This is a genomic window from Vibrio sp. 10N.239.312.D08, assembly GCF_041466145.1.
In the GTDB taxonomy this organism is placed as follows: Bacteria; Pseudomonadota; Gammaproteobacteria; order Enterobacterales; family Vibrionaceae; genus Vibrio; species Vibrio crassostreae_C.
Genome location: NZ_JBFSSD010000033.1, coordinates 1 through 57,671, shown reverse-complemented (window position 1 = coordinate 57,671; position 57,671 = coordinate 1). Strand labels below are relative to the sequence as shown.

At 45.5% G+C, this 57,671-nt stretch carries 44 protein-coding genes, 1 pseudogene and 1 other annotated feature (1 of these 46 running past the window's edge); of the genes and pseudogenes, 19 read left to right on the top strand and 26 right to left on the bottom strand.

The window, feature by feature from the left end; all coding sequences use genetic code 11:
• The 3 genes in view from AB6D58_RS16920 to rppH are tightly spaced (at most 8 nt apart) and all read right to left on the bottom strand, a layout consistent with a single transcriptional unit that may run on beyond the window.
• A protein-coding gene (locus AB6D58_RS16920) for a sulfite exporter TauE/SafE family protein (RefSeq protein WP_017059337.1) crosses the window boundary here: on the bottom strand, window positions 1–6 show its start. It extends 786 nt beyond the left edge of the window; the window shows 6 of its 792 coding nt (coding positions 1–6); it begins with the start codon at window positions 4–6; its stop codon lies beyond the left edge, outside the window.
• A gap of 8 nt (window positions 7–14) precedes the next feature.
• Window positions 15–2,264 (bottom strand): phosphoenolpyruvate--protein phosphotransferase, encoded by a 2,250-nt coding sequence (gene ptsP / locus AB6D58_RS16915; RefSeq protein ID WP_372111047.1) that lies wholly within the window; start codon window positions 2,262–2,264, stop codon window positions 15–17.
• A 2-nt stretch (window positions 2,265–2,266) separates the two neighbouring features.
• Window positions 2,267–2,785, bottom strand: a complete 519-nt coding sequence (rppH, locus tag AB6D58_RS16910; RefSeq protein WP_017059335.1) for an RNA pyrophosphohydrolase — start codon at window positions 2,783–2,785, stop codon at window positions 2,267–2,269.
• 616 nt (window positions 2,786–3,401) lie between these two features.
• On the opposite strand from rppH, the gene mutH reads away from it, so the two are divergent.
• Window positions 3,402–4,067, top strand: coding sequence for a DNA mismatch repair endonuclease MutH (gene mutH / locus AB6D58_RS16905; protein ID WP_372157847.1), 666 nt, complete (start codon window positions 3,402–3,404; stop codon window positions 4,065–4,067).
• 68 nt (window positions 4,068–4,135) lie between these two features.
• On the opposite strand, the gene AB6D58_RS16900 is transcribed toward mutH, so the two are convergent.
• The 8 genes from AB6D58_RS16900 to xerD all read right to left on the bottom strand — a co-directional run bounded on the left by AB6D58_RS16900 (window position 4,136) and on the right by xerD (window position 13,589).
• Window positions 4,136–4,447: a DUF6482 family protein gene (locus AB6D58_RS16900; RefSeq protein ID WP_004735016.1), complete on the bottom strand. Its 312-nt coding sequence runs from the start codon at window positions 4,445–4,447 to the stop codon at window positions 4,136–4,138.
• Between the two features lie 214 nt (window positions 4,448–4,661).
• Window positions 4,662–4,913 carry a hypothetical protein gene (locus tag AB6D58_RS16895; protein WP_017059332.1) on the bottom strand — a complete coding sequence of 84 codons (252 nt, stop codon included), beginning with the start codon at window positions 4,911–4,913 and terminating at the stop codon, window positions 4,662–4,664.
• A gap of 567 nt (window positions 4,914–5,480) precedes the next feature.
• A complete protein-coding gene (vpsR, locus tag AB6D58_RS16890) occupies window positions 5,481–6,815 on the bottom strand; it encodes a cyclic-di-GMP-binding transcriptional regulator VpsR (RefSeq protein WP_017062873.1) in 1,335 nt (444 codons plus the stop codon).
• Between the two features lie 271 nt (window positions 6,816–7,086).
• On the bottom strand, window positions 7,087–8,619 hold the full coding sequence (lysS, locus tag AB6D58_RS16885; protein WP_017059330.1) for a lysine--tRNA ligase: 1,533 nt from the start codon (window positions 8,617–8,619) through the stop codon (window positions 7,087–7,089).
• 98 nt (window positions 8,620–8,717) lie between these two features.
• A protein-coding gene (gene prfB, locus AB6D58_RS16880) for a peptide chain release factor 2 (RefSeq protein ID WP_100208942.1) occupies window positions 8,718–9,816 on the bottom strand; the annotation gives its coding sequence in 2 pieces (ribosomal slippage) (window positions 8,718–9,740 and window positions 9,742–9,816; 1,098 coding nt in all).
• Window positions 9,817–10,051: 235 nt separating this feature from the next.
• Complete coding sequence (gene recJ, locus AB6D58_RS16875) at window positions 10,052–11,788, bottom strand: single-stranded-DNA-specific exonuclease RecJ (protein WP_372157845.1); 1,737 nt, start codon at window positions 11,786–11,788, stop codon at window positions 10,052–10,054.
• Between the two features lie 80 nt (window positions 11,789–11,868).
• Window positions 11,869–12,648 carry a thioredoxin fold domain-containing protein gene (locus AB6D58_RS16870; RefSeq protein ID WP_372157843.1) on the bottom strand — a complete coding sequence of 260 codons (780 nt, stop codon included), beginning with the start codon at window positions 12,646–12,648 and terminating at the stop codon, window positions 11,869–11,871.
• Window positions 12,649–12,674: 26 nt separating this feature from the next.
• Window positions 12,675–13,589 carry a site-specific tyrosine recombinase XerD gene (xerD, locus tag AB6D58_RS16865; RefSeq protein WP_017059327.1) on the bottom strand — a complete coding sequence of 305 codons (915 nt, stop codon included), beginning with the start codon at window positions 13,587–13,589 and terminating at the stop codon, window positions 12,675–12,677.
• A 150-nt stretch (window positions 13,590–13,739) separates the two neighbouring features.
• On the opposite strand from xerD, the gene fldB reads away from it, so the two are divergent.
• A complete protein-coding gene (fldB, locus tag AB6D58_RS16860; RefSeq protein WP_017062875.1) occupies window positions 13,740–14,261 on the top strand; it encodes a flavodoxin FldB in 522 nt (173 codons plus the stop codon).
• 146 nt (window positions 14,262–14,407) lie between these two features.
• Here fldB and brnQ read toward each other — a convergent pair whose 3' ends face one another.
• The gene (brnQ, locus tag AB6D58_RS16855; RefSeq protein ID WP_017059325.1) at window positions 14,408–15,721 is read right to left on the bottom strand and encodes a branched-chain amino acid transport system II carrier protein; all 1,314 of its coding nucleotides are present in this window, start codon (window positions 15,719–15,721) and stop codon (window positions 14,408–14,410) included.
• A 314-nt stretch (window positions 15,722–16,035) separates the two neighbouring features.
• On the opposite strand from brnQ, the gene AB6D58_RS16850 reads away from it, so the two are divergent.
• Together AB6D58_RS16850 and srmB are read left to right on the top strand one after the other, a co-directional pair.
• Window positions 16,036–16,764: a tRNA1(Val) (adenine(37)-N6)-methyltransferase gene (locus AB6D58_RS16850; RefSeq protein WP_017059324.1), complete on the top strand. Its 729-nt coding sequence runs from the start codon at window positions 16,036–16,038 to the stop codon at window positions 16,762–16,764.
• 107 nt (window positions 16,765–16,871) lie between these two features.
• Window positions 16,872–18,137, top strand: a complete 1,266-nt coding sequence (gene srmB / locus AB6D58_RS16845; protein WP_017059323.1) for an ATP-dependent RNA helicase SrmB — start codon at window positions 16,872–16,874, stop codon at window positions 18,135–18,137.
• Window positions 18,138–18,270: 133 nt separating this feature from the next.
• Here the strand turns inward: srmB and yaaA are convergent, their stop codons facing one another.
• Together yaaA and AB6D58_RS16835 are read right to left on the bottom strand one after the other, a co-directional pair.
• Window positions 18,271–19,047, bottom strand: coding sequence for a peroxide stress protein YaaA (gene yaaA, locus AB6D58_RS16840; RefSeq protein WP_017059322.1), 777 nt, complete (start codon window positions 19,045–19,047; stop codon window positions 18,271–18,273).
• Window positions 19,048–19,255: 208 nt separating this feature from the next.
• Entirely contained in the window at window positions 19,256–20,683 is a 1,428-nt protein-coding gene (locus AB6D58_RS16835) for a sodium:alanine symporter family protein (protein ID WP_032545312.1), read from the bottom strand.
• A gap of 709 nt (window positions 20,684–21,392) precedes the next feature.
• On the opposite strand from AB6D58_RS16835, the gene AB6D58_RS16830 reads away from it, so the two are divergent.
• Window positions 21,393–21,581 carry a DUF3545 family protein gene (locus tag AB6D58_RS16830; protein WP_017059319.1) on the top strand — a complete coding sequence of 63 codons (189 nt, stop codon included), beginning with the start codon at window positions 21,393–21,395 and terminating at the stop codon, window positions 21,579–21,581.
• Window positions 21,582–21,732: 151 nt separating this feature from the next.
• Here AB6D58_RS16830 and AB6D58_RS16825 read toward each other — a convergent pair whose 3' ends face one another.
• The 3 genes from AB6D58_RS16825 to nfo all read right to left on the bottom strand — a co-directional run bounded on the left by AB6D58_RS16825 (window position 21,733) and on the right by nfo (window position 24,357).
• Window positions 21,733–22,284, bottom strand: a complete 552-nt coding sequence (locus AB6D58_RS16825) for a hemerythrin domain-containing protein (RefSeq protein WP_017070073.1) — start codon at window positions 22,282–22,284, stop codon at window positions 21,733–21,735.
• Window positions 22,285–22,370: 86 nt separating this feature from the next.
• Window positions 22,371–23,051 (bottom strand): uracil-DNA glycosylase, encoded by a 681-nt coding sequence (ung, locus tag AB6D58_RS16820; RefSeq protein WP_102428207.1) that lies wholly within the window; start codon window positions 23,049–23,051, stop codon window positions 22,371–22,373.
• A 397-nt stretch (window positions 23,052–23,448) separates the two neighbouring features.
• Window positions 23,449–24,357, bottom strand: coding sequence for a deoxyribonuclease IV (gene nfo / locus AB6D58_RS16815; RefSeq protein ID WP_102319761.1), 909 nt, complete (start codon window positions 24,355–24,357; stop codon window positions 23,449–23,451).
• A gap of 326 nt (window positions 24,358–24,683) precedes the next feature.
• On the opposite strand from nfo, the gene grcA reads away from it, so the two are divergent.
• Window positions 24,684–25,061 (top strand): autonomous glycyl radical cofactor GrcA, encoded by a 378-nt coding sequence (grcA, locus tag AB6D58_RS16810; RefSeq protein ID WP_017059315.1) that lies wholly within the window; start codon window positions 24,684–24,686, stop codon window positions 25,059–25,061.
• 77 nt (window positions 25,062–25,138) lie between these two features.
• Here the strand turns inward: grcA and thrC are convergent, their stop codons facing one another.
• The 3 genes from thrC to thrA are packed head-to-tail and all read right to left on the bottom strand — an operon-like array spanning window position 25,139 to window position 29,852.
• The gene (thrC, locus tag AB6D58_RS16805; RefSeq protein ID WP_017059314.1) at window positions 25,139–26,422 is read right to left on the bottom strand and encodes a threonine synthase; all 1,284 of its coding nucleotides are present in this window, start codon (window positions 26,420–26,422) and stop codon (window positions 25,139–25,141) included.
• A complete protein-coding gene (gene thrB / locus AB6D58_RS16800) occupies window positions 26,419–27,375 on the bottom strand; it encodes a homoserine kinase (RefSeq protein ID WP_372072706.1) in 957 nt (318 codons plus the stop codon). The genes thrC and thrB overlap by 4 nt, the downstream gene beginning before the upstream one ends.
• A gap of 17 nt (window positions 27,376–27,392) precedes the next feature.
• A complete protein-coding gene (gene thrA, locus AB6D58_RS16795; protein ID WP_372138485.1) occupies window positions 27,393–29,852 on the bottom strand; it encodes a bifunctional aspartate kinase/homoserine dehydrogenase I in 2,460 nt (819 codons plus the stop codon).
• Window positions 29,853–29,881: 29 nt separating this feature from the next.
• Window positions 29,882–30,000: a sequence feature (Thr leader region), on the bottom strand.
• Between the two features lie 317 nt (window positions 30,001–30,317).
• Here thrA and AB6D58_RS16790 point away from each other — a divergent pair.
• Window positions 30,318–30,776, top strand: a complete 459-nt coding sequence (locus AB6D58_RS16790) for a ribonuclease regulator (protein ID WP_372102412.1) — start codon at window positions 30,318–30,320, stop codon at window positions 30,774–30,776.
• A 114-nt stretch (window positions 30,777–30,890) separates the two neighbouring features.
• Here AB6D58_RS16790 and AB6D58_RS16785 read toward each other — a convergent pair whose 3' ends face one another.
• Window positions 30,891–31,400 (bottom strand): putative 4-hydroxy-4-methyl-2-oxoglutarate aldolase, encoded by a 510-nt coding sequence (locus AB6D58_RS16785; RefSeq protein WP_372157839.1) that lies wholly within the window; start codon window positions 31,398–31,400, stop codon window positions 30,891–30,893.
• A 47-nt stretch (window positions 31,401–31,447) separates the two neighbouring features.
• Between AB6D58_RS16785 and AB6D58_RS16780 the strand changes: the two are divergent.
• Both AB6D58_RS16780 and arcA read left to right on the top strand, forming a co-directional pair.
• Window positions 31,448–31,549, top strand: a pseudogene (locus tag AB6D58_RS16780) (ribonuclease activity regulator protein RraA); the annotation flags it as partial.
• Between the two features lie 429 nt (window positions 31,550–31,978).
• On the top strand, window positions 31,979–32,695 hold the full coding sequence (gene arcA, locus AB6D58_RS16775) for a two-component system response regulator ArcA (protein ID WP_004741534.1): 717 nt from the start codon (window positions 31,979–31,981) through the stop codon (window positions 32,693–32,695).
• 136 nt (window positions 32,696–32,831) lie between these two features.
• Here arcA and AB6D58_RS16770 read toward each other — a convergent pair whose 3' ends face one another.
• The 4 genes from AB6D58_RS16770 to AB6D58_RS16755 all read right to left on the bottom strand — a co-directional run bounded on the left by AB6D58_RS16770 (window position 32,832) and on the right by AB6D58_RS16755 (window position 38,623).
• Entirely contained in the window at window positions 32,832–33,275 is a 444-nt protein-coding gene (locus AB6D58_RS16770) for a hypothetical protein (RefSeq protein WP_017062884.1), read from the bottom strand.
• A gap of 7 nt (window positions 33,276–33,282) precedes the next feature.
• The gene (gene arcB, locus AB6D58_RS16765; RefSeq protein ID WP_372102410.1) at window positions 33,283–35,652 is read right to left on the bottom strand and encodes an aerobic respiration two-component sensor histidine kinase ArcB; all 2,370 of its coding nucleotides are present in this window, start codon (window positions 35,650–35,652) and stop codon (window positions 33,283–33,285) included.
• Window positions 35,653–35,826: 174 nt separating this feature from the next.
• Complete coding sequence (locus AB6D58_RS16760; protein ID WP_017059307.1) at window positions 35,827–37,578, bottom strand: diguanylate cyclase domain-containing protein; 1,752 nt, start codon at window positions 37,576–37,578, stop codon at window positions 35,827–35,829.
• Between the two features lie 91 nt (window positions 37,579–37,669).
• Window positions 37,670–38,623, bottom strand: a complete 954-nt coding sequence (locus tag AB6D58_RS16755) for a TIGR01212 family radical SAM protein (protein ID WP_017059306.1) — start codon at window positions 38,621–38,623, stop codon at window positions 37,670–37,672.
• A gap of 530 nt (window positions 38,624–39,153) precedes the next feature.
• Between AB6D58_RS16755 and gltB (AB6D58_RS16750) the strand changes: the two genes are divergently transcribed.
• The 10 genes from gltB (AB6D58_RS16750) to AB6D58_RS16705 all read left to right on the top strand — a co-directional run bounded on the left by gltB (AB6D58_RS16750) (window position 39,154) and on the right by AB6D58_RS16705 (window position 56,764).
• Window positions 39,154–43,701, top strand: coding sequence for a glutamate synthase large subunit (gene gltB, locus AB6D58_RS16750; RefSeq protein ID WP_017059305.1), 4,548 nt, complete (start codon window positions 39,154–39,156; stop codon window positions 43,699–43,701).
• Entirely contained in the window at window positions 43,701–45,170 is a 1,470-nt protein-coding gene (locus AB6D58_RS16745) for a glutamate synthase subunit beta (protein WP_017066517.1), read from the top strand. The genes gltB (AB6D58_RS16750) and AB6D58_RS16745 overlap by 1 nt, the downstream gene beginning before the upstream one ends.
• 428 nt (window positions 45,171–45,598) lie before the next feature.
• Window positions 45,599–50,062: a glutamate synthase large subunit gene (gltB, locus tag AB6D58_RS16740; RefSeq protein ID WP_372157836.1), complete on the top strand. Its 4,464-nt coding sequence runs from the start codon at window positions 45,599–45,601 to the stop codon at window positions 50,060–50,062.
• A 16-nt stretch (window positions 50,063–50,078) separates the two neighbouring features.
• On the top strand, window positions 50,079–51,491 hold the full coding sequence (locus tag AB6D58_RS16735; protein WP_372157833.1) for an FAD-dependent oxidoreductase: 1,413 nt from the start codon (window positions 50,079–50,081) through the stop codon (window positions 51,489–51,491).
• Window positions 51,492–51,929: 438 nt separating this feature from the next.
• Window positions 51,930–52,358 carry a DUF1499 domain-containing protein gene (locus tag AB6D58_RS16730; protein WP_017059301.1) on the top strand — a complete coding sequence of 143 codons (429 nt, stop codon included), beginning with the start codon at window positions 51,930–51,932 and terminating at the stop codon, window positions 52,356–52,358.
• A gap of 127 nt (window positions 52,359–52,485) precedes the next feature.
• Window positions 52,486–53,181 (top strand): 5'-methylthioadenosine/S-adenosylhomocysteine nucleosidase, encoded by a 696-nt coding sequence (mtnN, locus tag AB6D58_RS16725; RefSeq protein WP_017059300.1) that lies wholly within the window; start codon window positions 52,486–52,488, stop codon window positions 53,179–53,181.
• Window positions 53,182–53,191: 10 nt separating this feature from the next.
• Window positions 53,192–54,151 (top strand): cobalamin biosynthesis family protein, encoded by a 960-nt coding sequence (locus AB6D58_RS16720; RefSeq protein ID WP_372157831.1) that lies wholly within the window; start codon window positions 53,192–53,194, stop codon window positions 54,149–54,151.
• A 1-nt stretch (window position 54,152) separates the two neighbouring features.
• Window positions 54,153–55,022, top strand: coding sequence for a vitamin B12 ABC transporter substrate-binding protein BtuF (gene btuF, locus AB6D58_RS16715; RefSeq protein WP_017059298.1), 870 nt, complete (start codon window positions 54,153–54,155; stop codon window positions 55,020–55,022).
• Window positions 55,023–55,096: 74 nt separating this feature from the next.
• Window positions 55,097–55,714: a TRIC cation channel family protein gene (locus tag AB6D58_RS16710; protein ID WP_050649519.1), complete on the top strand. Its 618-nt coding sequence runs from the start codon at window positions 55,097–55,099 to the stop codon at window positions 55,712–55,714.
• Between the two features lie 204 nt (window positions 55,715–55,918).
• Window positions 55,919–56,764 carry a LysR family transcriptional regulator gene (locus AB6D58_RS16705; RefSeq protein WP_102394343.1) on the top strand — a complete coding sequence of 282 codons (846 nt, stop codon included), beginning with the start codon at window positions 55,919–55,921 and terminating at the stop codon, window positions 56,762–56,764.
• Here the strand turns inward: AB6D58_RS16705 and AB6D58_RS16700 are convergent.
• Window positions 56,715–57,494 (bottom strand): TSUP family transporter, encoded by a 780-nt coding sequence (locus AB6D58_RS16700; RefSeq protein ID WP_372098067.1) that lies wholly within the window; start codon window positions 57,492–57,494, stop codon window positions 56,715–56,717. The genes AB6D58_RS16705 and AB6D58_RS16700 overlap by 50 nt on opposite strands.
• Window positions 57,495–57,671: the final 177 nt, after the last annotated feature.

The following is a 57,671-nucleotide window of genomic DNA, read 5'->3' as shown; positions in this document are numbered from 1 at the left end:
TGACACGTTAAATCCTATTTTTTACCTGCTCGAATGAAGCCTGTAAATTCACGCTCTTCGAAATAGTTCAGCATCATACTATAGATGTCACTACCATACGGTTTTGAAAGTGCCTTATTTGCCAAATCCTGTAATTCAGCCAAGTTCGATTGACGAATCAAATATTTGGTTCTTGCGACATTCGAGGTATTCATACTTAACGTCTCATACCCCAATCCAATCAATAGCAGCGCGCCCATCGGGTCACCGGCTAACTCGCCACAAATACAAACAGGTAATTGATATTGCTTACAAGTATCATGAATTTGTTTTAATACCATGATCACCGCAGGGTGCATTGATTCATAGACATCGGATACTCGTGAATTGTTCCGATCAACCGCTAATAAATATTGGGTTAAGTCGTTGGTACCGACTGAAACAAAGTCGACCTTGTGCGCAATCAGCGGCAGTATGTACAGCATGGATGGCACTTCAATCATGATACCAACGCGAGGCATACGCACTCGGTTATCAAGCTCATGCACTTCATCATACGCTTGTTCAATCAACTGTAGCGCGTCATCCAACTCCTGTGCACCAGAGATCATCGGCAGCAAAATACTCAAGTTATGGCTTTCACAGCTCGCACGTAGCATGGCACGTAACTGAATAATAAAGATGTCAGGATGATCGAGCGTAAACCGAATACCACGCCAACCAAGGAATGGATTGTCCTCTTCGATAGGAAAATACGGTAAGGCCTTATCACCACCGATATCGAGTGTACGCATCACCACTTGTTTCTCTGGGTAGCTTGCCAGTACAGAACGATACTGCTTGAATTGTTCATCCTCTGACGGGAATCTTTGCTGCAACAAGAAAGAAATTTCAGTTCGATACAGCCCTACGCCATCAACGCCTTGGTTGATAGCGATGTTAGTGTCTGCACTTAAACCCGCATTAAGCAGAATCTCGACTTGCTTGTTGTCTTGCGTTTTTGCCGGTAGGTACAGCTCGCGATTGACCATAGAGGAGAGCTCACTCTCTTCTAGAATCAGCCCTCGATACTCTTTGAGCAGGCTTTTAGTCGGCTCAATAAAGATCTCACCGCTATACCCATCAACAATCGCTCGCTTGCCATTAGCTTGAGCTAGGTTGAGGTTTACCCCCATGACGGAAGGTATGCCAAGCGCTCGAGATAAAATCGCTGCGTGCGAGTTCGCCGCCCCTTCCAAGGAAATCACCGCTAAGAGCTTTTCTTTGGGAATAGACGCTAATACCGAAGCGGTTAACTCACGAACCACTAGGATAATCGGCTTCTCTAACGTGCGAAGTTCATGTTCAGAGTTGTGGAGGAAATACAGCAGCCTTTGTCCGAGCTCTCGGATGTCTTGTGCTCTCTCACGAAGATACACGTCCGACATACGAGCAAAGCGATTAGAATAACTCTCTACAACCTGTCTTAGTGCCCAATCGGCTTTATCGCCTTTCTGGATTTGGCTTTTTAGATCCTTACGCAGCATAGGATCGTTGAGTAAGTGAGTAAACAGGTCAAAGATCGCCAACGCATCTTTATTGATTTCGCTATCTAAGCGCTTTCGCATGCGCTTAAAGTCATTGAGGGCGTTTTCAACCGCTACCGCCAACAACTCATGCTCTCTCTCTATATTGAGCGTCGAAGCAGGATAAACATCGGTGAGTTCAGGCTGAGTGTTGTCCCACCATAAGTCACCAATCGCCACGCCCGATGAAGCTGCAATACCTTTAGTAGCCGGTAGCTTCTGTTGCTCTAACAGCCAATGGCCTTGAGTTTGGGCGTGCGCCACAATAACGGCAAGTTGTGCAGAGAGCGTGACAAGGAAGGATTCTTCCATCTCACTAAATAAACGTGGGGTCTTCTGTTGAATGACCAATACACCGAGCACTTGCTTGCGGTGGATAATCGGAGTACCGAGAAAAGAGTGATAGACGTTTTCTCCAAGCTCTGGAAAAAACTTATAAGCAGGGTGAGCAGACGCTTGTGCAAGGTTGATAGGTTCAGCACTTCTTTTAACAAGGCCAACCAGACCTTCGTCAAAACCAATGTGAATGCTATTGCCTTTGAAGATCAGGCCTTGAGTTGCCATCAACTCAAGGCGCTGCATATCATTATTTGCCAAATACACGGTGCAACATTCCGTCTGCATCGCACTGCATGTCTCTTTAACCAAAATATCAAGAGCCGTTGACACATCTTCAACTCTTGATACGTGTTCAACTATTTCCCTTAGTTGACTGAGCATGCTTAACCTCTACGCAATTTGCGCTTTCCTTTTATTTTTCGCTCTTTAAACGGCATTGCTAAAGATGCGAACTCTTTCATCGCTCGACGGTAAACATCTCGCTTGAAAGAAACAACTTGTCGAACTGGGTACCAGTAACTCACCCAACGCCAACCATCAAACTCAGGTGTACTTCCACGCTGCATATTGATATGCGATTCATCGCAATCTAAGCGCAAAAGGAACCACTTCTGTTTTTGTCCAATACAGACAGGTTTAGAATCCCACCGAACCAGTCGTTTGGGTAGCTTGTAGCGTAACCAATGACGACTTGTCGCGACGATCTTTACATCCTTTTTAGTAAGGCCAACCTCTTCATACAACTCGCGGTACATTGCCTGTTCCGGAGTCTCACCTTCATCTATTCCCCCTTGAGGGAATTGCCATGAATGTTGCCCGTATCGTTTAGCCCAGAAGACCTGACCATGGTTGTTACAGATTACAATACCAACATTTAATCGGTAACCATCGCCATCTATCACTGGCCAACCTCTATCTAAATTTTTAATTACTCTGATTTTTCCACATATCCCCAATCGGAGCAAACTTAGTGACGTGATAAGCGCTATATTTATGAATAATAACTAGGAATATGGATAAGTTTTGCTCAAATCCCAGTTACCCACACAATAGTGAGACATAGACCACATTTATTCACCTTTTCTGTGAATAACTATGTGAAGAATTACCCGCAATCGTTTTTTTTAATCCATAGATTCATCAACACCAAAAACAACAAATCAGTCAAAATAATTTTATTATTATATAAATCAGTAAATTAAAATAACATTCTAGTTTTAAAAAACATTAGAAATGTAAAAGATCTTTCAGAAACCTGACATGGTTAAAGATCAACCACTCCGATGTTTATCCACACTACTAAGTGAAAGATTCATTTTGAACCCCATTTGGCAAGCATTTTATCCACCATAAACCCCTGTTTATTTATCCACTAAATTAATATTTCAATTAATTACCTTTATGTCCTGTGGATAACCCTGAGTTTGATCCCTTCTCTCGCAAGGAGATCATTTCTTAACCAGTCGTCATTTGGTGATAACTTCTGATAAAATCATTTTTTTGATCATGCCTTTTATTATGAAACCAGAACCACAAACACAACAAGAGCTGTTAGAGCGCGCGTATGCCATCGCCGGAATGACCTTTCAAGAGCTCGCTGACGAAGCTGAGATGGTGATGCCAAACGACCTTAAGCGTGATAAAGGCTGGGTTGGGCAGCTATTGGAATGGCACTTGGGTGCACCTGCAGGCAGTAAGCCAGAACAAGATTTTGCCAAGCTCGGTATCGAGCTAAAAAGCATTCCGATTAGCTACTCTGGCAAGCCACTCGAAACCACCTTTGTGTGTGTTGCTCCTTTGATGGGTGTGCAAGGCATAACTTGGGAAACCAGCCACGTTCGAAACAAGCTGTCTAAGGTGTTGTGGATCCCTGTCGAGGGAGAAAGAGAGATCCCGCTAGCAGAGAGGCATGTAGGATCCCCTTTGCTATGGACACCAAGCGAGGCTGAAAACGAGCTTCTAAAAAGGGATTGGGAAGAACTGATGGAATTGATCGTGTTAGGCAATGTTGAACAAATAACAGCAAGGCACGGTGAAGCGCTGCATCTACGACCAAAAGCCGCCAACAGCCGAGTGTTAACGGAAGCCTACGGTGCAAGTGGAAAGCCCATCAAGACTAAACCGCGTGGTTTTTACCTAAGAACTCAATTCACCCACAAATTGCTGACGACACACTACGCATAGGTCGCTTAACGCACTTCAAAGATAGGATGATCAGTGTGTTATCAACCGTCGGTAGTAAGAAACGAGTTCTAATGAGGTTTGAGCGCCAGTTCAATATCACAGTAGCTTTGGCTTGGCTCATTACCAAACTCATCATAGGCGTTGTGTAAGCGAAGATACGCCTTTTCAAAGCCGAGCCGGAGTAACTCTTCTTTCACTTGATCCAAGGATCCAAAGTGAAGCGGCTCACCGTCTTGCTTTACCGGTTCTAGCTTGTGTTTATATTCCACTGCTAATAGATATTCCGAGATATCGGAACAGCCAATAACGTATACCTTTGGTGTTTGATACGAGTCTTTGTGCTCTCCATGTAACCACATGTCTAATTGATGCTTTTGCATAACCGTCCTCCCTTGCTCTATAAAGCTTAGTAGAACTCTTTTCCTTTACTAGATAACGACTTAAAAAAGCACAGATCTCGGCTTAAAAAAGCAAAAAAGAGAAGCAAGCGCTTCTCTTTTTTGGCCAGTTCTAGTTCAAAAGTTTGCACTTTCGACGCCATAACTATCACTGTTAATTATCTTAGGGGTTGAAAGGTGCTATCAACCCCGCAGATTACGTCGGTATTCGCGCACTTAAGACACGACGAAGGTGACGTACTCGACGTTCAATCGTGACGACTTCTGGTTCAGAAAAACCAATCGGTCGACCGTCAGCTTCAAGACCAATATCTCTTAATAAGTGAGTATTGTTCCATGGCAGCTCATATGAACTACGACGAACTTTTCGTTGCCATTCGCGCTCTTCACGACGAAGATCGGCACGGATAAGGACTGTTGCTAATTTTAAATATACTGAGTGACGCATAATAACTCTCCAGTTGTTGAATCAACTGAGGAAAAATAGCGTGTTAGATAGTATGAGGGCTTCTCACTTAGCTGCTATTTTTCCGCAGCCAAATAAGGGTACGGATCTATTAGTTAGGTTTATCTTGGGTGTTTCGATCGGCTATGGCTGATGTGAGTGACATATCAGTCACCATGTCAGTACACGGATCAAACGACGCGCAAATATGCTGTATAAAATCGAAATGTTTCATTTGCGCCTCCAAGCTAACTAAAAAATCCAAAAAAAATGGGGAAGTAAAAGCAGACAAGTCTTTGTTAAATCGTTGCTTTAACGGTTAAAGTCTAACCAAGTGAGTATATTATTCAACCGCTAATTGATTAACATTTTTAAAACAATGCATTCGCCTAAAATATTAGTTGCATATTCATTTACATATAACATATTCACTATGATTATATAAAATCACAGCATATCTCTCTTAGGGTCTAACTAGAAAACAACGGACTACCCTTCAGAAACAAAAAAGCCACGTAGATACGTGGCCTTTAATTTACGGTGACTGAATAAAGTCATGTAGAGAAGAGTCTAAACAACACCTTCAGAGATTAGGCTGTGTTTATTCAGCAAGCGGTACATCGTCGCTCGTGATACACCGAGCTCCTTAGCCGCCAATGAAACCTGACCACCGTAAGATTCCAATACAATCAGTAACGCATCGCGCTCTGAGCGCTCTCGAATACTCTTCAAGCTTCGGCGTTCATCATTCTGTTTTGGTAAATCCAGTTGGTGATCCTCAATGATCACAGCATCAGACATCAACACAACACGCTTAATCTGATTCATCAGCTCACGCACATTTCCAGGCCAATGGTATCGATTCATCGAACGGATAGCATCGTCTGAGAAGCTCTTCGCTTGAGCATTAAACTCTTTCGAGTACTCACGCAGAAAATGATTCGCCAGTACTGAAATATCGCTCACACGTTCTTTTAAGCTTGGAACATGAATACGCAGAACATTGATATAGTGATAAAGCTCTTCATTGAAGTCGCCCTCGATCAACGCCTTCTCGATATCAGAGGAGTTCGCGGCCAGAATACGCACATCGACAGATTTAGGTCCATTCGCAGTTTCAATCTTACCTTCTTGTAGAAAGCGCAACAGGTTCAGTTGTTGATTGCGTGGCATCGCTAAAACATCATTAAGCAAGATGGTTCCGCCATCGGCTTCTTCCAACATACAAGGCGCAGTCGCTGACTGTGCTGATATACCAAACACCTCGGCCTCTATTCTCATTTCAGACAAGGCACGACAGTTAACCGTTAAAAATGGTTTCTGTGCTCGCGACGAATTTTGATGAATCGAGCGTGCAATCGTCTCTTTACCAGCCCCACTCTCGCCATAAATCAAGATACTGACATCAGTCGGCCCAATACGCTTTACTTGGTCTCTCAAGCGCTTCACGGCCACAGAATCGCCTAGCAGTCCCATGTTGTTATTGATGCCGTAGTTTGGCCATACCTTCTGCTCAAGCTTAAGCATACCCAGTTGGTGACCAATGGTACTCAGCAATTGAGCATCTGGGATTGGTGCCGTGAAAAAGTCGATACAGAAGTTGACGATAAACTGGCAGATCGTATCAGAGCTTAATTGAGATTCACGGATAAAGGCGAGCCATCTCACCTGCTTGTTATTGCTCACAAGGTTAGCAATACCGTTGAGACTGAACTCATCATGACTAAGATCGACAATACCAATACATGGGCCAATATCAGCAATCAAGGCATCGGCTTTTCGTAAATCTGCACACTGGGTACACTGCCAACCCACTTGTTCTAACACTGATAACCAGGGTTCGTACGCACCACCAACGACGATAAGAGAACCTGGTAAGGAATCCATCTTAAATTGAGTTCCCATCCTTCTTCCTTATTCTATTTTTATTTAAATCAGACTAATACGAGTCACTGCTTCATCGTTCGACAAAATGCCGCGAGAGCGTATTCAGCGCAGAGACGTATAGTAGTGAGACTATCTTAGATTTTATGTCTCAATAGTAAGACTATGTCAGAAATAACGATTTTTCGAATCAAGAGTGCGGTACAGACTAGGTTTTGAAGCCCCAAAACAGAAAAAGCCACCCGAAGGTGGCTTTTTAATTACATAGGCTGTTACGCCCTATAAGCGAGAATTACGCCTGTGGACGCATTGCCGGGAACAAGATCACGTCACGGATTGTGTGCGTGTTTGTAAATAGCATTGCTAGACGGTCGATACCGATGCCTTGACCCGCTGTTGGCGGTAGGCCGTGCTCTAGTGCAGTAATGTAGTCTGCATCGTAGTACATCGCTTCGTCATCACCCGCGTCTTTCGCGTTAACTTGCGCTTTGAAACGCTCGTCTTGGTCTTGTGCATCGTTAAGCTCAGAGAAACCATTCGCAACTTCACGGCCACCGATGAAGAACTCAAAACGGTCTGTGAAGAACGGGTTGTCATCGCTACGACGAGCTAGAGGAGAGATGTCCGCTGGGTAGCCAGTGATGAACGTTGGTTGAATTAGCTGAGGCTCAGCCGTTTCACCAAAGATCTCTTCTAGAAGCTGACCACATGTCCAGAACGTTTCTACGTCTACGTGTACAGATTTTGCGATAGCAACCATCTTTTCACGGTCTTGTAGGTCTGCTTCTGTTAGCGCTTGAATCTCAGCGTGCTCAGGGTTGTAGTGTTTGATTGCATCGAACATGCTCATGCGAGCGTAAGTGCCACCGAACTCAACCGTTTCGTCACCGTAAGGCATAGAAGTAGAACCAAGAACGTCCATTGCTGCCGTGCTTAGCATCTCTTCTGTCAGATCCATAAGGTCTTTGTAGTCAGAGTACGCTTGGTAGAATTCCATCATTGTGAATTCTGGGTTGTGACGTGGAGATAGACCTTCGTTACGGAAGTTACGGTTGATCTCGAATACACGGTCAAAACCACCCACCACTAGACGCTTAAGGTAAAGCTCTGGTGCAACACGTAGGTACATGTCGATGTCTAGTGCATTGTGATGAGTGATGAACGGACGTGCAGTTGCGCCACCCGGGATCACGTGCATCATTGGCGTTTCAACTTCTAGGTAGCCTTTCGCGCTCATGAAGTTACGGATTGAAGATACAAGCTTAGAACGCACGATGAATGCATTACGAGAATCTTCGTTCACGATTAGGTCAACGTAACGCTGACGGTAACGCATCTCTTGGTCAGTTAGACCGTGGAACTTCTCTGGTAGAGGACGAAGTGCTTTAGTCAGCAATTCAAACTCTTCCATGTTCACGTAAAGGTCGCCTTTACCTGATTTGTGAAGCGCACCTTTAACACCGATGATGTCACCGATATCTAGGCCTTGGTACTTCTCTTTCAGTACTTTTTGAACGTCTTTCGCTGCGTATGCTTGGATACGACCAGAAGTTTCTTGAATCGCAAGGAATGGACCACGCTTCGCCATAACACGACCAGCGATCGCAACGATGTGGTTAAGCTCTTCTAGCTCTTCCTTAGTCTTCTCACCGAATTCCGCTTGAAGATCGCCAGCTAGGTGCTCACGACGGAAGTCATTTGGGTGACCGTTAGCTTTGCAGTTTTGGCGGATGTGATCCAGCTTGCTGCGGCGCTCAGCGATTAGTTTGTTCTCTTCAGGTGAAGAAGCTTCTTGTGCGTTTTCGTTTTGAACAGCATCAGTCATTAGAGATGTACCCTGCTTTTAAAATTTGGACCGCTATATTTTTGTAAATATAGGCATTTTTACCAATATTATTGGTAAAGCTTAATAGTTGATAAAGCTTACAGACCTGATTTCAGGCTAGCTTCAATAAACTTGTCTAAGTCACCGTCAAGAACCGCTTGAGTATTACGGTTTTCGATGCCGGTGCGTAAATCTTTGATACGAGAATCATCCAGCACGTAAGAGCGGATTTGACTGCCCCAACCGATGTCTGATTTCGTCTCTTCGCTCGCTTGTTTTTCAGCATTTTGTTTTTGAATCTCAAGTTCAAAAAGCTTAGCACGTAGCTGCTTCATCGCTTGATCTTTGTTCTTATGCTGCGAACGGTCATTCTGACACTGAACCACAGTGTTAGTCGGAACGTGAGTAATACGTACCGCTGATTCCGTGGTGTTTACGTGCTGACCACCAGCGCCAGAGGCACGGTATACGTCAATACGTAGGTCAGAAGGATTAATGTCGATCGTAATGTTGTCATCAATCTCAGGATAGATAAACGCAGATGCAAATGAAGTATGACGACGACCACTTGAATCAAATGGTGACTTACGAACTAGACGGTGAACACCAGTCTCTGTGCGTAACCAACCGTAAGCATACTCACCAGAAATACGTACCGTTGCGCCTTTAAGGCCAGCAACATCACCATCCGACACTTCGATAACTTCAGTCTTGAAGCCTTTCGAATCTGCCCAACGTAAGTACATGCGCAACATCATTGAAGTCCAGTCTTGAGCTTCTGTACCGCCCGAACCTGACTGTAAATCGATGTAGCAATCTGATGCATCGTGATCACCAGAGAACATACGACGGAATTCCAGCTTCTCTAGCTTAGCTTCAAGCTCGGCCAGTTCTGGTTCAATTTCATCGAACGTTTCTTGATCTTCTTCTTCAACCGCAAGCTCTAATAGGCCATCAACATCCTCAACGCCCTGGTCAAGTTGGTCGATTGTTTCTACTACCGCTTCCAATGCAGAACGTTCTTTACCTAGCGCTTGAGCACGCTCAGGTTCGTTCCATACATCCGGTTGTTCTAATTCTGCGTTTACTTCTTCTAGACGCTCTTTCTTAGCGTCATAGTCAAAGATACCCCCTCAGGATATTTGTGCGCTCAGACACATCCTGCAGACGGTTTTTTATAGGATTGATTTCAAACATTTTAGCTCATCATTTATGAGTAGAATTTAACCGAAGAATTGTACTCAAAAGTGTGACGGAGATACAGAATTTTTTAGAGTGGTGAACCAAGATTCAACAACTTAATGGGATATAAAATTGACAGGCATAAAAAACACGTAAATTTTGTAAGGGCAGGAAGGAAAACAAGCCCTGTTTTTGAACAGAGCTTGTTGAATTTGGCACTATATGATGAGCATTATTGAGCCCAAAATCACTATTTGGCTTCGATATGATCAATCATCAGCTGCAACGATTGGTTGCCGCGAAATTCGTTGATATCGAGCTTAAATGCAAGATGAACGGTTTTTACTGATGCATCAGGCCAGCGACGTAGGTCGACGTTAAAGGCAATACCGTCAATCATCACATTGGTTGGGTGGCCTTTGTAGAGCGGCTCAAGCATCAGCTTAAGGTGCTTTTCACCCACCAGCTTTTGGTGCAGCACTTTAAACTCACCATCGAAGATTGGCTCAGGGAAAGCTTGTCCCCACGGGCCACCTGAACGCAGCGTTTCAGCGGTGTGCATCGAGAACTCTTCTGGTAACAGCTCACCATCAGACAAGATAATGCCCTTCAGTACTGTTTCTCCAAGTTCATTCTTCACCACATCATTGAACAGCTTGCTGAAGCGTTCAAAGTCCTTTTCCATGATGGTTAAACCAGCCGCCATTGCGTGGCCACCAAATTTAAGAATCAAGCCAGGGTTTTGAGTATCAATTCGGTCCAATGCATCACGCATGTGCAGACCCGGAATTGAACGACATGAACCTTTGATACTGCCTTCGCCGCCATCTGCAAACGCAATCACTGGGCGGTGGTATTTGTCTTTGATACGCGAAGCCAAAATACCAATCACACCTTGGTGCCAATCACGTTGGAATAGTGCCAAGCCAGAAGGTAGGTCGTCTTTACCAAATTCAAGGCGCTCACAAAAAGCCATCGCTTCTTGCTTCATACCCTCTTCGATCTCTTTACGTGTTTGGTTCAAGCCATCTAACTCACTCGCCATTCGACGAGCCGCATGGATGTTGTTACTCATTAGCAGCTCAACACCAAAAGACATGTCGTCTAATCGACCAGCTGCATTGATACGAGGACCAAGAGCAAAGCCAAAGTCAGACGCCACCAAACGCTTAGCGTCTCGCTTAGCAATTTCGATCAAGGCTTGAATGCCCGGACGAGCTTTACCCGCACGAATACGTTGCAAACCTTGATGAACTAAAATTCGGTTGTTTTCATCGAGTGGAACCACGTCGGCAACCGTACCCAGCGCCACAAGGTCAATCAGTTCCATCAACTTAGGTTCTGTCATGCCGCGCTCTGCAAACCAACCCAATTTACGCATGTGAACACACAATGCCATCATCAGGTAAAAAGCGACACCAACCCCCGCTAGGGCTTTCGAAGGAAAAGCACAACTTTCAAGGTTTGGGTTAACCATAGCATCGACCATTGGCAGTTCATTGCCCGGCAAGTGATGATCGGTAACCAGAACCTCTAGCCCTTTCTCTTTAGCAAAGCGAACACCTTCAATTGAAGATACACCGTTGTCGACCGTCATGATCACTTCAGCACCAAGCTCGATTGCCTGTTCAACAACCTCAGGGCTCAAGCCATAACCATCTTCAAAACGGTTTGGTACCAGATAGTCGACGTTAGAGCTGCCGAGCATACGTAACGCTAAAACAGACAGCGCCGAGCTGGTCGCGCCATCGGCATCAAAGTCACCAACAATGATGATGCGTTTTTGCTGCTGAATAGCTTTGAACAACAGCTCAACCGCAGCATCAATGCCGCCCAGTTTTTGATAAGAGTGCAAGCCTTTCGCTGCTGTCTCTAGTTGGTCGGCACTGTCGATTCCACGACTCACATAAATGCGCTTTAACAAGTCAGGTAAGTGAGCAGGTAAGACTGAAATGTCGACCTCAGGACGGCGTTGGATCTCTATCATATAAAAATGGGCCCGATATCCATCAGGCCACTCCTTAAATCAAAAACATGGGGGATAAATTGGCAATACAGAAAACGAGATTATTGCTCTAAACGTTGAAGAAGTTGTGCTGGCGGTAAGTAACCACTCACCAACTCACCACTTGCTAGCACGATAGCCGGTGTGCCATTGATGCCAAGCTCACGACCTAATTGGTACTGTTTAGCAATGATCTGCTTTTGCTCTGCTAGATCTTTACCAGACGCTGGCATTTGACGGTTTACTTTAGCGTCATGCATCGCTGTTTTTGGATCATCTGAAGCCCAGATTGCTGCCATTTGATCGGCAACTTGCCCTGTCGCACCTTGGCGTGGGTAAGCGATGTAACGAACGGTAATACCCAGATCGTTGTAGCCCTGCATTTGGCTGTGCAGACGAACACAGTAGCCACACGTAATGTCAGTAAATACCGTCACAACATACTTTTCGTTATCGGCTTTGTATTCAATAACCGTATCCGACATCGCCGCGACTTTTTCAGCATTCAGCGGAGCTTGACGCTCAGCCAAAACATCACTGAACTTACCGTTTTCATCTAAAGAGTAAAGTGTACCGGCTAGAAAGTGATCGCCCTCTGGAGAAGAAAAGATAATGCCGCTGTTGGTTTGAACTTCTAACAAACCATCGATATCCGAAGGAACAATCTTATCGACCTTAATACCGATTTTTTCAAAACGCTTAGTTAACGCAGCTGTATCAATAGCTTGAGCTGGAGCAGCTTCTACGGCTGTTGATGTTGTTTCTACTTTCGCTTCTGATGCATTACATGCAGTAATCATAAGAGGAAGCGCTAGTAGAGGAAGACGGCGTAATACGCTCATTAAGTTCACCTTAAAAATAAATGGATCTAAGCACGTGGGTGATGCTGCGCATGAATTTGCTTGAGCCTTTCAGTCGCCACGTGAGTATAAATTTGGGTAGTCGATAAGTCACTATGCCCAAGTAACATCTGTACGACCCTGAGATCTGCGCCATAGTTCAGTAAATGCGTCGCAAAAGCGTGTCTCAATACGTGTGGTGACAACAATTCTGTGTCGATACCAGCGACGACCGAGTAGTGCTTAATACGATACCAGAACGTCTGACGGGTCATTTGCTTGGCGCGTTTACTCGGAAAAACCACATCAGAACTGTTTTCGCCAAGTAGATGTGGACGACCCTGTTCAATAAAAGTCTCTATCCAATCCACCGCATTTTCGCCCATTGGTACTAAGCGCTCTTTGCCACCCTTACCAATAACACGCACCACGCCCTGTCTTAGGCTGATGTTTTCCATCGTCAAGCTAACCAGTTCTGTCACACGCAAACCGGTTGCATAGAGTAACTCAAGCATCGCCTTATCGCGAAGCTCAATCGGATCGTTCGGATCTGGCGCATCGAGCAAAGCATCAACCTGTTCTTCGCTCAAATCTTTCGGCAAGCGTTGCGGCAGCTTCGGGCTGATCAACAAGGCACTTGGATCATCGCCTCTGATTTTCTCGCGGTGCAAATATTGGAACAAGCGACGAATCGCCGACAACATACGGGCACGAGAGGTCTGCTTAAAATCGGCGTCGGCTAACCAGCCTTGATAATCCTGTAAACCTGAAAGGCTAATGAAGTCGAGGCGGTAATTGTTCTTTTCCATCCACGCTAATAACTTGGACAAATCGGTACGGTACGAGACAAGCGTATTCTCCGATAATCCTCGCTCCATCCACATAGCATCTAAAAACTGCTCAACGAGACCGTGGTCTGCGCTCTGCCCTTGAGGCGACTGCATAGTGTTACTCACAATATTGGAAACTGTTTTGAGAGTATGCCAGAGCAAATATGAATGCCATAAAAATTACGACTTGAGCGGATAATCGCTGCAATCGAAGTCGATTTATGGTTAGAATTCGCCATCTGAAATTAAAATCGAACGTTTGCTATGAAAATTGGATTATTTTACGGCTCAACCACCTGCTACACAGAAATGGCAGCAGAGAAAATTCGCGGCATTATTGGTGAAGACCTAGTTGATATCCATAACGTGAAAGAAAGCCCTCTTTCATTGATGGCGGACTACGACCTTTTATTGCTGGGCATCTCGACTTGGGACTTCGGTGAAATCCAAGAAGATTGGAATGAACTGTGGGAAGACATCGCAACCACGCCTATGAAAGGCAAGGTTGTGGCTCTGTTTGGTTTGGGTGACCAAGAAGGCTACGGCGAATGGTTCCTAGATGCGATGGGTCTATTGCATGATGAACTGAAAACCGCGGGTGCAGAGTTTGTTGGCTTCTGGCCAAACGATGACAGCTACGAGTTCGAAGCGTCTAAAGCGTTAACCGAAGACAAATCTCAATTCGTTGGTTTGGCGCTTGATGAAGATTCACAATACGAGCTAAGCGACGACCGTATCGCAAGCTGGGTTGAGCAAGTACTGGTTGAGTACAGCGAAAAGCTATAACCAAACAGAAGTACTCCCGGCTAAGTAGCTAACCAAGTAACTAGCTGGATATAAAAAGACCACAGAATACAAAAAGGCCTCATTACTGCGAAGTAATGAGGCCTTTTCTATTTCATCTCGAAGGACAATCTAATCTCAACGGAAGATTAAACAGTCTCTTCAGCCATCTCTTGTTCTGTTGACTTGCCAACAAAGAACATACAGATGATTGCAGCCGTTGTTGGAAGCAACCAACCCATACCGATCTCAAACAGTGGCAGCATCTTAAGTGCAGACACGTCTACACCCGCTACTTTAGCGCCATCAATAAGAGCAAACAGCAGTGACACTAATACCACTACGCGGTAAGCCGCTTTTGGATTAGGGAAACGGCTACGTAAGAATGTCAGAGCAACCAACGCGATAGCGACTGGGTACAGTGCAAACAGTACTGGAACAGACAGAGAAATCAGTTGAGAAAGACCAACGTTCGCAACGGTTGCACAAGCTACACCATTGATGATTACCCAAGTCTTGTAAGACAGAGGCGTTAGCGAGCTGAAGTAATCAGAACATGCTGACACAAGGCCAATCGCCGTAGTTAGACATGCTAATAGTACGATCACAGAAAGCACTAGCTGACCAGAAGGACCAAACAACGATTGAACGTATAGGCTTAAAATAGCACCGCCATTGTCTGCACCAGCTGCGACTGTTGCACTTGTTGCACCTAGGAAAAATAGAGAGATGTAAACAAACGCCAGACCCGCTGCGGCAATACAACCCGCGCTAATTAGGTACTTAGTCGTCGCTGCACGGTCAGTAATGCCCTTGCTACGAATCGCATCAACAATCAGCATACCAAACATCAAAGAAGCAAAAGTATCCATGGTGTTGTAGCCTTCAAGGAAACCTTTGGTTAGTGGTTGAGTGATGTACTCACCGTGAGCCGCAAGAATATCGCCTTGAGGGTTAACGAATACAGCAATCGCCAGCACAACCAAACCAACGAACAGTGCAGGTGTTAGCACCTTACCAATGACGTCAATAAGCTTACCTTGCGACCATGAGAAGAACATCGCTACTGCAAAAAATGCAATCGAAAAGAGAGTTAGGTGAGCTTGAGAGGCATCGATGAAGAACGGTTTCACCGCCATCTCATAGGCAACAAGGCCAGTACGCGGTGCAGCAAATGCAGGACCGATAATGATAAAGATCAGTACAGCCATGATGGTTGCTGCTTTCTTAGGAAGATCTTTAGTTAAGTGACCCCAAGAGCCACCAGCCACTGCGACCGCGACGATAGTGATTAACGGCAGACCAACGGCAGTCAGCAGAAAACCAGACATCGCTGGAAGGAAGTGATCACCGGCTAATTGGCCAGCTAGAGGTGGGAAGATGATGTTACCCGCACCCAAGAAAAACGCAAAAAGCATAAAGCCCAATGCCATTATATCTGTTAGTTTTAGACTCTGTTTCACAGATAATCCTTAATTATATTTATGAATTTATGTTGTGCTTACATGAATGTTACAGCTCAAAGCTGCCAATCAATCTATAAAATAGTCGCGCATAATGACGAAACAACTGGCTAGCTGCAAGTCACCACACAAAAACACCATATAAATTTGCATATGAGAACAAAAAGCAGTGGATTCCACTAGCTATAGAAAAATAGCCACAATTATAAACTAACCATAATGCACAACAATATTTTTTCAAGCAGAACATTAACTCATACAAGCGGTTAACATTAGAGCTAATCACTTAAAATATCTCGATACTCAGAACATTAATGAAAGACAAAACAGTGCAAACTAAAAGCTTCAATTTTAAGCAATTCTCAATTTACGGCGGGAAAAGCGGTATGCCAGTCAGTACCGATGGCGTATTACTTGGCGCGTGGGTAAGCCTGCCACAAAGATCATGTGTACTCGATATTGGAACCGGGACAGGTCTGCTGGCTTTGATGGCTGCGCAGCGTTTTGAAGATGCTTCAATCTCTGCGATAGATATTGATCAACACGCTATTGATGCTGCCACTGTCAATATTGAACAGTCGCCTTGGCAAAATCGTATCTCCCTTGATCACGGCAGCGTGTTAACAGCCGACTTTCCACAAAGGTTTGATGCGATCATCTGTAACCCGCCCTACTTCAACTCTGGAGAACAGGCGCAGCAAAGCCAAAGAGCCACCGCCAGGCACACCGACAGCTTGGATCATTTAGCGCTTGCCCAGCGTTGTTTCGAGATAACAACCGACGCCGCGACTGCCAGTTTCATCCTACCGACGCCTGAGGGGGAAGGTTTTATCAAGCTTGCCGAGCAATGTGGTTGGTATCTAGCAAAACGCCTTGATGTAAAAACAACAGATAAAAAGCCAGCTAGCCGAATTTTATTCGAGTTATCTAAAGATCCTGCTTGCGAGCAAGATTTGCAGCGTGAATCGCTTACAATTCACCATCAAGGTGGTTATAGCGAAGCATTTATTGCGCTCACTAAAGATTTTTATCTCAAGATGTAGCAAATACCATGTGATCCTAATCACTAATGCTTCTATAATGTCCGACTACTCTTTTTTATCGTCTGCTTTTTGAGGCAGAAACATTTATTGCTTGTGGAGAAACAACAGTGATCAGAACCTTTGCAGAACTCGATCTAAACCAAGAGCTGCTTAAAGCAATTGACGAAATGGGCTACGAACGTCCAACACAGATACAAGCTGAAGCAATCCCACAAGCGTTAGATGGAAGAGACGTTTTGGCTTCTGCGCCAACAGGTACTGGTAAAACAGCATCATTTGTATTGCCAGCACTGCAATACCTACTGGATTTCCCACGTAAAAAATCTGGCCCTGCACGTATGCTTATCCTGACGCCAACGCGTGAGCTAGCAATGCAGATCACCGAACAAGCACGTGAGCTTGCTAAATACACCAGCCTAAATATCTTCACGATCACGGGCGGTGTTATGTACCAAGAGCACGCAGATATCTTAAGTACCACTCAAGATATCGTAGTAGCAACACCTGGCCGTTTGATGGAATACATTGAAGGCGAGCGTTTTGACTGTCGTGCGATTGAATGGCTGGTTCTAGATGAAGCCGACCGCATGCTAGACATGGGCTTTGGTCCTGTTGTTGACCGTCTGTCTGCAGAGTGTCGCTGGCGTAAACAAACTTTACTGTTCTCAGCAACGCTAGAAGGTAAAGGCATTGAAGGCTTCACTGAAGATCTACTGAAAAACCCAGCGGAGATCGATGCGAAATCATCACTTCGTGAGCGTAAGAAGATCACTCAGTGGTACCACCGTGCAGACACAGCAGAGCACAAGCTGAACATCCTAAAGCACGTCATCACAGAGCAAGCTGAGCGCAGCATCGTATTCTTGAAGACGCGTGATCGTCTAGGTGATCTACGAGCTCAACTTGAAAGCGCGCAAATCCCATGTGCGTGGATCCAAGGTGAAATGCCTCAAGATCGTCGTAACAACGCGATTGCTCGTTTCCGTGACGGCTCTGTAAACGTACTACTAGCGACTGACGTTGCTGCTCGTGGTATCGACCTTCCAGACGTAAGCCACGTAATCAACTACGACATGCCACGTACTGCTGACGTATACCTACACCGTATTGGCCGTACGGCTCGTGCTGGTAAAAAAGGTAACGCGGTTTCTATCATTGAAGCGCACGATCAACTAATGATTGAGCGTGTGGCTCGTTACACAGACGAACCAATCAAAGAACGCTTTATTGAAGGCATGCGCCCTACGCATAAGAAAGCGGCCGTGACTAAGAAGAAGAAGCCGAAGAAAGAAGATAAGAAAGCGGTAGAGAAACAAAAAATCGCGAAGAAGAAAAAAATCGCGAAGAAAAAGAAAGCAGCAAAGAAGAAGTAATCTACCAGCTTCAACGATTCAATAAAAAAGCCCCATGCAGTTCGCTGCATGGGGCTTTTCTCTATCTGGCCTGTCTCGGTCTCTAATATTAACTACAGGCTAAAACCGAGAGCTACTCGTTAGCCAAGGACTACTAGTTTTGCTCTTCGCGCTTAAAGACAAGCTCTTTCGCGTTCGACTCTTCTTCAACGAAGTAGTAGCCCGCCGTATCAAACTGGGTCAGCGCCTCAACCGAGTCGATCTTGTTCTCGATGATGTAGCGAGCCATCATGCCACGCGCTTTCTTCGCGTAGAAACTGATCACCTTGTACTGACCGTTCTTGCAGTCTTTGAATACAGGGGTAATCACTTGGCCATCCAAGTTCTTCGGCTTCACGGCTTTAAAGTATTCGTTAGACGCCAAGTTGATCAACACATTGTCGCCTTGAGCATTCAACGCTTCATTGAGCTTGTCTGTGATGATGTTGCCCCAGAACTGGTACAAGTTAGTACCACGAGCATTGGCTAAGCGTGTACCCATCTCTAGGCGGTATGGCTGCATCAAATCTAATGGCTTAAGCAAGCCATATAACCCAGAAAGCATGCGCAGGTGGTCTTGTGCGTAGTCAAAATCTTCATCCGATAGCGTTTCAGCGTCTAGGCCAGTGTATACATCGCCTTTAAAGGCTAGGATTGCTTGGCGTGCGTTGTCTTGGGTAAAGGTCTCGCTCCACTGCTCAAAGCGCGCTACGTTCAACCCTGCGATTTTATCGCTGACTTTCATCAGTGCAGAAATATCGACTGGCGTCAGTTTGCGGCACTCTTCAATCAGCTCAGCAGAGTGTTCAACAAACTCAGGCTGACTAAAGCGTTCCGTCGCTAATGGTGATTCGTAATCAAGTGTTTTGGCTGGAGAAACGACAACTAACATAACTTTACCCTAATCGGTTATCTAACTGGATGCTGCTAGAGTATAGAAAAAACATCAACTTGTCTTTATGGCTGTTCCTATTACTTCGATAGGGAGAATGAGCTTCGATAGACAGAATGAGACAAATGACAGGCAAACAAAAAGGCTAAGGTCGAAACCTTAGCCTTTCTAATCACTTTAGGATGAGCCGTTTATCGCTCCAACAAGATTACTTCTTGTTGTTGTCCCAAATACCGTCTTCCAGCTGAGACTTAAGCTCTGGGAAGTCATTCGAATCGAATGTTGGTACTTTACCCGCGTCTAGTTGGCGGTTGTAGTCTTTCGCTAGCTTAATCACGATACCTGATAGCAGGATAATCGCCACCAAGTTAACAATCGCCATTAGGCCCATCGATACGTCAGCCAGTGCCCATACCGTTGGTAACGTCGCTAGAGAACCGAACATAACCATACCCAGAACAACGATACGGAACAGCACTAGGCCCTTCTTGTTGTTGTGCTCAAGGAAGATAAGGTTCGTTTCAGCGTACGAGTAGTTTGCAATGATTGAAGTGAAAGCGAAGAAGAAAATCGCTACCGCTACAAAAATGCCGCCCCATTCGCCCACTTGTGCTGTTAGTGCACGTTGCGTTAGTTCGATACCCGTTACTTCACCGTGTGGTACATACTCACCAGACATCAGGATGATTGCGACTGTTGCTGAACAGATAACAATGGTATCCATGAACACGCCTAGCATTTGCACGTAACCTTGTGATGCTGGGTGCGGTGGGTAAGGCGTAGCAGAAGCTGCTGCGTTTGGCGCAGAACCCATACCCGCTTCGTTCGAGAACAAACCACGTTTGATGCCGTTAATCATCGCTTGTGCGATTGCGTAACCTAGGCCACCCGCTGCTGCTTCTTGCAGACCGAATGCACTCTTGAAGATAAGAGCCAGTACTTCAGGCACTTTCTCGATGTTCGCGAACATCACGTACATAGCGATCGCTAGGTAAGCCAATGCCATGATTGGAACGATGATTTCTGCTGTGCGTGCAATCTTACGGATACCACCGAAGATAACGAACGCAGAGATGATTACGATACCAACACCAACGTAGCTACGCTCAAGGTCGAATGCCGTGTTCATTGCGCTTGCAATAGCGTTCGCTTGAACCGCGTTGAATACAAGACCAAATGCAATGATGAGGAAGATAGAGAATAGAACCCCCATCCAACGCATGCCTAGGCCTTTCTCCATGTAGTATGCAGGGCCGCCGCGGTAGTTACCGTCGTTATCACGCGTTTTGTATAGCTGTGCCAGTGTGCTTTCTGCAAACGATGTTGCCATACCTAGCATTGCGATTAGCCACATCCAGAAGATAGCACCAGGGCCACCAGCGGTTAGTGCTACAGCAACACCTGCCATGTTACCCGTACCTACACGAGCAGCGAGACTAGTACAAAGAGCTTGGAAAGAAGAGATACCAGCACTGTCTGCTTTACGGCTGTTTCTAAGAACAGAGAACATGTGGCCGAAATGGCGGAATTGAATGAAGCCTAGTCGTACAGTGAAGTAGATACCCACACCAACCAGTAAGTAAACTAAGATAGATCCCCAAAGGAGATCGTTCATCAAATTGATTAAGTCTGTCACGTGAACCTCGTAATTGAGTTTAAGCACCGATCATGCTTCCTAGCCTTCCTCTTAATCGCCTATGCCTCTGTCAATGTTGTGTCGGCACTCTTGTTATATTCTTGCGGCGATTGAGACTGTAAATGTCGCTTCATGCATCCATTTTACGTATCAGTGTATTTTTTGACGGGCGGATAATGCAGCGAGACGGCCTAAAAATCAATATGCAAATGCACTTATATTAAAATGACATTTCACTAATAACACACCTTTTGTTAACACAACTTTCAACAATGCAGCCCAATAAAAGTCACATTATCGGGACATAATATCAACAACAGCCACGGCACTACCCCAACAAGAACACCATCCTATAAAAATGACGTCAGCCTAGGTTTTACAAGGTATAGTGAAGATCTTCGTTTTTTTCTAGGCCAATGAGATCCCTATACCGCACGGTACCATGTGCACTTCAATGCATTGTAGTCAAAACGCTATTCCATTCGCACAATGAATTAACATTCAATAACCCCCAATTTAATCGTTTACTTAGGTTTGTTTGCCTGTTTTTTATACATAATAATTCTCACAATGTGTGAGCATGCATAAGAAAATAGAACAAAATCTTCATGGATTTGAAACAAATGAGAAACAAATCAAAGTTATTGTGAACCTAAATATGATATTTATTGGTTCGTAAGAACTAGTCCCACGGAAGGAGATATGGCTTATGGATAGCTTTCAATTCGATGAAGTATCAGAACTAGAAATGCCTCGTGTAACTCAAAAATCACGCTCGAAACCACTCAAGCGTAAGTGGCGTGAAATCGAAGCCATCAACGATCGTAGGCAGCTTGAGAAAGAGCTGAGAGAGATGAACCTAGGTCTTGATTTTAGCCTTGACGATATAAAACTTTAATCAGCACGATAAGAAATCAGATAGCAAAAGGCACCTATATAGGTGCCTTTTTTATTTTTTGAGGTAGTTAATCCGCTCAAAGCGCCATTTGGAAACCAACCCTCTAATATAGAGGACACCTAAAATAGGTGCACCTCAACATTACAACGGGCTAAACACACTCTTGTTCATTTTGTCGAACCCGAGCCGCGAGTTGGCGATATTGATCGGCGATGGTCTCTCCAAAAACAGGGTCATCTTCCGGTTGAAGCCATTGAGACTCCACTTCTTGCCAATCTTTCACCGTGAACGCCTCAACAATCATGGGTAGCACATGCTTCTCTTCATATTCCATGTGCTTTCGCTGAGCCTTAACAAACGCTTCAAGCTGCTCAATAAAGACTTGCTGAGGAACCACCGCATCTTGAAGGATCATATCGACCAAACCTAAAAAGTCCGCCGTTTTCTCAGAAAGCAATTGATGCTCTAACTCCAAGTCTTCAATCGCTTGCTCGCTGCCATATTGCTTAAGATAGTAGCGATAAATGACGTCTTCTTTAGGGTGATGCACTTTGTCTGAATGGTTCATAAGGTAATGAACCACCTCTGCGATCAGGCTATAGTTTATTTCTCGCTCCTGTTTCAGAAACTCTAACTTACTGTTGAGTATCGCGAGTAAACGAGCCATATAGCCATGCTCTCGTCTTATCCTTTCAATCATCATAGTATTGCACTCCATTACACCTACTATTTATAAGTGTATACGAATATGCTGATTTATGATTTGACCCTGCTCAGAAAACCACCAACCTACACTTCTGTTGGTAAACGCCAGTCAATAGGTTGTTGATCCATAGAAGAAAGCAGCTTGTTGGTTGTAGAGAAATGCTGACAACCGAAGAATCCACGGCGTGCCGATAATGGCGATGGGTGAGGTGCAACCAACACATGATGCTTGTCGTCATCAATCGCTTGACCTTTCTTCTGGGCGTGTGCGCCCCACAACAAAAAGATGATCGGTTCAGAGCGCTGATTGAGCTCAGCAATAATGGCATCGGTAAAGGTTTCCCAGCCACACTTAGCATGTGAGTGTGCTTTTGCCTCTTCGACTGTAAGGACTGTGTTCAACATCAACACCCCTTGCGATGCCCAAGAATCGAGATAACCATGACTAGGAATCTCAAAGCCCTCTATATCTTGTGCAAGCTCTTTGTACATATTGCGTAGAGAAGGTGGGATTTTCACACCAGGAAGCACTGAGAATGCTAAGCCGTGAGCTTGGTTAGCACCGTGATAAGGATCTTGCCCTAAGATAACCACTCGCACGGATTCGAAAGGCGTCATATCAAAGGCACTGAACACCTGTTCTTGTGGCGGGTAGACGGTTTTACCACTATTACGTTGCTGTTCAACAAACGCGAGGACACTTTGAAAGTACTCTTTATCACGTTCATCATTAATAATGGATTCCCAAGTCTTTGGTGCGCTCATCGTTTTACTTCCCAATCATCAAGGTTTCTAGCGGCTTTCGCCAGACAAAAAAATAGCTGTATCGGCTAACTGTCCTAAATAAGGCTCTAGTTATACCTCATACAACTATCAATAAACATGATGTGTAGGGTTCACTTGTTGATGAATCATAATAATCAGTTCAAGTTGTGCTTATCTCGATTAACCACTTTTCTGCTGTGTACGATGGTGGCCGTGGTTATGCACGTGACGGTTTGGTGTAGGTAAACGGCGTGCGACAGCAATAGTTGAAGTTTGGGTGATTGAATACATAAAGGCACCTCCTCTAAGACATCGTGAACTACATATTCACTTTAATACTATGAAAGAAAGGTGCCAATTTTTAGAAATAGACGGAAATAAATTTCCCCCTCTATTATTACGCTTGTTCGCTCGCTAGCGTTGCTGAGCGATGAAACATTCTAAGTTGTTGAATTTCCTCTTTCCAGATCGTCGAATCAATGGTTTCCAAGATAAGAGGGATACCATTAAAGCGAGAATCAGAGGCAATATACTCAAAACAATCCCAGCCAATTTCGCCTTTTCCTAAAGAATGGTGTCGATCGACTCGGCTCGCGAACTCAGCTTTTGAATCATTGATGTGCATTGCTCTTAGATAGTGCATACCCACGATGCGGTCGAACTCAGCAAAAGTATGCTCACACGCCTCTTTTGTACGTAAGTCATAGCCAGCAGTAAACGTATGGCAGGTGTCTAAGCACACACCCACACGTGACTTATCTTCTACCTGCTCGATAATCTCGGCTAGATGTTCAAACTTCCAACCCAGATTAGTGCCCTGCCCAGACGTATTCTCGATCACTGCGATTACGTCAGGTACCGCTTGATGAGCTAGGTTGATCGATTCAGCGATCTTCGCCAAACATTCGCTTTCTGAGATTTTCTTTAAATGACTCCCAGGATGAAAATTCAAAAGCGTTAGTCCAAGTTGATTACAACGCTCCATTTCATCAATAAAAGCCGCGCGTGATTTCTCTAGCTTCTCTTCTTCTGGCGCTCCTAGGTTAATCAGGTAGGAGTCATGAGGAAGAATGTGCTCAGCACCGTAGCCCAACATTTTGCAATTGGCTTTAAAGGCACTAATGGTTTTCGCTTCTAGTGGTTTTGCCGCCCACTGTCTCTGGTTCTTGGTAAACAGTGCAAACGCATTGGCACCTATTTCACGTGCACGCATAGGCGCCTGATCAACACCACCAGCAGCCGACACATGAGCGCCAATAAACTTAATATTTGTTTCCGGTTTTGAGGATGAATTATTGTTTGTCATTAAATCACTTTACACTTTCAGAATGCTTAATAAATAAAGGGTCGTATCGGTTGTAGTTCAATAAAAACACAACAAATGTAGTAAACTTACAACAGATATGGCTGTTAAATATTTTTTATACTTTAAAATATTTTGTAATTACTTTGTTTTCAAAGGTTTTATTGATTTACCTCAATATAATCACCTTTGTAAAAATATGGTTTTTGGTTGTTTTTTGACTTAAATCAATGTTAACCTTACTAATATTAGGTATACATTACCCAGCTCAATAAAAATCGAAAGTTAACACCATAATCAAACCACATTCAGTGGACTAGGAGATAGTTATGATCCAAGGTATTCAAATTACTAAAGCAGCAAACGATGACCTACTAAACTCAATCTGGCTACTAGATAGCGAGAAGAATGAAGCTCGTTGTGTTGTTGCTACTGCAGGTTTCGAAGCTGACCAAGTTATCTCAGCTGCAGACCTAGGCGAGTACGAAAGCCGTGAAGTTGCAATCGAAGCAGCACCACGCATCGAAGGTGGTCAACACCTAAACGTTAACGTTCTTAAGCGTGAAACGCTAGAAGACGCAGTTGCTCACCCAGAGAACTACCCACAGCTAACTATCCGTGTATCGGGTTACGCTGTACGTTTCAACTCTCTAACAACTGAACAGCAACGTGACGTTATCGCACGTACGTTCACTGAGTCTCTATAATTTTTAGAGCTTAAATTAGAATACAAAAACGGCGCTCATTGAGCGCCGTTTTTATTTGTTCGAAAAACAAATGGACGTTACGGTTGAACTCGACGAAGCACAGCTTTTAGCGCTTCAAAATCGTTATCAAGATCTTCAGACAACAATTCCATCGCCGCGTGTTTTGCTAGCGGGCCAGGCAGTTCGATATCAGAACCTAGGATGTCATCAACCACTTCTTTGAATTTCGCTGGGTGTGCTGTACACAGGAACAAGCCAGTTTCGTTCTCTTGCAGTTGCTCTTCCAGTAGACGGTAAGCAATCGCACCATGTGGTTCACATAGGTAACCTTGTGCTTTTAGGTCGCGAACTGACTCAGCGCTCTGCTCGTCAGATACTTTACCTTTGCCTAGTGTATCTAAGCCCCAACCTTTCAGTTGGCAAAGCTCTTCGATACGAGGCCAGTTGTTTGGTTGGCTTACGTCCATCGCGTTCGATGTTGTCGCAACAGTCGGTTTTGGATCCCATTGACCTGTTTCTAGGTAACGAGGAACAGTGTCATTTTCGTTAGTTGCTGCGATAAAACGCTTAACAGGTAGACCTAGCGCTTTAGCCAATAGACCAGCCGTTAGGTTACCAAAGTTACCACTTGGTACAGAGATAACGAGGTTTTCACGTTGCTCTTTAGTCAGCTGAGAAGCCGCCTCAAAGTAGTAACAGATCTGAGCCATTAAACGGCTGATGTTGATCGAGTTTGCCGAATTAAGACCGATCTCTTTACGCAGTTCAGCGTCATCAAATGAGTCTTTAACTAGAGCCTGACACGCATCAAAGTCACCATCAATCGCCACAGTGTGGATGTTCTTGCCAAGCGTACAGAACAGCTTCTCTTGCAGTGGGCTGATCTTGCCTTTCGGGTAAAGAATCACAACATTGATGTCTTCCATGCCGTAGAAAGCATGCGCAACCGCCGCACCAGTATCACCTGATGTTGCCGTTAAGATAGTGATTTGACCACCATCAGAAACAGCTGCTAAAGATTGAGCCATAAAGCGGCCACCGAAATCTTTAAACGCCAGTGTTGGACCGTGGAAAAGCTCAAGCGCGTAAACGCCGTCTTTTACTTGGTTGATTGGTGCAGGGAATTGGAACGCTGCATCCACCATTTGGTCGATCTGTTCTTTTGGTAATTCATCACCAATCAATGCTGACAGAATCTTTGAGCTACGAGGGACAAAGTCCTCTGCTAGCAGCGCATCGATATCATCAAACTTTGGCAGTTCAGATGGGAAAAATAGACCTTGATTACGGCCTAAGCCTTGACGAACGGCTTGGCCAAAAGAGACTTGTTCATCATTTTCTTTGATGTTGTACAGTTTCATAACTCACTTCCTGTAACGATCGAACCCTGCTTATCTAGGCGACAAACGTGAACGAATCCTTCTTCATTTTGTACGTAATTTTGTTCTAACCAGCGTGCAACACGCTCGGCGACATCTTGTTCTTTGCAAATGCTAAATAGAGTTGGACCACTACCAGAAATACCAGTAGCCAGTGCCCCAGCTGACAGCGCGTATTTACGAGCATCAGCAAACCCTGGAAGCAGTTTCTCACGATATGGTTCAGCGATCACGTCTTTGATCATCTTCGCCGCCAGTTCAGGTTGACCTGAATGACACGCGTGGATAAAGCCCGCTAAGTGACGACCATGAGCAATAATATCCTGACGACGATATTGAGATGGTAGGATCTCTCTCGCTTCAGCCGTTGAAACCTTAATACCCGGATAAGCCATTACCCAGTACCAGTCGTCAAAACACGGTACTTCTTGGCTGATGATGCCTAGCTCTTCAAGCATGAGCTGCACACCACCAAGGTAACATGGCGCAACGTTATCGTAGTGGATACCACCTGAAATCTTGCCTTCCATTTCACCCATCAGAGCAAGCAGTTCAGTTTCATTCAGGGGCTGACCGTGAAAACGGTTTAGCGCATCCAGTGCCGCGACGATTGAACATGCACTAGAACCCAAACCTGAACCGATAGGCATGTTCTTTTCTAGTGTCATTTCTAAAGGCTTTAGCGTAACGCCTTTTTTATCAAGCTCTCTCGAGAACACAACCCAGCAGTCGTAGACAATGTTTTCTTTGGTTTCAGTTGGCAGCTTAGAAACAAAACTGCCTGCTGTTTTTAGTGAGAATGATTCATCACCTGCTTTAACCATAACTCGGTCACCGAGCAGCGTGCCATCCACTGGAGACACAGCGGCCCCCAGCACATCAAACCCTACACTGACATTGCCGATTGATGCAGGTGCATAAACAACAACATCCATATCACTTGAACTCATTCCTAAACTCCTAATTTCCAACCAAGAGTACGCATCACATCAGAGAATACGCCTGCTGCTGTAACTTCAGTACCCGCACCGTAACCACGCAATACTAGAGGGATCGGTTGGTAGTAACGGCTGTAGAATGCTAATGCGTTCTCGCCATCTTTAATCTTGAACATTGGGTCGTCGCCATCAACAGCTGCGATACGAACTTTACACTTACCATCGGCGATTTCACCAACATAACGAAGTACTTTGCCTTCTTCTGCTGCGATCGCTGACTGCTCTTGGAAGTAAGCATCCGCTTCTGGCAAGCGAGCCATAAACTCTTCAACCGTGCCTGAATCATCAAAACCCGGTGGCAATGCTTGGTCAACCTCAACATCTTCAAGCTCAAGTGCCATGCCCGCTTCACGAGCAAGAATAAGCAGCTTACGCGCAACGTCCATACCAGACAGATCATCACGAGGATCCGGCTCAGTGAAGCCGTTATCTTTAGCAATGTTGGTTGCTTGGCTGAGTGTCATACCCTCATCAAGCTTACCGAAAATGTAAGACAGTGAACCAGAAAGAATGCCGTTGAACTTCTCAAGCTCATCACCTGCAGAGATTAGGTTCTGTAAGTTTTCGATTACGGGTAGACCTGCGCCTACTGTTGTCTCGTACATCAACTTACGACGAGAGTTACGTGCCACTTCACGAAGCTGATGGTAGTAAGCCATGCTTGCCGTGTTGGCTTTTTTGTTTGGTGTTACCACATGGAAACCAGCCGCTAGGAAATCAGCGTATTGCGCCGCAATGCCTTCGCTAGACGTACAGTCAACCAAGACTGGATTGATAATGTGGTTACGTTGAACAAGTGCATTTAAGCGCGCTAAGCTAAACTCTTCTGTCGCGCTCGACATGCGATCACGCCACTGCTCTAGCGGTAGACCATCGCTATCTAGCAACAAGCCTTTGCTGTTTGCTAAACCACATACGCGAATCACGATGCCTTTTTCTGCCAGTTTGCCTTGTTGACGTTGGATCTGGTCAACAAGCTCCCCACCAACACCACCAACACCAACAACGAATACGTCAAGGAAGTGCTTAGAGTTAAATAGGTTCTCGTGACACGCCTTGATCGCTTCAGAGATTTTGTCTTCAGGGATAACCGCAGAGATAGCACGTTCAGAAGAACCTTGCGCGATAGCAACGATGTTGACGTTCACTTCCGCTAAAGAAGAGAAGAATTGAGACGCCACGCCACGTGAAGTGCGCATACCGTCACCCACTAGCGTAACAATCGCGACATCGTCCATGAACTCAACAGGCTCTAATAGGCCATCTTTCAGCTCAAGTTCAAACGCATCTGATAGCACTTGCTTCGCTTTCACTTTATCAGCAGATTCAATACAGAAGCTGATGCTGTACTCTGAAGAAGATTGAGTAATAAGGACGATAGAAACGCCGGCAGAAGACATCGCGCCGAATACACGACTCGCCATACCAACCATGCCCTTCATACCTGGGCCTGATACGTTAACCATCGTTAGGTCACTTAGCGTAGTGATGCCTTTGATTGCTAGGTTATCTTCGCCAGTGTCTTGGCCGATCAAAGTACCTGCACCCTGTGGGTTGAAGCTGTTTTTGATTAGGCAAGGAATATGGAATTGCGCGATAGGAGCGATAGTCTTCGGATGTAGAACCGAAGCGCCGAAGTAAGAAAGCTCCATCGCTTCTTGATAGCTTAGCGATTTAAGAAGACGAGCATCATCCACTAAACGCGGGTCACAGTTGTAAACACCATCGACATCTGTCCAGATCTCACAACAATCAGCGCGTAGACACGCCGCTAACACAGCCGCTGAGTAGTCAGAACCATTACGACCTAGTGTGACTAGCTCACCTTTTTCATTACCCGCAGTAAAGCCAGGCATGATGTTAACGTGACCTTTAGGAAGTGGAGATTGTTGGAAGTTCTGAGTAGAGACATCCACATCGACCATAGCTTCAAGGTGATCGCCTTTAGCGTATAGGTATTGGACAGGGTCAATCAGGCTTGCTGGTTGGCCTTTCGCTTCCAGTACCGCTTTCATTAACTGGATAGAGATTCGCTCACCTTTACTGATGATGCGAGCATTAACGTGGTTCGGGCACATACCAAGTAGGTTGATGCCATTCACGAACTGCTTTAGCTGAGCAAGAGAGGTATCCACCTGCTCTTGAAACGCGGCACCATCGATAGAAGGCACGACCGCTTTGATCTCTGCAAACAGTGTGTTAAATGAAGATTCGATCTCTGTAATCTGTGCGTCAGCTTCACCATTTTTCAGTGCAGCTTCAATAACAGCGACCAACTTATTGGTTGTTTTTCCTGGAGCCGATAGTACAACGGCTAGCTCTTCTTGCTGGGCATTATTAGCGATGATATCAGCCGCTCGTAAAAAACGATCTGCATCAGCTAATGATGAACCTCCAAACTTTAAAACGCGCATCCCTTTCTCCATAAGTCATAAAAATGGTACAAAAAAAGGCCTGTATCTTGTTGGATACAGGCCTTTTTTTTAAAATCCGTTACTTAGCAGCCTGCCCCAACAATGTTAATGTCGGTAATAATAATGGTTGTGGTCATTACTAGGTGGCTTACGTGCTGCATATCAAATTCTCTGCTTGTGCTTTACTCTACGTGTATCAATTTTTACCACTGGACGTCAATGAAAAGTTGCGTTTTTTTTACATTCGCACCGTTTTTCAGAGCAAACCGTCATTTAAGGGATAAAACACCCTGTATAAACCTTCACTTAAGATACTGGATTTACTCATTGAACAGGAAATAGTGATCAATTGCATATATAGTCATAACAAAATGCCATATCGATTGTGCAGCGAACGTACAAGTTCTGTGCTTTAATTGAACGATAACGTTCGAAGAACAATAATAATGACATCAGGAGTGGGAAATGAAGAGATTACTTATTCTTTTGGCTTTTGCTATGCCTGTTGTTTGTTCAGCGAATAGCTTGCCTCTACTACCCAGCCAGATCGATAGTTCTTCTCATAAATTCTTTATCTCCACACAAAACGCGTCGAGTGAAAGCTTCGATACTTGGAAGATAGACAGTGGCTACTCTTATAGCTTGTTTTCAGATGTGGATCTTTACGTCGGTACACGTATCCATAGTGCGGCACTGAAACAGGAAAGTGGATTCTTGAGTGGTGTCAGTTATCAGTTCTCAGAAAGAGTCTCTTTTAACAGTTCTCTACACACCTATAAAGACGAGACCGAAGACAATGAGAAATCGGTAGCCGCAGAGGTTTCCAGCCGAGTGCAACTAACAGATAACCTAGATTTGCATGCCACCCTTGATTATGAAGAGTGGCAGCAAGGTGTTGAAGTGGGACTAGGGTTTCGCTTTTAGTCTCTTTAGCTTGTTCTTTATTAACAGATTAGTGCGGATTGAGATCCAAACTTTTAGTACATCACAAACCATTCCCCGTTTAGTACATCACAAACCATTCCCCGTTCTAATCTATCAACGGCATTCAATTTGAGTCAGTTTCGATTCAATTAACAGCTCAGATGAAATTAACACGCCATTCCAATCGGCATAAATATAGTCACCAGGCTGAATCAGTTGATTATGTATAGAGAGTGTCACATTCACTTGGCCGACACCGCGTTTCTCTGTTTTGAATGGCGATGCACCTAACGCCTGAACGCCAAGGTCCATTTGCGACATCATGCCTACATCACGCACCGCACCGTTTACAATCACGCCTTCCCAACCGTTTTCTATCGCGAGAATAGCGAGTTGATCGCCAAGCAGCGCCTTCTGGCATGAGCCATTTCCGTCAACGACAAGCACTTTGCCACAGCCGTCGGTCTCTAAAACCTCGCGAACCTTGGAATTATCGTGATAACAACGAACTGTTACAATTTTTCCAAAGAACGCACCACGTTGGCCGAAGTTCTGCAATGGCATGTTCAGTAGAGTGACTTCGCTTTCAAACTCATCACACAAGTCGGGTGTTATATCGTGCATATATCCTCCGTGAGTAAGGCGTTACCGGTTATGTCAGGCTAGCCTCTATGCTTTTATATGTTATTAAAATTAATCCTTTGTTTTCATTGTTCTATGCTCAATTTATTACTCAATAAAAGTTGATTGAGCATATTTATCTACTAGACTCTTAAGACAGCTTTCAGCTTCCTTGGTTCATAATCCGGTCTTTAGCAGGCAAGATGTGCGAAGCATCTCGAATAATCATTCTTGTTTTGGTGCTAAATAGTCACCATAACATTGGTTAAGTTGTAGCCATACTATTAAAGTTTGTTGCGATACGGCAATTGATGTAAATCAACAAAGTGAATGGAATTAACATTCTCGCGTTGTTAGCATGCTGTTAACATTATAGAATCCATTCCAATCACTAAAAGAATGATTGAAAGGCGTACTGGATCTACGTTATTGGGCAATACTTCAAGGAAGGCAGATAGCTGGAAGTAAGTGTTTTTTTGAAAACTTTAAGTTATCATCAAAAATACATTACCTGTATGTTATGTTTTTGCCTAGAATTTATTCTATTAGCACAGTTTCGTCACAAATTTAGGTACCGCCAAATGCAAACCCCGCAGATTCTTATCGTTGAAGATGAGCAAGTAACTCGTAACACTCTAAAGAGTATTTTTGAAGCAGAGGGATATGCTGTTTTTGAGGCTAGCGACGGTGAAGAGATGCACCAAGTGCTATCTGACAACCAAGTTAACCTTGTAATTATGGACATCAACCTTCCAGGTAAGAATGGCCTACTACTTGCGCGTGAACTACGTGAGCAAGCAAACGTAGCGCTTATGTTCTTAACTGGTCGTGATAATGAAGTTGATAAGATCCTTGGCCTAGAGATCGGCGCTGATGACTACATCACTAAGCCTTTCAACCCTCGTGAACTGACTATCCGTGCACGCAACCTTCTGAACCGTTCAATGAGCACAAGCTCTGTTCAAGAAGAGAAGCGTAGCGTTGAGAAGTATGAGTTCAACGGTTGGGTACTAGATATCAACAGTCGTTCTCTGGTTAGCCCAGATGGCGAAGGCTACAAGCTACCTCGTTCAGAGTTCCGTGCTCTACTTCACTTCTGTGAGAACCCAGGTAAGATCCAAACACGTGCTGACCTTCTTAAGAAGATGACTGGCCGTGAGCTTAAGCCACACGATCGTACTGTAGACGTAACAATCCGTCGTATTCGTAAGCACTTTGAATCTGTTTCTGGTACGCCAGAAATCATCGCAACGATTCACGGTGAAGGCTACCGCTTTTGTGGTGACCTAGAAGACTAATTCGATTCGAGCCTCTTACCATTTAGCACTACTCACCAGTAAGTGTTTTGAACACTAGAAGCGTCATCAATAGTTATTAAAAAGGGAGAATGCCAACGCATTCTCCCTTTTTTATTGTTCTTAATTGGATAAGATTTTAGTAAACCGTATCCACCTTAACGTCTTTCTCTACTAACCACTTCACGGTTTCGCCATCTTTAAGTTCCACCGCCACATCAACAGGCTTGTCACTGTCGATTTCTAGCTGCCATACAAACGCGACTTCCCATTGAGTTTCACTGTGTGTTCTTAAATCAAGATCGTCAGCCGTTACCAACAAGGTGTCTGCCCCCTGTTTAACCGTAACACTTTCAACCGCAAGCGTTGCTGGCAGTTGTGAGTCTGACTCTAGGTAGATAGCACCATGTAGGGTCTTATCTTGAGTCTCGCCAATCGTTGGCATCTTGTTGTGCCAAAGGTTGCTTTTCATGGTAACTGTTGCTGCAGATACTTCGACTTGATTATCTTGCTGCCATTCTACTTGTGGCGCAGAACAACCCGCTAATGCCACTACACATGCGGCGAATGCTAATTTTTTCATTATTCTTCTACCTTTGATTTAACCAACTCTTTAAGACTTCAATGTCATTCTGGTATTCGTTATTTATCTCATCAACCCAATCTGAAATGTTCTCCCACCACGCAGGCAAATCTGGAGATTGAGCTTTCTGGGCAACTTGTTGGATGCGTTTCAGACCAATAGAACCTGCAGCACCTTTAATCTTATGTGCCTCAGAAACGATACTGGCTTTATCTTTCGCGACCATGTTGGAGTTCAATATTTCCATATACTCCGGCATCATATCTTCGAACATCGCGATGCTATCCAAAACCGGTTTCGATCCAACAATATCAACATAAGACTCTAGCATATCAATATCAAGCAAAGTGGTATCAATTTCTGAAAGAAAAGACTTACTCGCGTCGACTTTATCAATGCTCTCAACCTTATCGGTGCCCGCTACCTTCTCAATTACCTCTGGTGCATCTTCGATAAGTTCACTGATGACATCTTGGATAGCTCGAACCGACAAAGGTTTACTGATCGCTTCGTCCATGCCTTTCTGGAAGTACTCTTGCTTGTTGTTTAATACGTTCGCAGTTAACGCCACCAAAGGCGGTAGCTGGCTGTATTTCTCGCGGTAGTATTGAGCAATATCGAAACCCGTCATATCTGGCAGTTGGATATCCAACAACACCAAATCATAGTCTTCAGGATTGAAAGCAATTTGCGCCTCTTTACCCGTCATCACGACTGTCACTTCATGGCCAAGGCTTTCAAGTAGAGAGCGAGCCACTGTGATATTGAGTTCAATGTCTTCGACCATAAAGATCTTAAGATTCGACTGTTTTCTTGGCGTTTTGATCAGAGCCTGAGTATCGTGATTCACTGGAACTCGAATCGAAACCGTAAAGGTACTGCCAAAGCCCTCTTCACTGATGACTTCAATGTGGCCATCCATCATATTAATTAGCTGTTGAGAGACAGCGAGACCAATACCCGTGCCGACAGCGTGCAAGTTGTCCGTGCCCGATTTCACCTGATAGTACATCGCGAAGATCTTCTCGATTTCACTTTCAGGGATACCAATACCAGTATCTTCCACTTCCATCGTAATGTTGGCAAAGTCACCATCAATGTCGGCGCTGACTGTCATCACCACTCCACCATCTTTGGTGAACTTCATCGCGTTACTAACAAGGTTCCACAGTACCTGTCTAAGACGAGTACCATCCACCTCAACAGCAGCTGGAAGATCAGACAACCTTTCTAGATCGAACCTTAACCCTTTCTGCTCAGCCATCAACGCAGAGATACTTTCGATCTCGACAACGAAATCTTCAAAGTTAATAGGCGTAGGGAAGAGTTCAAGCTTACGGCGGTCGAACTTATCCATATCAATAATATCGTTGAAGATATTACCCAGTGTCACCGCGCTCACCTTGATGGTTTGCATCTGCTTGCGCTGTTCGGTGGTCAGTTGGCTATCAAGCAGCATGCGGCTCAAGCCAATGATGCCGTTGAGCGGCGTTCTTAACTCGTGGCTAATAGTTGAGATAAAGGTGGTCTTATCGCGGCTGGCTTTTTCTAACGACTCTTGATGCTCTTTACGTTCAGTAATATCGCGGCCAAAACCAACCAAGCCCAAGTGACGACCATCTTTGCTGTAGAAAGGCACTTTACGCAGTTCGAAGTAACTCTTGCGGCCATCTGGGTATTCAAGCCATTGGTCATAAGTCAGTGCTTGGTTGTCAGCAAATACTTTCTTATCGGTTTCAACAACTTGCTGAGCGACCTCTTTACTGTAAACATCCCAAGGAGTTAAACCAACTAGCTCTTTTTCTGTTTTACCAGTGAGCTCTTCAACCGCACGGTTACAACCAGAAAACACACCATCTTCATTACGGTAGTAAATAAGGTCAGGCGAGGCATCGATAAACGAGCGTAACAGTGCAGTACGTTCTGCGAGTTCAAGCTGAGTACGCTCGCGCTGGAACACCTCGTTTTCGAGATCTTGCATTGCTTCTGCGCGCGCTTCTTCCGCTTTTTCACGCTCTTCAATTTCTTGATTAAGCTTCTCGATATTGAGCTGCATTTTATTGTTGAGTTCTTGGTCTCGCTCACGCATGTCGCCAAGTTTAGAGACCAATTTCGCTAACCTTTGACGTGATTCTTCCAACTGGTCCACGACCACTGACAGAAAATAAACCGCCCAAGGCGTGATCACTAAACCGAAGAAAACTGAACGGACAATGTCGATGTCATCAACATTGCCTTTGAGTGCAAGGGTGATACCGACTTGCACAACAACAGCGAGGGCAACAAGCGCTAGGGCGAGTAAGATAGAAAAGCGGACAATCCCCAGTTTTACGAGTAGATCCACGTAATACTGGGCAAGATTTTTCATGGGTTTCATTTAGCGCTCCATGCGATAAGACTAGCAACATTCTACCCTGTTTGAAGATGGGAGGTAAGCTAGCTACATCACACGCAGCAAGTGTTCAGCGGTAATTTCGAAGGTTAATTAACCAATACAAATACTAACTAAGCAAAAATAGCCGGGGATAATCAAATTGCCAATTTTATAGCGTTAGCGAATTGAGTATGGATGCACCATTGAACGGTTGCGACCGTCTGATTTCGCTTGATACAACGCACTATCAGCCAAGGCAACAGCCGATTCCATTTCATCATCAGGTGTAGGAATGTAAGAGATAATACCAATACTCACCGTGATGAATTCAGAGACTGTCGACTTCTCATGCGCAAGTTCCAATTTTAGGACTTCATCATGAATACGCTGCGCCACCAGCTGAGCACCTTCGGTCGTTGTATTTGGCAGAATAAAGCCGAACTCTTCACCACCATAACGAGCCACACAATCAGATGAACGATTCAACACCTGCTTAAATGCCTGAGAAACCTGAATCAAAGCATCATCGCCTTGTTGGTGTCCGTAAAAGTCGTTGTAGCCTTTAAAGAAGTCGATATCACATAGCATGATCGTCAGTGGCAGCTTCTCACGCACATGATAATGCCACAGTGTAGAGAGCTGTTCATCGAAACGACGTCGGTTAGACACTTTAGTCAGGCTATCCATAAAGCTGAGGCGTTCAAGTTCAAGGTTGGCTTCTTCAAGCTTTTGTTCTGCTAGATAACGCTCTGTAATATCACGCGCCATGATCAACACACCATTAGTGCTCGATGCTGGATCTCTAAACGGTGATTTGACTACATCATACCAAGTAAATGTTCCATCACTTGAGACCACTTTGTCGATATAACGCAGTGATTTACTTTGATGAAGCACTTGATGATCGGTTTCTGATATTCGCGTATAGATGCTATGTGGCACCACATCTTGTAAACGTTTACCGATCAAGTCACTGACTTCAGAGATACCCAGCGCAGCCACAAATGGTTTATTACACGCTTGATAAACCATGTTTTCATTAAAGATACCAATCGAGTCTGGGCTGGCCTCCAGGAGGTTTTGCAAGATGGTGTCACGCTGCGCAAGTGCCACTTCGGTATCTTTTCGCTTCTCCATCTCGCCACGCAGTTTCTGCTGCATGTCATGCCAATCGGTCACATCATGACTAATAGAGAGCGTGCCGATGGTTTCTCCATCTTGGGAAAGCAGCACACTTTGGTAGGTTTCAAGCAAGCAGCTTTTTCCATCTTGATCTGTAGTCCAAGAGCGTTCACTTACACGACCTTTTAATACTCCACCAGAAACACTCAGGGTGCCCTCTTCAGCACGACCATGCCAAAACTTTTTAAACGAGCGATTACTCGTCACTAACTGACCTTTCTGATCTTTCACGTAGATCAGCTCAGACAAAGAATCCAAAGCGGTACGAGCAACATTCAGTTCTCGAACTTCTTGGGACAGTTCTTCGTTAGTGTTTTTATAAGGTGAGGCGTGAATCATCCAAGCCTGCTTATTTCTAAAATGGATCTTACGACCGATCAAGTTGATCTTGAACGACTCAAATTCAGAAAGCGCCCACAGGGAGACCTGCTCGAAGGCTCGAGAGTTGATGTGGTTGGTTAAGTAGTGACGAAAGCTGTTCTCGCTTTCCACAGTAGGAAAGCGAAAATTAACACCGATTTGGCGGATACCAAGCAACTGCATGGCTTGGCGATTGGCATAGAGTATTTCGCCACTTCGAACATCAACAAAGTAGAGTGGCGACGGGGTAGCAAGTAGAAGCGTTTCGATATGCGACTGATAACGAGAATAGAGATGCCAGCAGATGAGAGCAATCAGCAATACAACAACGATATAAATACCGTAGCCATACGCCCTGTCCCACAACCAAGTCATTACCAGTTCCATTTACTCTCAATCTATACCATAAAATCTATTAGGGAAATGTTACCACTATTTATTGGTTTTATCTGCTGTTACCTACAGTAACCCATTTCTATTAATTGGCCGCGTTTAAAACAGGCAACGTGTACTCGAATGCAGAGCCCGTTTTGATGCCTTGAGCACCGGTTTTATCCAACGAACGACCTATTTCAGTCATCGCTAACCAGCGGTTCTCACACCATAAAGGAGAAAGTAAGGTTGGGCGTCTCGCCGCTGAAGAAACACGGTGATAAACCACGTCCGCAGGCGTGCGTTGAATGATCTCACTCGCGATATCGATGTACTCTTCGAGGCTTGGGGCTTCTAGCTTTCCTGCCTTCCACGCCTTAGCCATGGTACTGCCCTCTACTATATGAAGGCCGTGCAGCTTAATACCATCGGTGCCAACGGCTAATACCTTGTCTAAGGTTTCAAGGTTATCCGCTTTGGTTTCTTTTGGTAGACCAACAATCAGGTGAGTACACACCTTGATACCTAAAGCGCGTGCGCGTTGGGTGATCGTTTCATACACCGCAAAATCGTGGCCGCGGTTAATTCGCTTGAGGGTTTTATCATTGGCGGTTTGCAGGCCAAGCTCGAGCCAAATCTCATAGCCTTGTTTAACGTAGCCCGCTAACAGATCCAACACCGCATCAGGCACACAGTCTGGTCGCGTACCAACACAAAGGCCGACGATCTCTGCACCGGGTGCTTTTAGCGCCTCTTCATACATATTCTTGAGCACTTGCACCTCAGCATAAGTGCTGGTGTACGCCTGAAAGTAAGCCAGGTACTTCTTGGCACGAGCAATCTCACCCGCACGATCTTTTAGCTGGTCAGCAATACTTTGAATTTGAGTTTGTTCATCGGCAAAGGAAGCCACGTTACAAAACGTGCAACCTCCACGGCCAATTGTCCCGTCTCGGTTTGGGCAGCTGAAACCACCATGAAGCGTCAGCTTGTGAACCTTCTCGCCATAACGGCGTTGAAGGTCTTGGCCGATAGTATTGACCAACTCGTGTAATTGCATATTTTCAAAGCACTCAAGTAAATAAGAATGAATATCAGTCTTTTTTTGAAAAAAAATTACATCCCTGCAAAATTCGACCAATTAGTTTACTCAAGGCTTTTTGCGAGCAACCTAACAAATATCAATAAACATGCAAAAAATCGGCTCTATTTGCCTAATGTTGCACATTTGTTAGGCATTAAATTCAAAATAAAACGAAAAAAATGGTCTACATGGGTCAACTTTCATTGCAATTCGCCTAGACAAAATTGTAGGATACTTACACATATTGGCTATTTTTGAGTATTTACTTACAACGAAAACTTGCTAATAAGTCGGTGATATCTAACTCCCACCTATATAAACCACTAGTTTGTGGTTAAAAATAAACAGGTATCACTAAGGATTGTTTTTCTCGCAATACTTTTCCTGCGAGATACGGAAAGGATTCAAACCGCCAGCATAGGCAGGTTTAGACCCATAAATATAAAAGGACAAGGCTGACTTTATACAAATAAGTTGCGCCTAGATTTAACTGGAAGGATGTATCTATGGTAGATCAAGAGCAGAACTCACAGGGTCTGTATACTCCTGAATTGGAGCATGACGCTTGTGGTATCGGTTTTGTTGCGCATCTAAAGAATCGCAAATCTCATGATGTAGTAACTCAAGCACTCGATATGCTTGCACGTATGGAACACCGTGGCGGCCAAGGCTGCGATCCGTGTTCTGGTGATGGTGCAGGTATCCTGCTACAGAAGCCGCACGAATTCTTACTAGAAGAAGCCGTAAAGCTTGGAATTAAGCTGCCATCTTTTGAAAAATATGGTGTTGGTGTTGTACTTTTCCCTAAAGATGAACACAAACGTGCACAGTGTCGTGACATTCTAGAACGCAATGCACAACGCCTTGAGTTAGAAGTTATCGGTTACCGTGAACTTCCAACGGACAATTCAATGATTGGTGCTGACCCACTAAGCACTGAACCTCAATTTGAACACGTATTTATTTCTGGCGGCCCTGGTATCACACCAGAAGAGCTTGAGCGTAAACTGTATGTTCTACGTAACTACACGGTTCGTGTATGCCTAGAAAGCGTTTCAAATATCGGTGATGACTTCTACATCAACTCTATGTCTTACAAGACATTGGTGTACAAAGGTCAGCTAACAACTGAACAAGTTCCTCAGTACTTCCTAGATCTGCAAAACCCAACCATGGTGACAGCTCTAGCACTAGTACACTCTCGCTTCTCTACCAATACATTCCCACGTTGGCGTCTAGCTCAGCCTTTCCGTTACATCGCGCACAATGGCGAAATCAATACGGTTCGCGGCAACCTGAACTGGATGAAAGCACGTGAAGCAATCCTAGAATCGGATCTGTTTACACAAGCTGAAATCGACATGCTGCTTCCTATCTGTCAGGAAGGTAGTTCGGATTCATCAAACTTCGATATGGCACTTGAGCTACTTGTTCTTTCAGGTCGTACTCTGCCACACGCGTTGATGATGATGATCCCGGAAGCATGGCAAGAAAACAAAAACATGGATCCAACTCGTCGTGCGTTCTACCAGTACCACGCGAACGTAATGGAACCATGGGATGGCCCAGCATCAGTATGTTTCACCGATGGTGTTCAAGTAGGTGCAACACTTGACCGTAACGGTCTGCGTCCTTCTCGCTACACAGTAACTAAAGACGACTTCCTAGTAATGGCGTCTGAGTCTGGTGTTGTTGAGATTGCACCTGAAAACGTTGAGTACCGTGGTCGTCTACAACCAGGTCGTATCTTCGTTGCTGACCTTGAGCAAGGCCGCATCATTTCTGATGAAGAAGTGAAAGACAGCATTGCTAAAGCACAACCTTACGAAAAGTGGGTTGAAGAGAACCTTCTGAGCCTGAAAAAGCTACCGGATGCGAGCAACGAATTTAGCCAACCTTCTCCAGAGAAACTACTACACAAACAACAATCGTTTGGCGTGAGTTCTGAAGAAGTAAACGAAATCATTCTACCTCTTGCGAAAACAGGCTACGAGCCACTTTCTGCAATGGGTGCTGACTGGCCGCTAGCGATTCTTTCTCACCAATCGCAGCACCTTTCAAACTACTTCAAACAGTTGTTTGCACAAGTAACTAACCCGCCGATCGACCCGATTCGTGAGCGCATGGTTATGTCTCTGAACACTTACCTAGGTAAAGACCAGAACTTACTTGCTGAAACACCTGAGCACTGTCAAAAAGTAGAACTTGAGTCTCCAGTACTGTCTAACTCTGAGTTAGAAAAACTGCGTGCAATCGATAACGAGCACCTTCAGGCGAAGACGCTGGATATCGTATTCCAAGCAAATGGCGACCAAGGTAAGTTAGAGCGCGCACTTAAGCGTATCTGCCAATACGCAGAAGACGCAGTGATTGATGGCTACTCTATCATCCTACTGACAGACCGTGCGGTTAACTCTAACCATGCCGCTATTCCAGCAATGCTGGCGGTTGGCGCGGTTCACCACCACCTAATCCGTAAAGGTCTACGTGCTAAGTGTGACATCGTTGTTGAAACGGGCGACGCTCGTGAGACACACCACTTTGCAACGCTTATCGGTTATGGTGCAAACGCAGTTAACCCATACCTAGTTATTGAAACGATTGTTGAACTGCAACGTACTAAGAAGCTAGATCCAAACGTACACCCACGTGAGTTATTCGATAACTACCGTAAAGGTGTTAACGGCGGTCTACTTAAGATCTTCTCTAAGATGGGGATCTCTACGCTGCAGTCTTACCACGGTGCACAAATCTTTGAAGCACTTGGTGTTAGCAAATCAGTGGTTGAAAAATACTTCACAGGTACTGTTTCTCGTATCCAAGGTCTAACGATCGACGATATCGCGCGAGAAGTATTGGTTCGTCACCGTGTTGGTTACCCAGCTCGTGAAATTCCAGCTCAGATCCTTGATGTTGGTGGTGTTTACCAGTGGAAACAACGTGGTGAGAAACACTTATTCAACCCAGAAACGATTTCTCTACTTCAAGAATCGACGCGTAACAAAGATTACGGTCAGTTCAAGAAGTACGCAAAAGCAGTTGATGACCAAGGCGACAACGCAGCAACGCTACGTAGCCAACTGGACTTCATCAAGAACCCTGCAGGCTCTATTCCTCTAGCAGAAGTAGAACCAATCGAGAACATTCTTAAGCGTTTCGCAACCGGCGCAATGAGCTTTGGTTCAATCTCGCATGAGGCTCACTCAACACTGGCTGTTGCGATGAACCGCATTGGCGCGAAATCAAACTCAGGTGAAGGTGGTGAAGATCCAGCACGTTTCGAACGTAAAGAAAACGGCGACTGGGAACGTTCAGCAATCAAACAGGTGGCTTCTGGTCGCTTTGGTGTAACGTCTTACTACCTATCTAACGCTGATGAGCTACAAATCAAGATGGCTCAAGGTGCGAAACCGGGCGAAGGTGGTCAACTACCTGGTGATAAGGTTGATGACTGGATCGGCGCAACGCGTCACTCGACTCCGGGCGTAGGTCTTATCTCGCCACCGCCACACCACGATATCTACTCAATCGAAGATTTGGCTCAGCTGATCTACGATCTGAAAAACGCGAACCGTAACGGTCGTGTCAACGTGAAGCTAGTATCAGAAGCTGGCGTAGGTACGATTGCATCGGGTGTAGCGAAAGCGAAAGCTGACGTGGTACTTATCGCAGGTTTTGATGGTGGTACGGGTGCATCTCCGATGTCTTCTATCCGTCATACCGGTCTGCCTTGGGAGCTGGGTCTAGCGGAAACGCACCAAACACTACTGAAAAACGGCCTACGTAACCGTATCGTTGTTCAATCTGATGGTCAGATGAAAACACCACGTGATCTTGCAGTAGCAACGTTACTTGGCGCTGAAGAATGGGGCGTAGCAACAGCAGCTCTAGTGGTTGAAGGCTGTATCATGATGCGTAAGTGTCACAAGAATACATGTCCTGTTGGTATCGCTACACAGAACAAGACTCTGCGTGAACGTTTCGACGGCCGCGTAGAAGACGTAGTCACTTTCTTCCAATACATGGCTGAAGGTCTGCGTGAAGTAATGGCTGAACTTGGCTTCCGCTCTATCGATGAGATGGTTGGTCAATCGCACAAACTTAAAGTTCGTGATGACATCGGCCACTGGAAGTACAAGAACCTAGATCTAACACCTGTACTGCACATTGAGCAGGCACGTGAAGAAGATGGTATCTACAACCAGACGCAACAAAACCACAACCTAGAAGACGTTCTAGACCGCAAGTTGATTCAAGCTGCGATTCCAGCTCTTGAGAAAGGCGAAGCCGTGAATGCGAGCTTCCCTATCATCAACACGGACCGCTCTGCTGGTACCATGCTGTCGAACGAAATCTCGAAGGTTTACAAAGACCAAGGTTTACCACAACCAATGAACGTTAAGTTCCACGGTAGTGCTGGCCAATCTTTCGGTGCGTTCCTTGCGAAAGGCGTTAAGTTCGAAGTAGAAGGCGACGCGAACGATTACTGGGGTAAAGGTCTGTCTGGCGGTACTTTGGTACTGTACCCAGATGCGAAATCTTCTATCGTTGCTGAAGATAACATCGTGGTTGGTAACGTATGTTTCTACGGTGCGACCTCAGGTGAATCTTTCATTCGCGGTATGGCAGGCGAACGTTTCTGTGTTCGTAACTCAGGTGCGAAGGTTGTTGTTGAGGGCGTTGGTGACCACGGTTGTGAATACATGACTGGTGGTGTTGCCATTATCCTTGGTTCAACAGGTCGTAACTTTGCTGCGGGCATGAGTGGCGGTGTTGCTTATGTTTGGGACAAAGCGGGTGACTTCGAAACCAAGCTCAACCCTGAACTTGTAGACCTAGATCCAATTGAACAAGAAGATAAAGATCTTCTACTGGATATGCTAACTAAGCATGTTGAATTCACAGGAAGTGAAGTTGCTCAATCTTTCCTAGACAACTTTGAAGCAAGTGTTGCATCGCTAGTTAAAGTAATGCCACGCGACTACAAAGCTGTTCTTGAAAAGCGTAAAGCTGAAGCACAACAGGCACAAACGGAAGAAGTGGAGGCAGTATAATGGGTAAGCCTACTGGATTTTTAGAACACGGTCGTGAGCTTCCAAAGAAGCTCGACCCGTCAGTTCGAATTGAAGACAACAAAGAGTTCGTACTTAACGAAGAGTTTGGTGAAAAGATCAATACTCAAGCCTCTCGTTGTATGGACTGTGGCGTACCTTTCTGTCACAACGGCTGTCCGATTGGTAACATCATCCCAGAATTCAATGATGCGGTTTACCGTGACAGCTGGGAAGAGGCTTGGAACATCCTAAGCTCTACCAACAACTTCCCTGAGTTTACCGGTCGTGTTTGTCCTGCTCCTTGTGAAAGTGCCTGTGTTCTTGGTATCAACCAAGACCCAATCACTATCTGTAATATCGAGAAAACGATTGTCGAAACTGCGTACCGTGAAGGGTACGCAAAACCTAAAACACCACGCTCTCGCACAGGTAAAACTGTCGCAGTTATCGGTTCAGGTCCTGCTGGCTTAGCCGCAGCGGAGCAGCTAAACAGCGCTGGTCACTCGGTAACGGTATTTGAACGTGACGAGAAAGTCGGTGGTCTACTTCGCTTCGGTATCCCAGACTTCAAACTGGGTATGGACGTGATTGATCGTAAGATCAACCTAATGGCTGAAGCGGGCGTTGAGTTTAAAGTTAACCAACACATCGGTGTTGATGTTAACGCTCAGCAGCTACGCCAAGAGTTTGATGTGGTATTGCTAACGGGTGGTTCTACGGTTCCACGTGACTTGCCAATCCCTGGTCGTGAGTTGAAAGGCGTTCACTTTGCCATGGAATTCCTTGGTCAAAACAACCGCCGTGCTAACAACCTAGATCTTAAAACAGAAGAGATTCACGCTAAAGATAAGCACGTTGTGGTTATCGGTGGTGGTGATACTGGTTCTGACTGTGTGGGCACATCAAACCGTCATAAGGCAGCGAGCATTACTCAGGTTGAGATCATGCCGATCCCACCAGAGAAGCGCCCTGCAAACATGCCTTGGCCTCAATACCCAATGATCATGAAAACCACCACTTCTCACGAAGAAGGTTGTGAACGTCACTGGAACATCTTAACCAAAGAGTTCATCGGTAACGAGCAAGGTCAAGTGACGGGTCTACGTATTGCTGACATCGTTTGGCAAGATGCGAAACCAGGTGAGCGTCCAGGCTTTGATGAAGTCGCGAACTCTGAACGTGTTATTCCTTGTGACATGGCATTCCTAGCAATGGGCTTCTTACACCCGGAGCCAACCGGCGTGCTTGCTCAACTAGACATTAAACTGGACGAGCGCGGTAACGTCGCTTCTGAAGGTTTTGCAACGAACCAGAAAGGCGTTTTCGCTGCTGGTGATATGCGTACTGGTCAATCTCTAGTTGTACGTTGTATTAATGAAGGTCGTGAATGTGCAATTGCCATTGATGACTTCTTAATGGGTAACTCAAACTTAGAAGCGAAAGCTGATTCACTCATGCTTTCCGCATAATATTTCTCGGGCTAACGTCAATTACGTTAGCCTAGAGGAAAAGCAATACCCTTCCTAACTTTTATATTTGGCTAGCACTCGATGCTAGCCTTTTTTCTATCTGGCATTTGTCGTTTTCAAAATCATCCTGTTGTATATGTTAAATCTCGTTAACATTCACCTTATATATCTCATTGATATCCATCGACTATTTTAGATTATTAAGTGGCTAATCGCGTTTATGCATGATAATTAACCATGAACTTGACCTTAAACACAATTAGCTATACGTTGTAAAGCTGATGAAAATAAAATCAATCGGTTTTGTTAACACAACCAATAACGTTTTAACTGGCTAAAGCAAACTATCAGTTTATAAAAAACAACAAGTATATGAATAGTTAGTCATTTACTGTCTGGATGACAGAGAAGCAAAAGGGAGAATTGCAATGGCTCTATATGATCCTAGTCTTGAAAAAGACAACTGTGGATTTGGTTTAATAGCGCAAATGGAAGGCCAACCTAGTCATAAGTTGGTAAGAACTGCTATTTCAGCCCTCGATCGCATGACACACCGTGGTGGTATCGCTGCGGATGGTAAAACCGGGGATGGCTGTGGCTTATTACTACAGAAGCCTGACTCTTATCTCAGAATTATTGCTGAAGAGAATAACTTCAAGCTCGGCAAGCAATACGCTGTCGGCATGATTTTCTTCAGCCAAGATCCAATCAAAGCGCAATCCGCGCAAGACATCGTCAATAAAGAGCTCGCTCAAGAGACCTTAACGGTTGCAGGTTGGCGCGTAGTACCGACCAACACCGACGTATTAGGTCCGATTGCCAAAGATTCAGTTCCCAATATTCAGCAAGTGTTTATCTCGGCCCCCGCGGGTTGGCGTGAACGCGATATTGAACGACGCCTTTATATCGCTCGTCGCAGAATTGAAAAACAGATCACCGAAGACAAAGATTTCTATATTTGTAGCCTTTCGACACAAGTCATGGTTTACAAAGGTCTGTGTATGCCGGCCGATCTTCCGCGATTTTACCTCGATCTTGCAGACTTACGCATGGAATCGGCGATATGTCTGTTCCACCAGCGTTTCTCAACCAATACTCAGCCACGTTGGCCACTGGCTCAACCATTCCGCTATTTAGCGCACAATGGTGAGATCAATACCATTGAAGGTAACCGACAATGGGCTAAGGCTCGTGCCTATAAATTCTCTTCGCCGTTGCTGCCAGATTTACAAACCGCCGCACCCTTTGTGAATGAGACAGGCTCAGATTCATCAAGCCTAGATAACATGCTCGACCTGTTCCTTGCCGGTGGTATGGATGTGTTCCGAGCGATGCGCATGCTTGTGCCGCCCGCTTGGCAAAACCACCCAGATATGGACCCAGATCTACGTGCATTCTACGACTTCAACTCCAAGCACATGGAACCGTGGGATGGCCCTGCAGGTATCGTACTTTCTGATGGTCGTTACGCTGCGTGTAACCTCGATAGAAATGGCCTGCGTCCTGCGCGTTATGTCATCACCAAAGACAACCTGATCACCTTGGCATCTGAGGTCGGTATCTGGAACTACGCGCCAGATGAAGTAGCAGAGAAAGGGCGTGTCGGCCCAGGCGAACTGTTGGTAATAGATACTCGCCGCGGCAAGCTATGGCAATCTAATGAGATCGACAATGACCTCAAAGGCCGCCACCCATATAAAGAGTGGATGGAAAAGAACGTTCACAAGTTAACGCCATTTTCTGCGCTGCAAGATGACCAAGTGGGTAAGCGTAGCTTTGACGATGATACGCTCAAGACCTACCAAAAACAGTTTGCGATGAGCAACGAAGAGTCCGACCAAGTGCTGCGTGTGCTTGGTGATATGGGGCAAGAAGCAGTGGGCTCAATGGGCGACGACACGCCAATGGCTGTGCTCTCTTCAAAAGAACGCTTGGTCACTGATTACTTCCGTCAAAAGTTTGCACAAGTCACCAACCCACCGATTGATCCATTGCGTGAAAAACACGTGATGTCTTTGGCGACCAGTATTGGTAAAGAGATGAACGTGTTCTGTGAAACAGACGGTCACGCCTATCGTGTCACGTTTGATTCACCAGTACTGCTTTACTCAGACATGCAGCAGCTTCTGCAGTTGAGTCAAAAACATTATCGTCATGTCATTCTCAGCATGCACTACGACCCGAATAACCAAGATCTAGAACAAGCAATCAAAGCAGTATGTGATAGCGCCGAACAAGAAGTCAGCGAAGGTGCGGTTTTAGTTGTGCTGTCGGACAAAGGTTTAGAGAAAGGAAAACTACCGATCCCTGCAGCCATGTTGGTTGGTGCGGTGCAAACAAGGCTTGCTGACACCAACCTGCGTTGTGATGCCAACATCGTTGTTGAGACAGCAACTGCGCGCGACCCACACCAATTTGCTGTGCTGCTTGGCTTCGGTGCAACCGCGGTTTACCCATACCTCGCTTATGAAGCGTTAGGTAAAATGTTGGATGATGGCTCTTTAGATAAAGATTATCGTGCCGCAATGCAAAATTACCAAAACGGCATCAACAAAGGTCTGTACAAGATCATGTCGAAGATGGGAATTTCAACCATTGCCTCTTATCGCTGTTCACAGCTTTTCGAAGCCGTTGGCCTTCATTCCGATGTTGTTGAGCTCTGTTTCCGCGGAGTTACCACTCGAATCCAAGGCGCAAGCTTTAGCGATTTCCAGCAAGATATCTATAACTTATCTCGTAAAGCCTGGACTAAGCGTAAGCCAATCGAGCACGGTGGTTTACTCAAATACGTACACGGCGGCGAATATCACGCCTATAACCCTGATGTGGTTGGCACTCTGCAAACTGCAGTAAAAACAGGTGAGACATCGGATTATCTCTCTTTTGCTAAGCAAGTAAATACTCGTCCAGCTGCGATGTTACGCGACTTAATGAGCCTCAAAAAAGCCGATCAGCCTCTACCACTAGAGCAAGTCGAGCCTAACAGCGATCTGTTTAAACGCTTCGACTCTGCGGCAATGTCGATCGGTGCTTTGAGCCCAGAAGCGCATGAAGCATTAGCAATGGCGATGAACCGCTTGGGTGGTTACTCAAACTCTGGTGAAGGTGGTGAAGACCCTCGACGCTTTGGTACTGACCGTAACTCTCGTATCAAGCAGATAGCTTCCGGTCGTTTTGGTGTGACGCCACATTACTTAACCAATGCGGATGTTTTGCAGATCAAGGTCGCGCAAGGTGCGAAGCCTGGAGAAGGTGGTCAACTGCCCGGCCATAAAGTTACCGCAGAAATCGCTAAGCTGAGATATTCAGTTCAAGGGGTGACACTGATCTCCCCTCCTCCACATCACGATATTTATTCTATCGAGGATCTAGCGCAGCTGATTTTCGACCTTAAACAAGTGAACCCTAAAGCCTTGGTTTCAGTAAAGTTAGTATCGGAACCGGGTGTAGGCACGATTGCAACTGGTGTAGCGAAAGCCTATGCCGATCTGATCACCATTTCTGGCTACGATGGCGGTACCGCGGCAAGCCCTCTAACCTCGGTAAAATACGCAGGTTGCCCTTGGGAGCTTGGCTTAGCAGAAACTCAACAAGCACTGGTTGCTAACGGGCTTCGTCATAAGATCCGCCTGCAAGTCGATGGTGGTTTAAAAACTGGCCTTGATGTGATTAAAGGTGCGATTCTCGGTGCAGAAAGCTTTGGTTTTGGTACCGCGCCAATGGTCGCAATGGGTTGTAAGTTCTTACGAATTTGTCACCTAAACAACTGTGCGACGGGTGTTGCGACTCAAGATGAAACACTACGCCTCGAATACTTCAAAGGCCTGCCAGATATGGTGGTGAACTACTTTACTGGCCTAGCCGATGAAGTTCGCCAGTACCTTGCAGAGCTTGGTGTAGAAAAACTTACAGACCTGATTGGTCGTACTGACTTGCTTGAAGCCGTTCAGGGTCTCACTGCGAAACAGAACAAGCTCGATCTCTCTTCAATACTCGAAGCTCCGGTATCTCCAGAAGGTCACCCACTGTTTTGGACCGAGCCAAACGCACCATTTGATAAAGCTCAGCTCAACCAGCAGATTCTGGATGATGCACTCGATGCAATTGAGAAACGTCAATCCACCAGCCTTTACTACAACGTGATCAACACAGACCGCTCGATTGGTGCTCGTATCTCTGGTGAAATTGCTAAGCGATACGGCAACCAAGGGATGGCAGGTTCACCAATCAAGTTATATCTCGACGGTACAGCAGGCCAATCTTTTGCGGTTTGGAACGCAGGCGGCGTTGAGCTTTACCTAACAGGCGATGCCAATGACTATGTTGGCAAAGGCATGGCTGGCGGCAAAGTGGTTATCAAGCCTCACCAAGGCACCGCATTTACTTGTAACGAAGCGACCATCATAGGCAACACCTGTCTGTATGGCGCAACTGGAGGCAAGCTGTTTGCAGCTGGTACGGCTGGCGAACGATTTGGCGTACGTAACTCAGGTACGGTTGCTGTGATTGAAGGCGCTGGTGACAACGCCTGTGAATACATGACCGGCGGTATTGTTGCCATTCTTGGCGCAACTGGCGTCAACTTCGGTGCGGGTATGACAGGTGGCTTCGCTTATGTCATGGATAAGAACGAAGACTTCCAAGGTCGAGTAAATAACGAGTCGGTCGAGGCACTTTCTCTGTCTGACTTATTTATCCACCAAGAACATCTGCGTGGCTTAATTGCAGAGCACTTAGAAGAGACTGGCTCAGTACACGCTGAAGCTATTCTGGCGAACTTCGATGAATGGATTCCAAAGTTCTACCTAGTGAAGCCAAAGACGGCGGATCTGAACACCTTGCTCGGCCACCAAAGCCGCAGCTCAGCTGAACTTCGTGTTCAAGCGCAATAATTGGAAGGAGCCAATAATGAGCCAGAATGTATACCAATTTATTGATGTGAATCGCGTAGACCCAGCGAAGAAACCAATCAAGATACGTAAGATTGAGTTTGTAGAGATCTACGAACCTTTCACTAAACAGCAAGCGAAAGCGCAAGCAGACCGTTGTTTAGACTGTGGTAACCCATACTGTGAATGGAAATGTCCTGTTCACAACTACATCCCTCAGTGGCTTAAGCTTGCCAATGAAGGGCGCATTATCGAAGCCGCTGAACTGTCTCACCAAACCAACAGCCTGCCTGAGGTTTGCGGTCGAGTTTGCCCTCAAGACCGCTTGTGTGAGGGCTCTTGTACCCTCAATGACGATTTCGGTGCCGTAACCATTGGCAATATTGAAAAGTACATTACCGACAAAGCCTTTGAGATGGGTTGGAAGCCTGACATGTCTCACGTTGAGTGGACTGATAAAAAGGTCGCGATCATCGGTGCGGGGCCAGCAGGTCTAGCGGCGGCTGACATCCTAGTTCGTAATGGCGTAAAAGCCGTTGTGTTTGACCGCTATCCGGAGATCGGTGGCCTACTGACGTTTGGTATTCCATCGTTCAAGCTTGAGAAAGGCATCATGGAAAACCGTCGCCGTATCTTTAGCGAGATGGGCGTCGAGTTCCAAATGAATACCGAAGTCGGCAAAGATGTACAACTTCAGCAACTCGTCGATGACTACGACGCTGTTTTCCTTGGTGTCGGCACCTATAAAAACATGCGTGCGGGTTTAGACAACGAAGATGCACCGGGCGTTTATGATGCTCTGCCATTCTTGATTTCTAATACCTACAAGGTCATGGAACTGGAAAACCCAACCCCATTTATCGATATGCAAGGTAAGAAAGTCGTCGTGCTTGGTGGTGGTGATACGGCGATGGACTGCGTTCGAACCTCTATTCGTCAGAATGCGGCAGATGTGGTGTGTGCTTACCGCCGAGATGAAGCCAACATGCCAGGTTCTCGCCGTGAGGTAAAAAATGCACGTGAAGAGGGGGTGAAGTTCAAGTTCAACCTACAACCTATCGGCTTAGAGCTTAACAGCGCTGGTCATGTGGTTGGTGTGAAATTCGTGAAAACCGCTTTGGGTGAGCCTGATGAAGCCGGCCGTCGTCGTCCAGAACCTGTCGAAGGCAGTGAGCATGTTCTTGAGGCTGATGCCGTAATTATGGCATTTGGTTTCCAACCTCATACGATGGAATGGCTAGAACCTTTCGGTGTGGAGCTCGATCAGTGGGGTCGCATCAAGGCTCCTAACAAACAAGAGTTTCAATACCAAACCACCAACAGCAAGATATTTGCAGGTGGCGATGCGGTTCGAGGATCTGACTTAGTGGTGACCGCTATCGATGAAGGCCGTAAAGCCGCCGAAGGGATCTTGGACTACCTAAAAGTGTGACCAGGGCGTGTTGATCTTTCGAGCTGATTTTTGCAGCGAGTTGCTGGGCATTTATACAAGGCAGAGGCGTCGATGTGTAGCTAGCCTACATGAGAAGCCGATAACGTAGTAGAAATGACCAGCAAACGCTGCCCGAAGGGTTCGGCTAAAAGCGTTTTACTCTTTGTTGAGGGAGATTTGCTTAGAGTGACTAGGCTACTTCCCCCTCGCCGCGATTAAAACGCTTTTATCTCGAACAAAATTTAACCACGAAAGGTCAACACGCCCTAGTATAAGGTTTCCTTTATTACTCAGGTCGTTACTATAAAAAAGGGATCCAATGATGGATCCTTTTTTGAATTAGATACGTTTATCACAAGCATATCGAAAAATACGTAAAACAATCGCAAACAAGCCAATACCTATAACTACAATTAAAACAACGCCATAGGAAACATTATGAAAAAAGCAGCTCTCCTCTCGTTATCACTTTTAACGTTAACCGCTTGCAGCCAAGGAATCACGGACATGAAAGACAGAACTTCATCACCTTGTGGAGACAAACCAAACTGCGTATCAACTCAAGATGATCGTGAGCAACATGCATTGGCCGCGTTTGAGTTGTCAGATTCAGCGAGCTTAGATGCGATTGAGCAGGTTGCGCTAACCTTACCGGGATCAAAAACCGCGAGTAAAACAGAAGATTATCTGCGTGTTGAATGTACTTCGCGCATCATGCGTTTTGTCGATGACTTAGAACTTAAAATCACGGATGGCAAACTGATCGTGCGTTCAGAGTCTCGTACTGGCCATTCTGATTTTGGCGTAAACCGAAAACGAGCTGAACAACTTCGTGCTAGCTTGAAAAGCGAAGGCCTAATCAAATAGATAAAAGAATACGCAGATAAATCGCTACTATTCGGATGAGAAGTGCCTCTGGGCAGTCGCTCGACACTTCTTATCCATGCTACAATTTCGCTCTACTGTTTAAATATTATTTATTAAGAGACTACACATGAAAATCGGCATCATTGGCGCAATGGAGCAAGAAGTTGCGATCCTAAAAGCAGCAATTTCAGACATTACTGAAGTTAATAAAGGCGGTTGTACCTTTTTCTCTGGTCAGCTAAATGGTGTTGACGTTGTTTTGCTTCAATCTGGCATTGGTAAAGTAGCAGCGGCTGTTGGTACTTCAATCCTACTAAGCGAATACCAACCAGATGCTGTTCTGAATACGGGCTCTGCTGGCGGTTTTGATTCAACACTGAACCTTGGCGATGTGGTTATCTCAACTGAAGTTCGTCACCACGATGCAGACGTTACAGCTTTCGGTTACGAAATCGGCCAAATGGCAGGTCAACCTGCAGCGTTCAAAGCTGACGACAAACTGATGGCTGTTGCTGAACAAGCACTAGCACAAATGGAAGACAAGCATGCCGTTCGCGGTCTTATCTGTACTGGCGACGCATTTGTTTGCACAGCAGAACGCCAAGAGTTCATCCGCAAGCACTTCCCATCTGTTGTTGCTGTAGAGATGGAAGCATCGGCTATCGCTCAAGCTTGTCACCAATTCCAAGTACCATTCGTGGTTGTTCGTGCAATCTCTGATGTTGCAGACAAAGAATCACCAATGAGCTTCGAAGAGTTCCTGCCACTAGCAGCGCAAAGCTCTTCTGAAATGGTTATCAAGATGGTTGCCCTACTAAAGTAAGCGACTAGACATGCAAACACTGTTTGATCAGGTATTTGCAAATGGCGTGCTCCTTGTGATGTGGGGAGCACTGCTTTTTCATTTAATTTTACCTATCCCCCATGCCGCACACCCCACGACCTTATGGCATAAGTTTGCTGAGCTTTTAGCAAGCAAGGTTAATAACAATAACAACCACAACTATTCCCAAAGTTTAATCTCAGGCACATTAGCCTGGGGGTTAATGGTACTGCCAACTCTGGTTATTCTATTGGCACTGCAACCATTGGTTTGGCAATCTCAACTGTTTGAATTGGCACTGTTATTACTCGCGATTGATTGGCGCAATAATGAAAAGCTGGCTAACCAACTGATCAAAGTACTTGGCCGAGAAGATAAAGCGGCCGCTCGTCAGTTACTGGCTCCGATTGTCAATCGTCAAACCGAATCACTTTCGTCACTTGGCCTCGGCAAAGCCGCCACAGAAACCATAATCATGGGTTACGCTCGTAACGTAGTTTGTGTGTTGTTCTGGTACGCCATTGGTGGTGGAATCGCTGCGTTAATGTATCGCCTTGTGGTCGAATTAGCGCGAGCGTGGTCACCAAGCCGTAAGCAGTTCTCTCCATTTGGATCAACGGCAATCAAGATCGTCGCTATCTTAGAATTTATACCGATGCGATTGTTTGCCTTAATGATTGTATGTGGTGATAAAGCGTCTCACACATTCAAGATGATGCTCGTTCAGAGTCGATCTTGGCCATTGCCCGGCCCAGCATGGTTGATTACTGCTGTCGGCAACAAGCTTGAGCTGTCACTGGGCGGCCCTGCGATTTACGACAACACTAAAGCCATTCGCGCAAAATTAGGCGGAAGAATCGCACCGTCAGCTCTGCATCTATCTCAGGTTCAGAAACTACTCTTTGGTCGCATCGCTATCTGGATATTTTTACAAAGCCTAGCCTTACTATTTATTCACCAAGGGATTTAGAGTGAAACCTTCAGCACTTGTTACAAGCCTTACTATTTTGTCTTCCAGCTTATGGCTGCCTTTATCATTTGCAGAAGAAGCACCACGGACTCAAGAACAAGTACAGCTGGCTCAACGCGTAGTCAGCCTTGCTCCTCATGCCACTGAACTCGCGTACAGCGCTGGTTTAGGCAACAACCTTGTTGCCGTAAGTGAACGAAGTGATTACCCACCACAAGCCGATAAGCTTGAAAAAGTGGCAAACTATCAAGGTATCAAGGTTGAGAAGATCATCGCACTTCAGCCTGATTTGATTCTTGCGTGGCCAGCGGGAAACCCGCCCAGAGAGCTCGCGAAACTAGAGCAATTTGGTTTTAATATTTACTACTCCAAGACCAAAAGCCTAGACAGTATCGCAACCAATATTGAACAACTGAGCGAATACGCTAGCGATCCAAGCATTGGCGAAAATAACGCTCAGCAATACAGAGAGCAGCTCAACGCGTTGAGACTAGAATACAAAGATGCCGAGCCAGTAAACTACTTCTACCAGCTCAGTGAAAAGCCGATCATCACTGTTGCTCAAGGACACTGGCCAAGTGAGGTGTTTGAGTTTTGTGGTGGCCACAATATTTTTGAAGACAGCGCCTCTCCCTATCCGCAAGTTGGTATTGAACAAGTTGTATTAAGAAAACCGCAAGTAATCTTCACTTCTCAGCACGCGATTGAGAATGGAACCATGTGGCAAACATGGGAAGATGAGATCCCAGCTGTCGCTCAAAATCAGATTTGGTCCCTCAATTCTGACTGGATTAATCGCCCGACAACGAGAACTTTGAAAGCGATCCAACAAGTGTGCGATTTCTTTGATAGAGCTAGGCAAAATCACTAACTATTTGCTGCGTTTTTTCGTACAATTCGCCACCGACCTGTCCCTACAATTTTAACTATAAGAGCACCAGTATCATGGACTCCATGCTGCTTTATATTATCGATTTATTTGGCACTGCCATCTTTGCCGTCTCAGGCGTATTTGTCGCTGGCCGTCTTAAGATGGATCCCTTTGGCGTCGCCGTTCTAGGTAGTGTTACCGCAATTGGTGGCGGTACAATTCGTGACATGGCATTGGGTGCAACTCCCGTGTTTTGGATCACCGATACCACCTACCTTTGGGTCATCATCATCACCTGTTTGTTGACCATGATTATTGTTAGACGTCCGAAACGTCTGGCTTGGTGGATATTGCCGGTATGTGATGCGATTGGCCTAGCGGTGTTTGTTGGCATTGGTGTAGAAAAAGCGCTTATCTATCAAGATTCAGCACTAGTGGCGATCATCATGGGTGTCATCACCGGCTGCGGTGGCGGTATTATCCGCGACGTACTTGCCCGTGAAGTGCCTATGATTCTAAGAAGTGAAGTCTACGCGACCGCTTGTATCATTGGTGGCGCTTTCCATACCATGGCGATCAGCATGGGGCACGATTCAGAAACTGCATTTCTGGCCGGCGTATTCTCAACACTATTGATCAGGCTTGGCGCTATTCGTTGGCATTTATCATTGCCGACCTTCGCCATCAAATAAGCTAACGTTACAAAGTGAAAGGCTCCGTAAAGGAGCCTTTCTTAATTTGAGCTCCCCAACACAATTATTATGCTCTCGCGCTACACGTGCGAGCATAGCTAAAAATACCTAACTTGGTTCAAAGCTTTAGTTTCAAGACTAGAGAATGAATGTTGTTTGAGGTAAGTTGAAACAATCATTCCCAACTTTCATGAATATAACCCAATGCTACTCGAAGGAATCGAAACTCTACTGGTATTGAGTAAAGCAAAGACCATGAGCCGCACAGGCAGTTTGCTTTATATCAGCCAATCAGCGGTCAGCAAACGGATTGCGAATTTAGAAAAGAAGCTAGGTAAAAAGCTCATTGAACCGAGTGGCCGACAGATAAAACTCACGCCAGATGCGATAGCATTAATCGAGAGTATTGGCCCGACATTCAATGAACTTCGTGGGCTTATTTATGAACAGCAAGAGTTGGAAGATACCACTCTCATCACCCTAGACAGCAATAAGTCTCTGATAGCCGGTTATTTAGGTGAGATGATGGGCCAATTTATCCAGCAAGATAAGTACATCACCATTACCACCAACCACACGCCGAGAATTATCGAACGGGTGCAGTCCGGCAAGGCGACCTTGGGGTTGTGTGCTGGCTTACTGCCACCACATCATGGGTTGATGACCTTCCATCTTTTTGATGAACCGTTTTACATAGTGAGTAAGTCGCCGCTAACGGATCTCCCTCCAATGGTCATCACTAACGACATGACCAATCCAGCCAATTCTTATCAACTTTCTGTATTAGAAAAATTTGGTATCAAACCCTTGATGGAGATGGATGCCTACACCGCAGCGGCGCAACTTGCATTGGGCGGGACTGGGCCAGCGTTGATCCCGCTCTCTATCGTAAAAACACTCAATATTGAGCCTCAATATCTGTATAGCTTCACCGAATTAGCAGGCTTGATTCGGCCGATTCATATCTGTGTCAGACCAAATAGTTACCAGTCTCCACGAGTTAAAACACTGATAGAATCCATTGTTGATGCTGTTCCCAAAGCAGTTTAGACGCCATTAGCATCGACATCACGATCACAAGGGGGCGAATCCATTTCTGCCCTTTTGTCACCACCACTTTAGCGCCAATCTGAGCGCCCATAAATCCACCGACCGCCATCACTAATCCCAACTCCCAAATAGGCAAACCAGCCAAAATAAAGAAAATTAAGGCAGCGATATTCGAGGTAAAGTTAAGTACTTTAGTACGCGCCGTAGCATCGACTAACGAGAAGTGACCAATAGCAACAAAGCAGACGGTGAAGATAGAACCTGTTCCTGGGCCAAAAAAGCCATCATAGAAACCCACGCCGCCACCAATACACAGAGCAAACATCGCCTCAGAGATCTTCTGTTTTCCTTCAGACGCTCTAGTTTGGGGTGCCAACAGGAAATAGAGAGAGATAGCGATAAGCAGCAGTGGGATAACACTGGTCAGTAGGCTCGCATCAATGTGCTGGACTAACTCAGCGCCAATTGCAGAGCCAATAAAGGTACAAAAGATAGCAAGGCGCATCTCTTTGATGCTGACGATACCGTTGCGCACGAAATACCAACTCGCGGAGAAGCTGCCAAATGAGCTTTGGAGTTTGTTGGTTGCCAGTGCCTGCGTGGGTGGAACTCCAGCCGCTAGCAATGCAGGTAGAGTCAGTAACCCACCGCCGCCAGCCATTGCATCAATAAAGCCTGCTGCCGTTGCAACAACAAACAAGATAGCCAATATTTCTAGAGTAATTTCCATATACCCAACGCCTTAAAATCCTGTGTAGCGACAAGTTACCACTCACAGCAGACGAGCAATAACGAAACACAAGATTCTAACCTATTCCAAATATTCATCATTAAGCTACCGCGGAATAACAGAATCGAGTAGGAGGAGGCCTCGCAGCCTCCGTCCTCTCACACCACCGTACAAGCG

Excerpts from the sequence above, each read along its gene's own strand:
- ptsP (WP_372111047.1), bottom strand. The coding sequence starts at position 2,264 with ATGCTCAGTCAACTAAGGGAAATAGTTGAACACGTATCAAGAGTTGAA.
- mutH (WP_372157847.1), top strand. The coding sequence starts at position 3,402 with ATGAAACCAGAACCACAAACACAACAAGAGCTGTTAGAGCGCGCGTAT.
- AB6D58_RS16900 (WP_004735016.1), bottom strand. The coding sequence starts at position 4,447 with ATGCAAAAGCATCAATTAGACATGTGGTTACATGGAGAGCACAAAGAC.
- AB6D58_RS16895 (WP_017059332.1), bottom strand. The coding sequence starts at position 4,913 with ATGCGTCACTCAGTATATTTAAAATTAGCAACAGTCCTTATCCGTGCC.
- vpsR (WP_017062873.1), bottom strand. The coding sequence starts at position 6,815 with ATGGGAACTCAATTTAAGATGGATTCCTTACCAGGTTCTCTTATCGTC.
- lysS (WP_017059330.1), bottom strand. The coding sequence starts at position 8,619 with ATGACTGATGCTGTTCAAAACGAAAACGCACAAGAAGCTTCTTCACCT.
- recJ (WP_372157845.1), bottom strand. The coding sequence starts at position 11,788 with ATGATAGAGATCCAACGCCGTCCTGAGGTCGACATTTCAGTCTTACCT.
- AB6D58_RS16870 (WP_372157843.1), bottom strand. The coding sequence starts at position 12,648 with ATGAGCGTATTACGCCGTCTTCCTCTACTAGCGCTTCCTCTTATGATT.
- xerD (WP_017059327.1), bottom strand. The coding sequence starts at position 13,589 with ATGCAGTCGCCTCAAGGGCAGAGCGCAGACCACGGTCTCGTTGAGCAG.
- fldB (WP_017062875.1), top strand. The coding sequence starts at position 13,740 with ATGAAAATTGGATTATTTTACGGCTCAACCACCTGCTACACAGAAATG.
- AB6D58_RS16850 (WP_017059324.1), top strand. The coding sequence starts at position 16,036 with ATGAAAGACAAAACAGTGCAAACTAAAAGCTTCAATTTTAAGCAATTC.
- yaaA (WP_017059322.1), bottom strand. The coding sequence starts at position 19,047 with ATGTTAGTTGTCGTTTCTCCAGCCAAAACACTTGATTACGAATCACCA.
- AB6D58_RS16830 (WP_017059319.1), top strand. The coding sequence starts at position 21,393 with ATGGATAGCTTTCAATTCGATGAAGTATCAGAACTAGAAATGCCTCGT.
- AB6D58_RS16825 (WP_017070073.1), bottom strand. The coding sequence starts at position 22,284 with ATGATGATTGAAAGGATAAGACGAGAGCATGGCTATATGGCTCGTTTA.
- ung (WP_102428207.1), bottom strand. The coding sequence starts at position 23,051 with ATGAGCGCACCAAAGACTTGGGAATCCATTATTAATGATGAACGTGAT.
- nfo (WP_102319761.1), bottom strand. The coding sequence starts at position 24,357 with ATGACAAACAATAATTCATCCTCAAAACCGGAAACAAATATTAAGTTT.
- grcA (WP_017059315.1), top strand. The coding sequence starts at position 24,684 with ATGATCCAAGGTATTCAAATTACTAAAGCAGCAAACGATGACCTACTA.
- thrC (WP_017059314.1), bottom strand. The coding sequence starts at position 26,422 with ATGAAACTGTACAACATCAAAGAAAATGATGAACAAGTCTCTTTTGGC.
- thrB (WP_372072706.1), bottom strand. The coding sequence starts at position 27,375 with ATGGATGTTGTTGTTTATGCACCTGCATCAATCGGCAATGTCAGTGTA.
- thrA (WP_372138485.1), bottom strand. The coding sequence starts at position 29,852 with ATGCGCGTTTTAAAGTTTGGAGGTTCATCATTAGCTGATGCAGATCGT.
- AB6D58_RS16790 (WP_372102412.1), top strand. The coding sequence starts at position 30,318 with ATGAAGAGATTACTTATTCTTTTGGCTTTTGCTATGCCTGTTGTTTGT.
- AB6D58_RS16785 (WP_372157839.1), bottom strand. The coding sequence starts at position 31,400 with ATGCACGATATAACACCCGACTTGTGTGATGAGTTTGAAAGCGAAGTC.
- arcA (WP_004741534.1), top strand. The coding sequence starts at position 31,979 with ATGCAAACCCCGCAGATTCTTATCGTTGAAGATGAGCAAGTAACTCGT.
- AB6D58_RS16770 (WP_017062884.1), bottom strand. The coding sequence starts at position 33,275 with ATGAAAAAATTAGCATTCGCCGCATGTGTAGTGGCATTAGCGGGTTGT.
- arcB (WP_372102410.1), bottom strand. The coding sequence starts at position 35,652 with ATGAAACCCATGAAAAATCTTGCCCAGTATTACGTGGATCTACTCGTA.
- AB6D58_RS16760 (WP_017059307.1), bottom strand. The coding sequence starts at position 37,578 with ATGGAACTGGTAATGACTTGGTTGTGGGACAGGGCGTATGGCTACGGT.
- AB6D58_RS16755 (WP_017059306.1), bottom strand. The coding sequence starts at position 38,623 with ATGCAATTACACGAGTTGGTCAATACTATCGGCCAAGACCTTCAACGC.
- gltB (WP_017059305.1), top strand. The coding sequence starts at position 39,154 with ATGGTAGATCAAGAGCAGAACTCACAGGGTCTGTATACTCCTGAATTG.
- AB6D58_RS16745 (WP_017066517.1), top strand. The coding sequence starts at position 43,701 with ATGGGTAAGCCTACTGGATTTTTAGAACACGGTCGTGAGCTTCCAAAG.
- gltB (WP_372157836.1), top strand. The coding sequence starts at position 45,599 with ATGGCTCTATATGATCCTAGTCTTGAAAAAGACAACTGTGGATTTGGT.
- AB6D58_RS16735 (WP_372157833.1), top strand. The coding sequence starts at position 50,079 with ATGAGCCAGAATGTATACCAATTTATTGATGTGAATCGCGTAGACCCA.
- AB6D58_RS16730 (WP_017059301.1), top strand. The coding sequence starts at position 51,930 with ATGAAAAAAGCAGCTCTCCTCTCGTTATCACTTTTAACGTTAACCGCT.
- mtnN (WP_017059300.1), top strand. The coding sequence starts at position 52,486 with ATGAAAATCGGCATCATTGGCGCAATGGAGCAAGAAGTTGCGATCCTA.
- AB6D58_RS16720 (WP_372157831.1), top strand. The coding sequence starts at position 53,192 with ATGCAAACACTGTTTGATCAGGTATTTGCAAATGGCGTGCTCCTTGTG.
- AB6D58_RS16710 (WP_050649519.1), top strand. The coding sequence starts at position 55,097 with ATGGACTCCATGCTGCTTTATATTATCGATTTATTTGGCACTGCCATC.
- AB6D58_RS16705 (WP_102394343.1), top strand. The coding sequence starts at position 55,919 with ATGCTACTCGAAGGAATCGAAACTCTACTGGTATTGAGTAAAGCAAAG.
- AB6D58_RS16700 (WP_372098067.1), bottom strand. The coding sequence starts at position 57,494 with ATGGAAATTACTCTAGAAATATTGGCTATCTTGTTTGTTGTTGCAACG.